Origin of the sequence: Acanthopleuribacter pedis (assembly GCF_017377855.1) — a bacterium.
Taxonomy (GTDB): Bacteria; Acidobacteriota; Holophagae; order Acanthopleuribacterales; family Acanthopleuribacteraceae; genus Acanthopleuribacter; species Acanthopleuribacter pedis.
Window position 1 is genome coordinate 57,672 of record NZ_JAFREP010000001.1, and the last position, 57,671, is coordinate 115,342.

A 57,671-nucleotide genomic window follows, 5' to 3' on the forward strand; every position below is an offset into this window, starting at 1 on the left:
GTTGTTTGGCCGGTCCAGTCGTGATTGCCGCGGTGACTTGGGATCCCGCCGCGGTCGCCGGTTTACCTTGGTTCCCTGCCTTGGCTGATTCAAAAACCTTGGACGAGAAGAAGCGCGAATTTTTGTATCCCCACATATTGGGGGCCGCGACCCGTGTGCGCACCGCCCTAATCGGCAACATCATTATCGATCACCTTAATATACTGCGCGCGACCTTACACGGCTTTGAGTGTGTCGCGCCCGAATACGATCCCGACAGCCCGCTGGTGATTGACGGTAACCAAAAACCGCCGAGCCTGCCTTGGGCGCTGACCCTCGTCAAAGGCGATAGTCGCGCAAGCGCCGTGGCTGCCGCCGGCATTGTCGCCAAGGTGAGTCGCGACGCGGTGATGAAACGGGCCGCCGCGGCCTATCCCGACTATGGTTTCGCGGTTCACAAAGGGTACGCCACCAAGAAACACCGCGATCAGATTGGGGCGCACGGCAATACCCCCCTTCATCGCAAATCCTTTAAACCATGTTCCCTGCAATCGGATGACGAAATCGTTGGTGCCGCCCTTGAAGCACAACTCGATCAGGCCGTCGATCACGCTGATTTGGTCCGCTGTTGGCATGGGATTCAACGCGTGTACCATCGGCTGCCACTTGCCTGCGTCCGCAAGCTTTTGCCGGAAATGCAGCGCCGTGGTTTGTCGGTCCTGCCGCAAGCCGACGATGGTGCTCGATGGAATGCGGTTGGCAGCCTTCGCGATACCGCGCCGGCACCTGCCGCGCCACAACCGTGTCAGAATGACGCACCGTCCATGGAAGTTTCCTCGGGATCTTTGTTGTTTTAAGGTCCCCTACCTAACTTGGGACGGTTGGCGCCGGTCCAAGTGCGACGAATCCTTCACAACGCCGGATTCGGCCTAAAATTTGCTCAATCCCGGCCCACGCGGGATTTACCCACGACCCCAACGGAGGCGAATGGTTTATGACATCTTCCCCTTTTTTCCAAATCCAGCCAGGTTTTTCCACCCGATTGTTTGTGTTCGGTTGGTTGTGCTGTTGGTTGATGCCGCCCGTGCTCGCGGGAAATTTCGCCGATGATCAGCTCAAACGCTTGGCACAACGGCTCGAAACCGAGTTGGCCGCCATGGATCCGGTCGACAAATTGCTCCTGGCCGAAGAAATTTATTTCCTTGGTCATGAAACGGGTTCGCAGGATGAACTCAACGGGATGTTGGCGCGCATTTTTGAGGCGGCGGAGCATCAGGAGCTCAAAGGGGAACTGGCGTATTTCCTAACCCAGCAATACCGGCAAACCCGTCAATCCGAGAAGGTGGCCGAACTGGTTCAGTCCCTGGGTTATGTCCCTGAATGGCAGCTCCTGGGGCCCCTCTCGCCGAGTGACGAACTGGACCTCGTTTCCCTGATCGGGGCCGATGAGGTCAAAGGCCTGACCCGCCAGGTTTCCTGGCATCCGGCCCGTGCCTGGGGCAAAGACGATTATTGGTCCGAGGGTTTGGGCCATTATGGTTATTTCAGTGCCAATCAGGCCGTTTTTCCCAACCAGTTAGCGGGCCTGCTGGCCACCACCTGGTTTTACGCACCCGCCCGCGGCGATTACCGAATCGGCCTTGGCTGGTCCAAGGACATGCGCGTCTGGGTCAACCGGAGCCAAGTGTTCCGTGCCGCGTTTGAAAACGGCAACGCCTCACCGGATCAGGAAGTGGTCAATGTGCGCCTCAAAAAAGGCTGGCACCGTTTGACCCTTTACCTGGCCTCCGCTTCCGAGGAACCCAACCTGGGTTTCTTTGCGCGGGTAACCGATCAAGAGGGGAAGCCGCTTCAAGTCGAAGCGCGTGACAGCAAGCAGGTGCCGCGCCGCAAAGTCAAATTGGCCAAACAACAGGAAATCGGTTTGGTCGACATCGCCAAACAAAAATCGATGTACGCGCTGGCCGGCATGTTGCTCATCAAAGAGCAGCCCCGCCACCCGGAGCACGGCCTGTTGGTCGAAATGTTTGCCAACGCTTTTGCCGAACAACCCACGCGCATTCTGACCGAGAAACTGCTTTCCGTTACCGACAACCCCAATGATCGTTGGCAGTATCTCGCCACCTTCTTGGATCATCTGGAAAAAGGTTCGGTTAAAGCCCAACCCGCTTTTGCCAAGGCTTGGGCGTTGACGCAGATGGGACAAATTGCCTTGAGCCAAGACCGTTTTTGGGAAGCGCGTCAGTACTCAAAGCGGGCGCTTGCCTCTCACCCCGACTACTGGCCCGCCGCGGTGCTCGACAACAACGCGCTTTCCGCCCTGGGTCTCGACGGCGTCGCCCTTAACCGCACCCTGGCCCTCAATAAACACTACCCCAACGTGCCTTGGTTGATGATGGATCTGGCGGATCTCTATACCGGCATGTTTTTCGTGAGCGAAGCCGAGCAATGGGTGGACAAGGTCCTGGCCCTGCGGTTCCATCATCGCAAATTTACCAATCGCAAAATCCAAGCGTTTAAGTCGCGGGGTGACCTCGAAGGTTTGGAAGCCCTGTACCGTGACATTCGCCGTGATTCACCTTATTCCGTTTCCGCCGCGCTGACCTACGCCGAATTCCTGAGTGGCAACCGTCGCCACGAGGAAGCCCGTCGATTGTTGGCAACCCTGCTGGACGACATGCCCAACAATCCCGACCTGCTGCAGGGCATGGGTGAAGCGCGTTTGCGTGCCGGCGAAGACGATGCCCTGCCCTTCCTGGAGCGGGCCTTGGCCTTGCGCCCACAAAACCCGGCGCTGGAAAACCTGATCCGGCTCAGTCAGGCCGAGCGCCAAGTTTTTTACAAGCCTTACCGTTTGGAGAAAGCGCCCGAGGTTCCCGTTTTGGAAGTTAGCGACATCGTCATGAACCTCGACAACAAGGTTGTTAAGGTCGCGCCCAACGGTCAATCCTCGCTTTACCGTCAGATGGAATGGGAAGTGATTACCGAACAAGGGGCACAAAACTTGCCGGGCCATTCCTTTAGCTATTCGCCCCTGCGCGAGCGTGCCGAGTTAATCAAAGCTGAGGTATACCGCGGCGACCAAACCATTTTGGTCACCACCACCGGTCGCAGTCGGATTAGCGATCCTGAATACCGCATGTACTACGACGTGGTCGCCTACCAAGTGCGTTTCCCCACCTTGCAAGTGGGTGATCGCGTCCGGCTTGAGTACCGCATCGACGACATCAACAACACCAACATCTTCGGTGATTACTTCGGCGATTTACATGTTTTTTCAAATTCATATCCCACCAAACGCATCGCTTACACGCTGATCATGCCCAAGGATCGGCCCATCTATACCCATGTCGAAAAAATGGATCCCGAATACACCACCCGGGAGGACGGCGAAAACAAGGTTTATCGCTGGGTGCTGGACCAAATCTCACCCTACGAAACCGAATCGCGCATGCCCGGCTTGCAGGCCTACCTGCCCTACCTCGGTATTTCGACCTTCGATAATTGGAATACCATGGCCAAGTGGTATGCCGATTTGATTCGCAACCAGTTGGAGTTGGATTCGGAAACCAAGCAGATCGTTGCCGAAATTACCAAAGACACGAAGACCAATCTCGAGAAAGTGAAAGCCATTCATGAGTACGTGGTAACCCACACCCGTTACGTGGCCCTTGAGTTTGGTATCCACGGTTACAAACCCTACGAGGTTAACCAGGTCTGCAGCCGCCAGTTTGGCGACTGTAAGGACAAAGCGAGTCTGATGGTTGCCATGATGTTGGAAGCCGGCGTCGAGGCAAATATTGTCATTTGTCGGACCAGTGACCGCGGCGACATTCACGCCTACCCGGCCATGCTGTCGTATTTCAACCACGCCATCGCTTACGTTCCTGAGTTTGACCTTTATCTGGACGGTACCGCCGAGTTCTCCGGGATCTACGAGTTACCTGAGATGGATCAAGGCGGCTTGGCGCTGATCGTCGACAAACAAGGCAACGGCCGCCTGACCACCATTCCCCGCCAGGACGATACCTTAACGGAATATGATTTGGTTCTGAATGTGACCACCGAGGGCACCGCCCAGGTTGAAGGCAGCTTGCATTACCGTGGTTCGGTTACGCCGGATGTCCGCCAGTACCTGAGCATTGACACCAAGCTCGGCCAAAACCTCCAAACCATTCTCTCCGGCATGATGCCGGGTTTGGAAGTTTTGCAGGCGGACCGTGAGGGTACGCGTCTGAACGACCCGATTACCCTGCATTTTAAAGGTGAGACCGAACGTTTGATGGCCCCTCAGTCCAACGGTTTTAAACTGCCGCTTGAGATCTTGAATGGTCGCCTGGTCCAGCGCTACGCCGCCAACACCAAACGCAAATTCCCGCTCGACTTCGGTGTGGCGAAAACCCGCAAGGTCGCGCTGCTGCTCAACGCACCCGATGGGTTTAACTTCGGTGCTATTCCCGAATCGCTGGACGTTGAGAACGACGATTTCGCGGTGAGTATCCTGTTTGATCGCGGCCCCGATGCATCCCTGAAGGTGAACTATCAGGTCAAATTTAAAAACCATCGCGTCTCGCCCGACAATTACGCGGCTTTGCGCGAGCTCATGCAGCAACACGACCGTATCTTGGATCAATCGATTCAATTGGTTTCCGAATAGGAGGGTAAGCATGGTTTTACGAAAAATGACGCTTTTGGCAGGACTCTGTCTGGTTCTTACCCTGGCCGCACCCCTTGCCGCCGCCGATCTGGAAGCCGCCTGGAACAAGCTGGCCAAGGACAATGATCCCGAGGCCGCCCGCGTTTTATTTGCCGAAGGCCGCAAGGCCGGCGATCACCAATTCGCCATCGGTTGGTTCCTTACCTTCTCTGGACAGGGCCCAACCGAGGAACTGAACCGGGCCGCGCTCACGATTTTGCGCGAGGATCCAACCTCGCCGGCCGCGGAATGGGTGCTGAAGTGGATGAGCCAATACCGCGATTGCTTGCCGAACTGGGGAAACGATGTTGCCCAGATCATTGCTGATGCTCGGCCCGGTAACGCCGAGCTGATGGTGCGTTACGCCAATATGAACCGTTTCGCCTCACGCAATCGCAAAGAAGAACCCGCCTTCGGCGCCATCGCCCAGCGCGCCGCCTTCCTTACCGAATGGAAAATTTCGGAGAATTTTGGTAACTATCCGATTCCCGCCTTCGATAAAAAGCACCCCGCTGAGGAAGCGCGTTACTGGAACAATGAGGCCCTCAATTATCGCTCGCGGACCGGCGTCGTTTTACCGCCGCGTCACGCTTCCGGTGCCGGTGTCATTTACGGGTTTGGTCGTTTCGGGAATCCCGTCGAACAGGAAGTGACCTTTCGGGTGTTCTCCTACCACAACATCGCGGTTTACCTGGACGGCGTGCGCGTTGCCCAGTTCAACATGCTTGAGGAATACGGCCCCAACATTCGCTTCTTTAAAGTGAAGTTGCCCGCCGGTGAACACGAGGTCCTGGTCAAATCGACACAAACCCGCGGGAACAACGGCCAATTCTCCGTTCAGGTCACCGGCAAGCAGCCGGTTTCCCTGCTGAAACCTGGAAACCCTGTTCACGATCTGAGCGACAAGGTTCAAACCGCCGAGACCATTCAGGTTGGCTTGGCCGCCGCGATTGCCGACGAAACCAGTGATTTCGCCGCCTTCCAACGTGCCTTCCTCGCCATTCTTGACAAAGACAAAGCGACCTCGCTCAAACTCCTTGAAGACCTCTACGAAAGCTACGACGGCTCCTTATTGATCGGGACCTTGCTGAGCGAGGTGTATCTGGGGGCGGTGAAGTTCTTGCCGCCCAACGACCAAATCTCGCGCGCCTACCAAATTCTGGCGAGTTTCCTTCAGGCCCCCGACTACAACCAACAGGCCATGTACTCCTTGGCCTTGTTGTTAAACCGTCACAACCAAACCAAAGACGCCCTGGTTCTTTTAAACCGTATTGTTGAAATCAACCCCGGTTTCTGCGAGGCGCTCGACGCCCTGTTGGCGATCAGTAACAACGAAAAACTGCTGGACGTGCGACAAAAGGCACTGGGTTTGTTGAACGACATGGGGCCGGCCAACCGCTGGGCACAGCAGGAATTACTCAAAGAAACCCGGCGTGACGGCGATTTAGGCCGTACCAAAGAAATCCTTGCAAACCTCGCGGAACTCTTGCCTTGGGAAGGGTTTCAAGCCCAGCTTCACGAAATGAACGAAGAGTTCGAGCTGGCGATCAAGGACTTAGAGAGTCGTGGCAAGGTCTTTGACGACCGCGCCTATTACCCCTATGCCGTGTCCCAGGGTTACGCCAAACTGGGCAAGATCAACGAACAACGTGTTTGGCTGGAAAAAGCCCTGGAAATTGACCCCACCCACGAAGACGCCATCCTCGACTTGGTCAACCTGAGCGGGTTCCAGGGAAAGATGGACGAGGCCAAGCAAATCCTCCGCGACTACCTGCGAATTGAACCGGCCAACTCCGCATTTCGTCAGCGCTTAAGCCACCTTGAGGGGCGGACCGCTTTTGAAGCCTACCGTGTCGACAGCGCCGAAATTATCGCCGAGGCCAAAAACAAACCCATTTCGGAGGGCGCCAACTCCGAACTGTTGCTGGACCAACTGATGGTGCGTCTGTTCCCCGACGGTTCTCAAATGCGCTACACCCACCTGGTCTCCCGCGTGTTGACCAAGGACGGGGTCGACAGCGAAAGTGAAATTCGTTTGCCGGGTGAGGATATTGAAATTCTTGAATTGCGCACCATCAAACAAGACGGCAGCGTGTTGTATCCCGAGAGCTTTGAACACAAATCGACCATTAGCTTAAGTGGTGTGAGCGTTGGGGATTTCATCGACGAAGAACACATCGAATACCTGCCGCCCGCCTACTACGACAGCGACGGCCTCGACAGTTTTATGACCTTTATCTTCCAAGGTGTGGACCGCATTTACCACCACAGCGAGTTGGTCCTGATCTACCCCGAGGATTTGCAACCCGAACCCGCGTTGTTGAGCCGCAACATGCCCGAGGGGCAGCCGACGGTTGAAGTCAAAAACGGCCTGAAATACGTGCGCTGGTTGACCAAGGACATGCCGCCGCTCACCGTTGAACCATCCATGCCGCCCGCGAACTATTCGCAGCCCGTGGCTTCTTTCTACTTCAACACCGATTGGGAAGAGATTCGCGATTTCTACACCCATGCCACCCGTCAACGCCTTGGTGTGGTCAACCGTCTGAAGCCGCAAATCGAAGCCTGGCGACAGTTGGACTTGGAGCCCCGTGCTTTGGCCGAGCGGATTTACCGCGACATCACCGAGCGGATCGACCAAGACGGGCCTTTTTACCAAGACGTGAACCTCACCTGGGAAAGCCGCGCCGGCAATGCCACCCTGCTGGTGGCCGCCGTCTACCGTGAACTGGGGATCAAACACGACATCGTGTTGACCCGACCTGAGCGGATTCGCCACTACACCTTCGATACGCCCTTGCCCAGCCTGTCTTATTCGCTGCTGCGTCTGCCGTTTGAAGACGGCGACGTCTGGCTCGACGCCAACCAAGCGGGCCTGCCTTTTGGTTATGTACCCTTTCCTTTTCGCGGTTCAACCGGCATTGTGCTCGACGGCGGCGAACGGCTTTGGATCGACATCCCCGCTTTTGAGGATCGCCTCGACCGCGTTGCGTCTCGTTACGAATTCCATTTCGCCGCCGACGGCAAAGTGGAAGCGACCGGGGCCGAAACCTTTTACGGCCAGACCGCTGCACGGTTGAGCGAGAACTGGAAACAGTTGAACCGCCCCGAAATCATGCAGCGCGTTGAAGCCGGCATTAACCAAAACTTCCCAGGCGCCGTTGTCAGCGAAACCGGTGAGAACGACGAATTGCCGCCAGGTGAGTTTGAAATCAATTATTCCTTTAAGCACGACAGCTTGGCCAAACCCAACGACAGCGGTTTCGATATTGAATTTCTGCTGCCGAAAACGCCCTTGCTCAACCGTTACGGTTCTTTGCCGGACCGCAAAACGCCGATCCTCATCGCGCAGCCGCACTTTAACGTGGCCAATGAAACGCTGCACTTGCCCGAGGGCATGCGCTGGGAGGTAACGCCGCGGAAAATTGTCAAAGAATCCGATTTCGGAACCTATTCTTTGTCCATTACCCCCGAGTCGGATCAGGTCCTCAAAGTGAAGCGCGAGTACCATGTTCCGGCCCAATTTGTCATGCCCGAGGCCTACCAGGAATTTCTTGTTTTTTGCAAAACCATGGTAGAGAATGAGGACCTGACATTCAAAGCGGTCAAAGACGTTGGCGCCCCTTAATCTCTTGGGGGAGAAGGAGAGGAGGCCCGCGGTTTTTGCGAGGAACAGCTTTGTAGCAAAACCCTTGTGATCAACGCGGGCGAGGAACGGCGCCCCGAGTCGCTTTTGCCATCAACGACAATACGATTCCGGGGAGGTTACCATGGAAAAAGCGCGTCGTTTTGCGGACCACGTCCGCCACGTAACGCAAATCTACGAAAATGCGCTGGAGACCCTGTCTCAAGAAGCGCAGCCGATGGATGCGATCCTGATTCATTCGGGGACGGAAGGCATCTATTTCGGCGATGATCGCCACATTAGTTTTCAGGCGTTTGGGCATTTCAACCACTGGATTCCGGTCAATCGGCCGGACCAAATGCTGCTCTTTCAGCCTGGCAAGAAACCGACCTATTTTCAGGTGGTTCCGCCCGATTTTTGGTACGACCAAACCGTGGTTCAAGAAGCTTGGTGGGCCGATCAATACGAAATCATTCGTCTTGAGAAACCCCAAGAGGTGATGGACCACCTGCCCAACACGCGGCGTATCGTGTTCTTGGGGGAGAACACGAAGTTTGCCGCCGATATGGGTCTGCCGGCTTACCTGCACAACGAAAAGAACCTGGTCAACTACCTCGACTACTACCGCGGCATGAAAACCGAATACGAGGTGGAAGAGCTGCGTGAGGCCAACCGAATGGCTGTCGCCGGTCACAAGGCCGCCGAGCAGGCATTTCTCAATTTCGGCAGCGAACGCGACATCCACTTGGCCTTTCTCAATGCCAACCATATGCTCGAAACCGACTCGCCCTACACCAACATCGTGGGACTGGATCGCCATGCCGCCATTCTTCACTACCAGTACAAACAACGTGCGAAAGGCGATCAGAGCCGTGTGTTGCTGATCGACGCCGGTTGTGTCAGCAACCGCTATTGTTCCGACATCACGCGTACCTACATGCGCAAGGGTGGCCACGCTGTTTTTGGCGAATTGCTCAAAGGCGTGGATGTACTGGAACTGAAACTGGCCGAGATGGTCAAAGAAGGCATGCCGTACCGCCAGTTACACGAAGCTGCCCACGACGGTGTGTTGGATCTGTTGCTCGCTTCCGAAATCGTCAAAGGGAACCGCGACGAATTGGCCGAAAACCAGCGCATCAGCAAGCTGTTTTTCCCGCATGGTGTCGGTCACTTACTCGGTCTACAGGTCCACGATGTCGGCGGTTTCTTCAAAGACGACCACGGCGCCTTGGCGCCGCCGCCGGAAGAGCATCGCTTCTTGCGCCTGAACCGGGAAATGAAAAATGGCATGGTGTTTACCATCGAACCTGGCTTGTATTTCATCCCGATGCTGTTGGATCCCGAGCGCGAAAGCGAACTGGGTAAAAGCCTCAACTGGTCACTGATCGACGCCTTGATTCCTTATGGCGGGATCCGCATTGAGGACAACATCTGGCTGAGTGAAAACGGCCCGGTCAACCTGACCCGCTAAATGATCTCGGAAAAAAGGGTACTTCGGTGCCCTTTTCTTCTTGAAAATGAAAATGTCTCGGCGTAGGTTTTTATTTAGATCGACTTTTTCAGGAGATGGAGGCGTTCATGGGCGCTCTTAAGAGGGAACTCGAAGCTGAAATGGAAAAATCTAAATCCCTCGCGCCTTCCGAAAGGCAGCGCCTCCTGGACGAGGTGGATCTTCTTGAACGACGGATTAAACGGCTTAGGCGTCAGACGCTAAGAGCGATTTATGTCGCGATTTTCAAAATTATCTGTTTGTTTACCTTGGTGCTTGGCTCTTTTTATGCGCTTTTTCTTGGGTTGGGAGAATCTTCCATCGAGGGGCGATTTCTTGCTTTTTACGCCGAAGTCTCCGGCTACGTTTTGGTGGCGGCGGTTCCGCTCCTTCTATATAGCCTGATCGGTGCAGTTCGTTGGATTTCTTTTAGTCAGTATTTTCATGAGATTGACGATCAGACGAAGCTGGAAATGAAATCCCTTTACCGTCTAATTGAGGTGGAGTGACCACCTCGATGATACCTCGGAAAAACAAAGAAGAGGGAACGTTTAGGGATGCCCAGAAGAAGATAGATCGCGTTAACGCGCAAATAAGTAAATTGAAAGAGCTCATGCCGGAGAATATTCAGAAAACCGCTGAATGGTCCGCCCTCAGCAGTTCCGCGGTTCTCGCTGGTGTTATTGGCGGTGTATCTGGAATAGCGGCGGGAATTAGCTATGGTGCGCTAATGGGTTTGTCTGCTTCGCTATGCGGTCCGCTTGGGTTACTCGCGGGTTGCTCTCTCGCGGTTCTTTCTTTTCGGGGGCCCAGGGTCTGGCGTTTTGAGCGAGATAAGTATATGTGGGAAAAGTCGCTGCGGGACATAAGAAAAGAGATCCAATCTATCGAAGCTTCTGCGAAGCCGGATGTTGTCGCTCAACTTTGGAGCGACTATCTGAACATTTCTCATGAGTATCACGGGTGGATTTTGCGGGAAATTAACAGAGGGAAGCCGTAAACAGTCGAAGCGTTGATAGAACGAGGTTCTGCGATTCGGTACCTCGGCGCTCGAATGCCCGGCTTCCACCAAATCGGGCTTCGCAAGCTTGGTTGCAAATGCTTGTATCTCCCTCTAGACTGGTGGCATTCACTGCCAATTCGTCCTCGTCCGGGGTTGGTCCCCACCTCACTTTTCGTTGAATGCATGAAGGTGCGCCCGCGTTTCGTGATGGATGAAGCGGCGGTTGCTTCAGGGTACTTGAGGGCGCGTCCAAATGACGGGCCGAAGGGTGGGTGCATGAGACCTCTATTGGGACGCGGGCTCGCGGTATGTTTGGTATTTTGGTTCGGTGCGACTGCTTTGCTAACGGCGCAAAAACCCCAATTGCGCGTCGGCCTGGTTATTGACGGTGATTCCAGTCAGGTTGACCAGACATTTTTACCGCTTCTGAAAAAAGAGATAGAACAATTGTTGGGGCGCGACTACGAAGTCCAGTTTCCCCAGGCCAAAGAACGCTGTTGCGATTGGTCCCTGGACAAAATTCGCGATCACTTCGATGAACTCGTCAACGATGACGAGGTCGATGTCGTTGTGTGTCTCGGTGTGTTGGCGAGTTTGTATGCCTGCAACAACGGCCCTTATGACAAACCCGTGTTTGCACCTTGGGTCATTGATCGCCGTCTGCCAGGGATTCCCTTTGAGGAAGGGGCCAGTGGGGTAACCAACCTCAATTATTTGGTGACCTCGGTGGGGTTGGAACAGGACGCCCTCTCGATTCAGCGGTTGGCCCCCGTGAAAAAGCTCCATTTCGTGGCCGATGAATTGTTCGGCCAGGTCGTTCCCGGCTTGCTTCAATACGTGGCCGACAGTTTTGGCAAACACGGGATGGAAGCGGTCCTCGTCCCCACGAGCACCAGCAGCGAGGAGGTGCTTGCGCAAATCCCGCCGACCGCCGAATTCGTTTATGTCGCCCCCTTATTTCGCTTTAGCCAAGAAGAAAAGCAGGCGTTGTATGCCGGGCTTAAAAAACGGCGCCTGCCCAGCTTTGCGTTGTTGGGTGAAGAAGAAGTGCAGATGGGTGCCATGGCCGGTACCTCGAGCGGCTCCGATTTCCTGCGTTTTTACCGACGCATCGCGCTCAACATTCAACGCGCGCTGAGCGGCGAGGATCCCGGTACCTTCCCCGTGTTGGTGGAAGAGGGGACCAAGCTAAAGCTCAACATGGCCGTGGCCCGCGCCGTGGGTTGGTATCCCAGTTGGGAATTGCAGAACTCCGCGGATCTGATCAATGAGGAACCGGAAATCACCGGACGTGAGTTTAGCTTGCGCGATGTGGTGTTGCGCGCGGTGGATCGCAATTTGGAAATTCAGGCCAAAATGGCCGAACTGGCCGCCGCCGAGGCTTTTTACGAGGGGTTACGCGCCAACCGTCGCCCGCAAATCAGCAGTGAGGTCACCCAGCTTCACATCGATGAAGATACGTCCGCGGCAAGTTTTGGCGCCCAGTCGGAGCGCAGCACGACCGGGCGTATTTCGGTGGAACAGCTGCTCTACAGCGATTCGGTGAACGCCGGTATTGAGGCACAACGGCATGTTTTGGAGGCCCAACGCCAAGAACTGGCCTCCCTTCGTCTGGACATCGCCGGTGAAGCCGCGACCCGTTTTCTCAACTACCTTAAAGCGCGGACCTTGTACCGCATTGAAAAAGATAACGTGGGTCAGAGTTTGTCTCACTTGGAAACCGCACAATCGCGGCGCCGCATCGGCATGGGAAACCCTTCCGAGGTGTATCGTTGGGAGAGCCAGGTGGCCAGCGACAAACAGCGGGCCATCAGTGCCCAAAACCAAGCCAAATCCGCGTTGTACGCCCTCAACCAGGTGCTCAACGAGGTCAACCAGGAAGAACTGCTGGTGGCCCTTGAGCCGGATTTAACCGACGAATCCTTGATGACCGGTGAGGGCCGCTTGGCGCCCTATGTCGCCAACGCTTTTGTATTTGAGAAGTTTCGCGGCTTCATGGTGATGGTGGGTTTGGAGCAATCACCCGAGTTGAAGCGGCTCGACTTGCTGATCAAAGCACAGAAACGTCAGGTACTTGCGAACAAACGGGTGTACTACCGGCCGACCGTGGCCTTTCAGGGTGGTTATAACTACGTGTTTGATCGCAAGGAAGGCGCCGGCCTCGACTTGCCCGGTGTGACCCTGCCCAACGCCCCGGATGCCGGCTGGTCCGCCGCGCTTAACCTGTCGTTGCCGTTGTACCAGGGTGGCGCCCGTTCGGCCAACCTCAAACAAAGCGTGATGGAAACCAAGCAGTTGGAACTTTCACGCGACCTGGTGGCCCAACAGGTCGAACTCTCGATTCGCGCCTCCCTGCGCAACGTGGGGGCCGCCTCGGCCGCCATTGATTTGAGTCGCGTGGCCGCGGAAGCCGCTCGCCAGAACATGGTGTTGGTGGATGATTCTTACCGCAAGGGCTTGGCTTCCGCCATTGACGTACTTGACGCGCAAAGCGCCGCGCGGGTCGCCGATCAGGCAGCCGCCAACGCTGTCTACGATTTTCTGATCGAGCTGTTCACCTTCCAGCGCGCCGCCGCCAACTTCGACTTCTTTATCGACGCCGCCGAGCGGGAAACCTTCTTCCAGCGGCTGAACCAGTTTTATGACAACCCCCGATAAGTTTTTGCCGGCTTGCCCGGTTGCCCCGTCCCGCGCCGCCGCGCGGATGCCGCGGGGTGTTCTCGATGGAGGAACCCAATGAAAACCCCTGTTTCGCTTGTTTCGGCCGGTGTTTTGATCCTATTCCTGCTCGCCTGTGGTGGCGAAGCGCCCACGCAAGAGGCCAAAATTATCCGACCGGTTCGCGTCGATAAAGTAACCATGACCGGTGGCAAGCGGGTGCGTACCTTTTCCGGGACCGCGCGCGCCGGTGTTGAATCCAAGTTGAGTTTTCGGATTGCCGGTACCTTGGATTTGCTGCAGGTAACCCTGGGTGACCGCGTCAACAAAGGGGATGTGATTGCCAAGCTCGACCCCAAGGATTACGAACTCCAGGTTCAGGAAGCCGAGGCCGGCTTGACTCAGGCCATTGCCCAGGCGCGCAACGCAACCGCCAATTACGATCGGGTTCGCGGCCTCTACGAAAACAACAACATCTCCGTCACCGAACTGGATGCGGCCCGTACCCAGCGCGAATCGGCCGACGCCCAAGTCGACTCGATTCGCAAGCGCCTGGAGTTGGCGCGTTTGCAGTTGACCTACACGACTTTGTTCGCACCCATCTCGGGTTCTATCGCGCAGCTCATGGCCGAGGAAAATGAAAACGTCGGCGCCGGGACACCGATTGCCGTGCTCAACGCGGGTACCCATCCCGAGGTCACCTTCGCCGTGCCAGAACAACTGATTACCTTGGTTTCCGTCGGCGACATCGCCAAGGTTCATTTCGACGCCTTGGGCAAGGAACTGGAGGCGGTGGTGACCGAGGTCGGCGTCGCCACCACCGAACTGGCGACCACCTATCCCGTTGTTTTACGCTTGCGCGGCAACGATGAAAAGATTCGTCCCGGCATGGCCGCCGATGTGACCATGGTTTTGGGCGACGAACAGAATACCGCCCGGCTGCTGGTCAAACCGATTGCCGTGGTTGAGGACCAAAACGACCGCTTTGTTTTTGTCGCCAAACCCGGTGCCGACCGTATCGCGATTGTGGAGCGCCGGATTGTTGAAACCGGTGACCTCACCGAGGAAGGCCTGGAAATTGTTTCCGGGTTGGAAGAAGGAGAGATGCTGATTACCGCCGGCATTCGCTTCCTCAAAGAAGGCATGGAAGTTCGCGTTCCCGCGACCGAGGGAGAGTAAGCCGTGAACATCACCCGCGTTGCCATCAAAAACAACCGCGTTACCCTGACCTTTATTGTGCTTATTCTGGTCAGCGGTTACCAAGCCTATCAGCAGATGCCCCGTTCCCAGGATCCCGGCTTCATCGTGCGTACCGCACTCATCCAAACCTTTTTCCCCGGTGCCAGCCCCGAGCGTGTGGAAAAACTGGTGACCGATCCCCTGGAGAAAGCGATTCAGGAGATGCCCGAGTTGGATTCGGTCGTGAGTGAATCGAAAACCGGTGTATCGATCATCTACGTCAATATCAAAAGTGAATACAAAAAGATGCGGCCGATTTGGGATTCGTTGCGGCGCAAAATTGAACGGGAACAGCCGAACCTGCCTTCCGGCACGGTCGGTCCCTTCGTGAACGACGAGTTCGGCGATGTGTTTGGGACCATTGTGACCATTACCGGCGACGGATTTTCCTATGCCGAGCTGAAAGACGTCGCCGACGCCGTCCGCGATGAGTTTCTGCTCAAATCCAACATCGCCAAGGTCGAAATCTACGGCGCCCAAGAAGAACGTGTTTTTCTGGAGTTCAACAACTCGCGTTTGGCCGAATTGGGTCTTTCACCCGTGCAGGTGCAAAACATCCTCACCTCGCAAAACATCCTCATCTCGGGCGGTGCGATCCGTGTCGGCAACGAGCGGCTGTACCTCGAACCCACCGGCAACTTCGAATCGATCCAAGAAATCGAAGAAACCATCATCAGCCTTCCCGGCCGTTCCGGCACCCTGTACCTCAAAGATTTGCTCGTTGTACGGCGCGACTACATCGACCCGCCCGAAACCATTGCCTACAGCTCGGGCACACCCTGTTTGGCCATGGCGATTTCCATGCGGGAAGGTGGCAACATTATTTCGCTCGGCGAGGAAGTCGATGCCGAAATCAGCCGGCTTAAGGGCTTGTATCCGATTGGCATCGAGTTTGACGTGGTTGCCTTCGAGCCTGCCTCGGTTGAAAAGGTCGTCAGTGATTTTACCGGCAACCTGATGCAGGCGATTTTGGTGGTGATGCTCTCCATGATCCTTTTCCTGGGGTTGCGGACCGGGGTTGTGGTCGCCACCCTGATTCCGGCCACCATCCTGAGCACCTTCCTCATCATGCAATTCTTCCATATCGGTTTGGATCAAATTTCCCTGGCCGCGCTGATCATTTCCTTAGGTCTTTTGGTGGACAACGCCATTGTGATGGCCGAATCGATCATGGTCAGCATGAGCGAAGGTCAAGATCCCATTGACGCCGCCGCCTCTTCCGCGCAGGAGTTATTGGTTCCCTTATTAACGTCCTCCCTGACCACATCGGCGGCCTTTTTGCCGATTTTCCTGGCCAAATCAGAAACGGGTGAGTACACCGCCAGTCTGTTTAAGGTGGTCACCATCTCGCTTTTGTGTTCTTGGGCCTTGGCCTTAACCATGATCCCTCTATTTTGCGTGTACTTCTTGAAAGTAAAACCTTCCGATGGCGAGGACGGCTATAACTCGCGTTTCTATAAAGGTTACCGCGCCATGCTCCTGTTCGGGCTCCGTTTCCGGCTCCTGAGCGGCGCGCTGATTATCGGCTGCTTTGCGCTGGCCATGTTCGGGTTTGGGCTGATTCCCGTCAGCTTTTTTCCCGATTCCGACCAGCCGATGATGACCGTGGAAGTCGAATTGTCCACCGGCACCGCGATTGAGGAAACCAGCGCCGTCATGCGTCAGTTGGACCGCTGGATTGGCGAAAACCTCAAGGCCGAGGGCGAGAAACACGGCGTCACCAATTGGTCGACCTACGTGGGCGAAGGCGCCCCGCGTTTTATCCTTTCCTACGCGCCGCAACCCCCCTCGCCCAATTACGGCTTACTGCTGCTAAACGTCGATGATTTCAGAGTGATCCCCGAGGTGGGTACCGCCATTAGCGACTACATGCGCGAGACCTTTCCCGATGCGAAAGTCGACGGCCGCGCGCTGCCCAAGGGCCCTATTATTGAAAACCCGATTGAGGTGCGTCTGTCCGGTCGGGAAAACGGGCAGCTCTACGCCCTTGTCGACCAGGTGAAAGCCAAACTACGCGAGACCCAGGGGACCTTTAATATTGATGACAACTGGGGTTTGCTCACCAAAAAGTTGGTGGTTGACGTGAATCAAGCACGGGCGCGTCGCGCCGGCTTAACCAACCAAGACATCGCCGTTTCCCTGCAGACCTTGTTCAGCGGCTTGGAAACAACCCAGTATCGCGAGGACGACAAAACCATTCCGATTGTGCTGCGTTCCAACGCCGCCGACCGCCAGGACTTGACCAAGTTGGAGCAGTTGGCCGTTTATTCTCTGAGTAGCGGGACCACCGTGCCCCTGCGGCAAATCGCGGACATCAAGGTCGAGTGGGAAGTGCCCAACATTCGCCGTTACAACCGCTTGCGTACCATTACCGTTACCAGCAAGCTGGATGCCTCGGTTACCCCCAGCGAGGTCGAACAGGTGCTCATCCCCTGGCTCACGGAACAAAGTCGCAATTGGCCGCCGGGTTACCGCTGGGAACTGGGTGGTGAATACGAAACCTCCGGCGAATCCAACGAATCCATCATGGTGCAGTTGCCGATTGCCGGGATGTTGATCCTCCTGCTGCTGGTCGGCCAGTTTAACTCACTGCGCAAACCCGCGATTATTATGATGACCTTGCCCCTCGGCATTATCGGGGTTGCCGCCGGCCTGTTGATCACCGGCGATTCCTTGGGGTTCATGCCTTTCCTGGGTATCATCTCTTTGTCGGGGATTGTGATTAACAACGCCATCGTGTTGTTGGATCGTATCCGCATCGAGATTGAGGAAAACGGGCACGAGGTTGCACGGGCGATCATTGAATCGGCCCAGCGCCGCCTGCGCCCCATCCTGTTGACCACCGTGACCACGCTTACCGGCCTCTTGCCCTTGTGGTACGGCGGCGGTCCGATGTTTGCCCCCATGGCGGTGACCATCATCTTCGGGCTGATGTTCGCCACCGTGCTCACCTTGGGCGTGGTGCCGCTGCTTTATTCGCTGTTCTTCCGCGTATCCTTTACCCATTTCAAGTATGAGGAATCGCGTTAATGAGAAAACAGGGGCTGTTCGGCCCCTGTTTCGCTTGAGAACCTCGCGCTATTCCTTGTTGACCGATTGGACGGGTTCCGGCCCGCCGTGCTCGAGCTGCAGGAGTGCATGGCGTGCATAAGGCAGAACCTCCGCCGTTTCGGCAAACAGCTCGAGTGCTTTTTCTTCGTTGGGGTTCGTGCCGATGCCGCGCCAATACATAATCCCCAGGTTGAATTTGGCGATTAGGTGGCCCTGTCGGGCGCCGCTCTTGTAAAGCTGAAACGCTTTGCGCGCGTTTTGTTCCACACCGAGCCCGAATTGGTACATCCGCCCCAGGTTGACAGCCGCCTCGCCCCGATCTTGGCCCTGCGCGCCTTTGTAGGCCTTTCGGGCCAGGATCCACGATTGATCCGCGCCTTCGATGCCGAGCTCATAGGTTTGACCCCGGTAAAAATGACTGATCGCAAAAGGCGACGCTTTATGCCATTTGGGTTTCCAGTAATGATCCGCCAGCATGGCCAGGGCTTCCTTGCTGTCCGACGCATATTTGGCTTGCATCTCGCGGCGGCGACCGTGGTGGGTGGCGTCGTCGTAGGCTTTCTGGGCCGCGCGTAGCTCGCGCAGCGTTTCCGAATAGAGTTTAAACGCGCGGCGGCTTTGATCGGGTGCAATCGCGCCGAGTTGGGCCCGCAGTTTGCGCGCATAGATCTCGGAAATGTCAAAGTGCAGTTGCTCATGGGCGAGTGTGTATGGGTTGGCGTAACCGGAGCGAACCCATGAACGGTTGGGGTACATGACGGCAAAGGCTTTAAACCCATGGCGAGACGCTTCAAAATGGATCGTCGTCAAAATATAGGCGCCCGAGTGACGTTTTTGATCCAACGTGTTTTCGTTGCTGAAATCGTCCCAGGTCAAGGGCCGGTCGCTGTCCCAGGCTTTCATGCGCACCGGCATGCCGCCCTCGCGCATGAGGCGTTCGACCTTTTCCTCGCGTTCCCTGAGGGTCGAGTCCTTGGACGACACAATCGAATAACCATCTTTGTCGAGCTTGCGAATCGGTTCCAGGCCGGAGGTGTCATTTTTTGCAGCCATTGCCGCCGCGGCTTTTGCCTCGGGTTTGCGACTGTTGGCCACGGCCGGGTCGAGGTCTTTTTTGATGCGCGGATCGCTCATGTCGATCAGCGGCACATCTTCTTCCTCGGATGCTCCAGAAACGGCGCCTTGGTTTTTGGATGCCTGGGTGTTCTTGCCGCTGTCGGCTTGGTGTGCCGGGGTTTTGGGGGGTTCCAAAGGGTCGTGTTCGGGGAGCAGGCCGTGTTCGCGCAAGGTCGCATCGACGTGGGCTAGAGTTTCCGATTTCTTGCGCCACGCCTCGCGTTCTTGTGGCTCGAGCACCTGCCAAGCGTACCAGGCCGCGAGCGACGCAAAAAACGCCAGCCCAAACAGGGTGCCTACCGTCTTGGCGAGGCGAGCACGCCAAGAAGTGCGAATGTACATATCAATAAGGGGGTTTTCATTGGGTTTGTCATCATCTTGCGTTTTTTTGGGGGGTTGCATCGAACATTCCTGAGATAGAAAAATTAAAGGAGCAATACCAGATAAGGACAGAAGCACCCTATGGGCGAAAGTTCGCCGCGAAAGGTGCCAACTGAAAGCCGGGGGGAGCGGCTCAGGGTCAAGCACAGCTGGTTGTGCATGTTGTGAGAAATGCGGGTTAGCGGGAGGCCGAGTGTTCCAAGTCGCCGGGGTCGATTTCGATTTTGACCAGTTTGCCATAGGCCAGTTCGAGGAGCAGTTGAATACGGCGGTTGCCCCGTTTCTCGCGAATAATGCCCTCGCAACCTTCAAAGATCCCGCGTTTCACCCGTACACGGGTACCCGAGACAAGTTCGGGATCGTCACACAAGACATCGTTGGCGTCGCAACGCGCTTTGAGACAATCGATGACCGCGTCGGGGATGGGGATAAATCGGTCACCAAAAGTGACGACCCGTGAAACACCGGGGGCGAACTGGACCTTGTGTTTGCTGTGCTCCATATCGCAATGGACAAAAACATATCGTGCAAAGAGCGGCATGCCGACGGGGGAGTTGCTCTTTTTGGCGGGGTAGGTTGGAAAAAAACAGGTGATCCCGTGGGTTCGCTCAAGATTGAGCTTTACCCGGTGTTCACTTTTGAGTTTGGTGGTGATGAGGTACCAACCCAGCATAAAACGCCCCTTTCCATGGTGGGCGGCGTCGAAAAGAAATGAAACCAAGCGGACGCCCTGCACCCGCTGTTCATCATACCGCTTTTTGCCGGTTGCGCCGTGTTGATGCCGGGAATTGTGCGCCGGCGCAAGGCAGGCCGAATGGGTTAAATCCCGAATTCCGCGAGAAGCTGATCAACCAAACCCTGTTTGTTGGATGCTTCGATTTCTTCGTCGTGAAGGTGTTTGAGCATTTCCACGTTCTCTTCGTTGTTCTCGCGGCTTTCCTTGATTTTGAAAATGATCAGGAGATCGATCAGGCGCTCTTCAATGCCTTCCAAGCAGGACATGATGCTCATGATCTTTTGTTGAGTGACGTCCTGGAATTCCATCGCATTGATGATGTCGTAGGCCGACCGTTCCAACTCTGAAGAATTCGTTTCCAACTTGCCCTTGGCCTTTTCGCGGTCCGAGTCCGTTTTGGCGGCGGCCAATTCGCGGTAGAGGTCGCGGTTCTTGTGAATGTTGGCCAGAATTTCATCGGTTTTGTCCAGCACAAGAATGGTGGCCTTCTCGGTATGGTCGATGACCGCCTTGACTTCCGACATGGCGCGGGGTGTGTCCTCGACGTTTTCGCCCAGGTTCTTGTCGAGGGTGCGTAGGTTCTTCATTGTGGTATTGATGTAGTAGGCAAGCTCGCCGATCAAGCCGGTGGCGTCAACCTCCACTTCCTGATGGTAATTGCCCTCGGTCAGGTTTTTGACCGTGGAGACAATATTCTTCAGGTGGGGTTCAATCAACTCGGGTGAGTTGTCGCCGTTCTGGCTGTTGGGTTTTTGGGGATCGGTCTGGTCTTTTGTCATAGGTTCTTCTATTCGGTTCCAAAATTGTAAGAGGGCGACCTGGATCAGCGGTACCGATCATGAGTCTGGTAATACCGGTCTTTGGCTTCATACATTCTTTCGTCAGCCAAGTTAAAAACTTTATCAATGCCGGTCTCTTCCGAGGAAGCGGCGCCAACACTCATATGCAATGGTTGGGATATTTTATCCCCATTGTCGTCCGAAAAACAATAAGCGGCCTCTTCCTGAACCGTATTAATCCGCGCTTCCAGGGCCGTGACCCCTTCTGAAGCGGTGGAAGGCATTAAAATGACGTACTCGTCACCACCAAATCGCGACAGAATATCGCTCTCACGGATCGTGGTTTTCAGCAAGTTCCCGCATGCCACGATCAGGGCATCGCCCGCCTGGTGGCCGTACTTGTCGTTAATTCGCTTCAAACCGTTGATATCAATCACGATAATGCTGAAGTTGAGGCCGACTTTTTCCGCTTTCTCCTTTTCTTCTTCCATCCGCTTTTCGAAGTAGGCGCGGTTGTAGGTGCCGGTTAAACCGTCGATATGGGCTTGGCGCTCCAGGTTGGCCACCAGTTTCAAGTTGTCGACGCGCGAGCCCACCATGTTCAAGAAAATTTTCAGGATGCTCATGCGTTTTTCTTCGAGGTCGGGTACATCCCGCACCACCAGGAAGCCGGTGCCGCTCGTGACCCCGCCCGCCAAGGCAAAGACCGTCCATCCTTGTTCTTCCAGCGCCCCGGGCGGACTGTTGTTAAACGTACGCAGGAACCGCTTGCGTTCCTCGCCCGGCATGTTAAAAAAAGCCGCTTGCTCCACGTTGCGCGAGGGTGTCTGTTTGGTGATCAGGGCCATCGGCACGCGTTCACCGGGGAACAAAGTGTGGCTGAGTTCTTCCAAGACCTGTTCAAAGACCAAATCGACGCTTTCGCTGTTCTGCAGGTTAACCCCGCGGCGCACAATCGCATTGAGAATTCGGTTGATCTCTTCCAGCTCGCTCAAATGGCTGCGGATTTCCATCGCCAGTTCGATCATGCGGCTTGAGTTATTGAGCGAGAGAACAAAATCATCGCCGACCTGGGAGAACTCCTCCATCACGTAACCGGCGGCTTTGTCGCCCGCAATTTTTTGCGTTAACTTGTTTTGCAGTAGTCCTTTATCGCTGATAGGACAGTCGTTGCAGGGTTTTTTTCGGTGAAACAAGAGCTGGTAACAGGTTGACGGTGTGGTCTCGGGGTCCTGATTCCAGAAGTTATCGACCAAATGGTCCGTGCGCGCGTTGCGATCTTGGATCTTGTGGTTTTTGTCGATCATGATCACGCCCGCGCTGACGCCGTCCATAATCATCGGGAAATTCTGTAGCTTGCGTTCCGCCGTGTTTAATTTATGGCGCAGCATGCGGTGTTGCGCTTTGTATTTCTCTTCGCTGGCCTGCATCTCACTCAAAAATTTTTGGCTCTGTTCTTTGGCGGTTTTGAGGGCGGCCACCATCTGGGTCTTGTCGTCGAGAAAACACACGGCATGGTTGTGTAACAGCCGGTACTCGCATGTCATAAATGCCTGGCGCCCACTGAAATGGCCTTGACCTGCTTTTTTGAAGGTTTCCCCTTTGTCAAACAGGGCCTTGACCCGGCAATCCTTACACACCGATTTTTCCGCCCACAACGCCTTGTGGCAGGGTTGGCCCACGAGCAGGTCGGCCGCCTGATTGGCGTAAACAATGCGGTAGTTGCGATCAATGACCACGACCTTAAACGGCAAGTTTTCGAAGACCTGGAGATCGGGGTCGGGGAATGTCACCATTCGGATACCTTTCGTAAGGTTGACGGAGCCGGTGGTCGCCGACGGGGTGTTAAAGCGGCACCACCCTAGGCGTGCCGCGACAAGTTTGGGTCTCGGAAAAACGATTGAGCCGCGGAAGACCGAAGGGCCGAGCCTTGGCGTGCCGCGGAAGGCGTACCTTGCGATCTGCCGGCAAGTCAAGGGGTCCTGCAATGGATGGTGATGTGACCTGAAAGAGAACTCCAGTATGCATGACCCGTGGGATTACCGCAAGGACATAGACTCCATCGGTAGCCTTGGTGGAAAAGATAAATAAGGCACCCGTTTTATTTTGAATCGGTGGGTGCCTGGGGGCGCTTGTTGCAAAGCCATTGGTGGAGCGCGCTGTCGGTGGTGGCGAGGAAACCGCCGTCCAGCTTTAGGTTTGGACTGTTGTATTGCAGTGGATCGCCCTGCCAGTTGCTAATCAAGACGCCGCTTTCCGAGGCCACCAGGTGCGCGGCCGCGACATCCCACTCCGCCAGGGCGTGGAAGCGGGGGTACACTTCCGCGCTGCCTTCCGCCAAAAAGCAGAATTTAAGCGTGCTCCCCGCCTGGACCTGCTCGTGGTTGGGGATGGTGGCCAACAGGTTTTGTAGATTCGCGTCGGGATGGGAGCGACTGACCGTGACACGAAGGCGTTGGTCGTCGCGCAAGGCAGGTGCCTGGAGGCGGCGCGGCGATGCGCCGACCTCGCCGGTGAAGCGATAAGCGCCCGCGCCGCGCGCTGCCACGTAGCCGACTTCCGTTAAAGGCACATAGACGATGGTGCGTATTGGGGCGCCTTGTTCAATGAGCGCAATATTGACCGTAAACTCACCGCTCCCGCTAATGAATTCGCGCGTGCCGTCGAGGGGGTCGACCAGCCAAAAGCGGGGCCAATCGCGGCGGGTTTCGTAGGGCGGTAGCGCACCTTCCTCGGAAATGATTGGGATGTCCGGGAACCGTGCCGCCAGCGTTTCCGTGATTACCTGGTGGGCCGCCTGATCGGCCGAGGTGACCGGTGAATCGTCGCTTTTATAATCGAGCCGGTAGTCTTGCCCGTAATACCGGAGAATGGCGCGCCCGGCGTCCCGTGCGACGGCCACCAGGGCGTTGACTTCTGTTTGCCAAGGACTCAGTGCTTCGGGCCACGCGATGCTCATGGTGTGCTCCTATAACCAGACCGTTTTTTCGGAAAGGGGGCGTCGTTTCGAGGTGGGGAACGGGCAGGCTGGGTAGCCTAAATACAACAGGCCCATGAAATGGCTGTTTTCCGCCATCTCCATTAATTCGCGCAGCTCGGGATGATCGTAATATCCGGGGGTGGACCAGATCATGCCGACGCCCAACGCATGGGCCGCGAGGTGCATGTTCTGGACCGCGCAGCCGACCGCAAGTATTTCCTCGTAAAGCGGTAAGTTTGCCTTTTCACCCGGACTGCAAATCACCGCGATGACCACGGGGACCAGGGTGGGGCGCAGCCGCGTTTTCTTGAACTTGGCTTCAAAAAATGACGGACCCGCGAAGCTTTGGTAAACCTTCGCCAGACCTTGGCCCAAGTCGTCGCGGGCCGCTTCGCTTTGGTAGATGCGGAAACGCCAGGGTTCCGTGTGGCGATGGCTCGGCGCTTGATTGGCCGCCTCCAAAATCGCCGCGAGGTGTTCTTCCTTCAGCGGATCCGGTTTCATGGATGCGCTTGGCAGGCTGCGTCGGTGGTGGATGGCGTTCAGGACGTGTTTGGCGTAATCCTGGTGGTCGGCGATCATGGTACGGCTCCCCAATAGTGATCGATACGGGTAGAAAACCCAAGCCGTGTATTGTAACCCGCATTGAACTTCGTGACACGGTTTGCCGCCCATAGCCAGGCTGGTGTGAAAACGGTTGAGAAAAACGGTTGAGAATGGCAGGATCAGGACGGGTTTCGGGCCCCCAAGGGCTGGACTGGAGGAATCTTTGTACAAAGTCCATTTTCGTTTGCGAGAAGAAGAGTATCAATTGGTGGCGGAATCACTGGATTTGAGCCATCCCTACTTCGTATCTATTAAAGACATGATTCTTGACTACGAGGAGGGTTTGGTCCTCAACCCCCACCTGGAAAATACCAAAAAGCGTTTTGCCGAGGTCGCCTCCATTATGATTCCGCTGCAAAATGTCCAGTTGATTGAAACCTTGCAAGACCGTCCCAAGAAACCGCGGGAAAGCGGCAATTTTGTGGTGCTGCCCGCCTCCGATAAGCCGGATAACGAATGACCCAGCCGCCGATTGCCACGCTGTTTCTGGACCGGGACGGCGTGTTAAACCGCCGTATCGTCGATGATTACGTGACCTGTCGCGATGAATTCGAGATCTTGCCGGGCGTACCCTCATCCCTGCGCGCCTTGCAGGAGGCCGGCTTTCGTTTGGTGGTCGTGACCAATCAGCGAGGGATTGCCGTTGGGCGCATGACACGGGCGGCGGTGGACGACGTTCACGTTTACCTCAACCAACACCTGGCCGAGGTAGGGGCGACGATTGACGCTTTTTACGTCTGTCCCCATGATCGCCACGTGGGATGCCCCTGTCGCAAGCCCGCGCCGGGACTGCTTGATCAGGCCCACCGCGATCAGCCCGTCGATTGGGCCGCCTCTTATTTAATTGGCGACAGCGACAGCGATATCGCCGCGGGTAGGGCACGTGGTGTGACCACCCTCAAAGTCGCGGGCGAGGGCGACGGCACGGCCGACTGGATGGTGCCCGACATTGCGGCGGCAACGGCTAAAATTTTGGCGCATCAGAACGGGTAGCATTTATTTTTCGTCATCGCGCATCAGGGGTTTTACTTCACCCACAAACTCGGAAACATCTTGGAATTCGCGATACACCGAGGCAAAACGTACATAAGAAACTTGGTCGAGTGCTTTAAGTCGGTCCATGACAATTTCGCCGACCTCGGTCGTAGAAATCTCGCGGTCCGGTTTTTGGTACAAAATCGAGAGTACGTCGTTCACAATGCCCTGGCATTCACTCATGCTCACCGGTCGTTTTTGACACGAGGCGGTGATGCCGTTTAACAGCTTGCTGCGGTCAAATAACTCGCGGCGCCCGCCTTTTTTGACGACCATGAATTGGATCTCTTCGATGCGCTCGTAGCTGGTAAAGCGGCGGCGGCACGCGCTGCATTCGCGGCGACGACGGATCAGTTCGCCGTCCTTACTTTCGCGCGAATCAACAACCTTATCACCAAGGCTTCCGCAAAAAGGGCACTTCACAGGTGCCTCCCCTCAAATCTTTACCGGTTCGCCGAGCGCGTGCGCTGTCAGGTGGACCGTAACTGACAAAGTATAGACCCTCTCCGGCACGCCCTGCAAGCCGGAAGGCTTGGCAATCCCTTGACCAAGTCGCAAATCAGCAATCCCAGAAGCCCCGGATGCCTCGTTGTGCGAGCCCGCGGGAAATCACGGCCCGAGGATCGCGAAGCAACGGCATCATCCAGTGGTACACCCCTTCAGCCCTCAGCGATGGGCGGAAAAAGGGACGAATCGCCGGCCTTATCCATGTGCGCGATCCATGCCGAGAAAATAAGGAAAACAAGGGTCGGCCACCTGTAAAGCGTTGACTGGGTTTGGTTTCTTCATTTCTCAGGATATTTGGATGGATACAGGATGGGCGGGGAGCCTTAGGAATGAACCGAGCAAAGAGGCGCCGCGGATGGATGGGTCCACCTGGCTCAGGGTTCATTGAACCGGGTTCACTCGATTTTTTGATCCATTGAGATCATCCTCGGAATGAACGGGAAAGCAATTGTCTGGATGGTTTTGTATTTAAATATGTTACACGGTGCAATCTATGAAAAAGCAAAAGAAGATCAACGAAGCATCGGCCTAATCCGCATGCGCGATTCATCCAGCCCAACCTTGTTGGGCGGGCAGAGGGGAAAACGGCAAGGCGCCATCCTCATTTCATCCGCGCATCCTGAGAAATAGCGGATACCAACCCATGCCTATTCTAACCCGCATTTCTCACAAGGAATTCTGCTACGAAGCCGAAGGCCATGCGATTACTTCGCTTACTCGCAAGGCTTTCTGCTTCTCGCGACGAATCCTTGTGAGAAATGCGGGCTAAGCCAAGCATCCTCAACCCATCCCAAATAAAAAAGCCAACCGCATACAAACGGTTGGCTTTTCCCTATCATCAAAAACGAAAAGAAACCGGTTAGGGTTCCTCGCCGCAGATACCCCGCAACTCACGCACGATGTCGTTGATTTGCGGTACCGAGGCTTCCTCGTAAGCCGGGTGCAGGCCTACGCCGGGGACGTCCACGCCCGCGAGCAGTCGCGGTTTGGCCGTCAATTCGTAGAAACACTCGTCGACGATGGTGCGCAGGATGTGCTCACCGAAGTTACAGACCGGTGTGTCTTCGTTGAGCACCAAACAGCGCCCGGTTTTGCGGATCGAGTTAAACACCGTCTCGCGGTCCCACGGATACAGCGTACGCATGTCGACGATTTCAACATCGATGCCGTTTTCTTCCTTGAGAATTTCAGCCGCTTTTTCGGCCAAAAAGACGTGACGGGCGTAGGTGATCACCGAAATATCGGCGCCTTCGCGGTGGATGCGTGCTTTGCCGATGGGCACCTGGTAGTCGGTTAAGCCCTCCGGCCATTGGGGTTCCCACCTGGAGCGGACATCGATGATGTCGTACAAGGTGGGGCCCGGGGGCGCATCGATCATCTTCTTGAGCTCGCGCTCGTCCGCGGGTTCGCCGGGAATCAGATCTTTGCCTTTGACCCGAATCAATGCCTTGGGATACATGTACATCGTCGGGTTGTTGTCTTTGATCGCCGAGATCATCAAGCCGTAGGCGTCGATGGGTCGGCTGGGCAGTACAATTTTCCAACCGGGAATGTGGGCCGCCATGGATTCGAAACTATGCGAGTGGTAGATTGACCCGTGAATGCCCGCGCCGACAATCGTGGTAACGACCATCGGCAGGTTGTATTGTCCCATGCTCGCCCAGCAGGTGTTCCCCGCCAACTTGAGCAAATCAATGGTGTTGAAAATGTAGTCGCCGAACTGAATTTCCGCGACCGGGCGCTGGCCGGCGAGGGCCAAACCGATGGCCGTGCCGATGATGCCGCGCTCGTCGAGTGGCGAGTTCCACGCGGTTTTCAGGCCTTGTGAGGCCGTGAACACACCGCCGAGCGGTGGGCCCACGTCCTCGCCGAAGACGTCGGTGACGCCGAGATGTGTTTCGCCGTAATGTAGTGCCATGCGAATGGCTTGTGCCATAGTAGCCATGCGTTCCCCTTCCCCCTAAGCTTCAGCGTAAATGTGCTTGAAAACGTCCGCGGCCGTGGGTGCGGGTTCTTTGCGCACCTCTGCCAGCAAGTCCTTCATACGCTGCGTTTCCGCCGCGTACTTTTTGTCGAAGTAATCCTTTTCGATGACCTCTTCCGCGACCAGGCGATCGATCCACACAAACAGTGGATCGGCTTCCAAGCCGTCGGGGACGCGGTTGGCGCCGGAGCTGGACGAGTGGCCGTGCAAACGCGAGACCATGGCTTCCAGGTAGTAGGGTTTGCGTTCCGTGCGGCAATAGTCCATTGCCTCTTTGAGCGCGTTGTAGGATTCCTCAACGTCGTTGCCGTTGATCACCTTGGTGGGGATGCCGTAGCCGGCGACGATGTTGGCAATGTGCTCTTGGCCGTGTACCTCGTCGTAGGGCGTGGAAATCCCGTAGGCGTTGTTGGTACAGATCCACAGCAGCGGCAATTCCCACTTGGGCAGGGTCGACCAGTTGAGGCCGACGTGAAAATCGCCCTCGGCCGTGCCCGCATCGCCAAAGGTGACGATCGTGATACCGTCGCCGCCGTGGCGTTTCTGCGCGCGCGCCGTGCCCGGGGCCACCGAACACTGGGTTTGGATCGTGGACGTAACCGGAACCACGTTCCACGCCTTGCGCACGTAGTGGTTGCAGAAGTTGCGACCGCCGGAGAACGGATCGGTCACCCGGTTGTGCATTTGGCGCAGTTCATCGGCGGGATCCATGCCGAGTGCAATCATTGTTGCGCCGTTGCGGTAGTGAAAATGAAAAAAATCGTAATCGAGGCCGTGACCCCGTTTTGCAAGTAACCCCAATGGTACGTTAAAGGCTTCTTCGCCTACGCCCCCTAACCAGAAAAAGCCATCGGTTGATTTGGACATTTTGACCATGCGTTCTTCCATGCAGCGCGCTTCGATCATTAAGTCCAGAATCTTCACCTTCAATTCTTTATCCATGAACATTCACCTCGAGTAAGGATCCTCGTTTCAGACGTGAGTCGGCATTGCAGAGAGCAATTCCTCAATAAATCCGGCAGCATGAATCGCTGAAACGGTTTCGCGTTGGGTGCCTTTCGGACACAAGGATATCGTGGCTTTTCTCGCTGACGGTTGCTCCCCGTCTGCTGGACGGCGAAAACCGGTTTCGTAGGTAGGAATGATCAGGACCGCACACCATCTCAAAACGGACTTTGAGAACATCCTCTAACGTGGGTTTCTGAACGCATACGTGATGGAGAAAAGCAAATCGCAATCAAGAGCGAAGCTTGATAAAAAGAATCGTTACCAGTCACACAATGTACCACATGCCTTTGCCGCTTGGAAAGAATGCCCTGGCAGGAGGGCGGTTCAGCCTGCATTGTTTCGCTGTTCTCGGAAGCGTGCGAACAACAGCGTGCCCACCGCGAATACGGCGACCAGTACATCGCCGAGCCACAGCCATTTACGGCTGATCGTGCGTGGCATCTGTACCTCGTAGATGTCTGCTCGTGCCTCGTAGAGCGGGGAGGGATCGTGAATTCGGCCGTCCCGGTCAACCCAACAACTGATACCCGAGTTGGTACTGCGAATTAAGGGGACGCCCAGTTCCGTGGTCCGCGCTTGGATCATCATCAAATGCAAGGCGCTCGCCTTGGTTTCGCCAAACCATGCGTCGTTGGTGAGGTTGAGAATCGCGTGGCCCTCAAAACGGCGCACGTAATCGCTCAGCAGCGCTTCGAAACAGACCATCGGAATGAAGGACCGTTCCCGCCAGGTGAAGGTGCGATCTTCCGTGCCCGCGCTGAAGCCGCCCAGTGCCGGATCGAAGAACTTCGCCCAAGACAATATCCAGGGTAGGCGCTCACTAAACAGCACCAGGTTTTGTTTGCGGTACATTTGCGGCGGCGCGTCGTCCGGGGTGATCATCCAAATCTCGTTGGTAACCTTGCGGTTTTCGAGGCGACCGACCGCACCCGTGACGATGGGTGCTTTGAGTTGCTTGGCGAGGAACCGCAGTTGCGCCTGGTACCGTTCCGAACGGGCCAGCACAAACGACATGGCTGTTTCCGGCCAAACCACCAAATCCACGTTGCGGTGTTTGAACGAAAGTGTGGGCTGCAGGTGGGCGCGAACCCGTTCTTCCACGCTCACGCGGCCGCGTTTGGCCCAGGGAATCAGGTTTGGTTGGACCACGCCCACGCGCCAGGTATCGGTTTCGACCCGTTGATGGAAACCCGCGCCGAGGAGCAAGGGCAGCACCAGCGCCGCGAGTGCCGCCCCGGTAAGGGGCCGGTCCCAGGATTTTGTAACCGCTTTTACGAAAAGGACTTGGCACATCACCATCCAAAAACCCAGCCCGAACACGCTCCACAAGGCCGCCGCTTTCATCAGCGGCGCCCAGCCGTTGAGCAGGCTGCCGAAACTCCAGGGGAACACGTACGGGAACACCCAGCGTTGCAGCAGCAGCCACCATGCCGCCGCGCAAACCGCGTAGATCAAAGCGCGAAGGCGTGGGTTGTCGCCGCGGTAAAGTCGTTGCGCAAACCAGGGATAAAGCAAGAGCCAGAGGCCAAGGTCCAAGCCTTGGAATAGCCAAAAGGCAAAAGCACCCAAGCCTGAAATGAAGACCGATTGCCCGCCGAAATCGCGGACCGTGTAGTAAATCCAATAATAGGAAAAGGCTTGGGTTAGCAAACCCGCGCCCCAACCCATGGCGAAGCGGACCCAACCGCGACGCCGATCGTGGGCGACCAGCGGGGCCAGGGCGAGTAGTGCCAAAGGGAAAAGCAGGGTTGGGGCCGCTGCCAGGGTGAGGCATAGCGCCGTGAGCAAGCAGCATCCCGCCGACAGGAGTCCGTGTTTCATAGGGGCGATTCCGGGAGTTAGCCCACAATTCTCACAAGGATTGGTAGCAGAATTCCTTGTGAGAATTGCGGGTTAGGATGGCCGTGTGCGGACGGCGCACCCACCTTAACACTCGCCCGCCATTCCCACCAGGGTTCGTTGCACCTCCCGAAATTGCGGCACGCACAATGGTTCGCCCGCAATTCTCACAAGGATTGGTAGCAGAATTCCTGGTGAGAAAGCGGGTTACAACCGCGGCCAAAGATCCTGGTTGTGCTTGTTTTCCGGTGTGGCTCGGTTGATGCCCCGCCTCTTTTGGGCGTCTCGCAAATAAAAAGCATGATCTTGCAGGGGATTCAGGTAGAATGCACACACTTGACCCCGTACAACTGAATGGTTTTTGTCCTCGTTCTTGATCCCCCTGACGATTGGAATTCTGTTATGGAGAAAAAAAGCGCGAAGAACTACCGGTCTCAGGTTGACCTGATCTGGACGGTTCTTTTCATTGATATCGCTTACCTCTTTTTGCGTTTTGGCGGAAACGCCTATTTGGACCAACTGATTCACGGCTTTTTTGTGGCCGTGCTTGCGGTGATGTTGATTCGCCTGCGCCGCCAGTTGCGTTACCCGCGTGCCGCCTTGCCGATTTGTTACGGCGCCTTGGCCCTCGCGCTTTTCCAGTGGATACCGCTCGGGTCCGGTTTGTCGGCGCTTTTGTCGCCCGTCAAAAGTGATATGCAGCAAGCCGTCACCGCGCTTTATCCCGAAATCACGACCACCACCAGCATCGCCATCGTGCCCCAGCTCCATGGGTTGGAAACCGCGAGCTGGTGTCTCGACTTATTTCTCGTGTTTTTCTTGTTTTTGGTGCCCCGCCCACGTCGCGAATTGTTTTTCCGGGGATTCTACGGGATCGGCATCCTTGTTTGCGGCCTGGCGGTCGGGGTAGATAACCCGATTAGTTCCAATCTTCCGCCCTTTACGTGGTACGCCGGGACCTACGGTGGTCTGGTGAACCGCAACCATTTTGCGCTTTTGGCTGTCGGCCTGGTGCTCATGTCCTATTACCAAATCTTGGTCAACCTGAGCATCTTTTGGCGCGAACGCAAAAAGCTGCGCCAAAACGCCGACCGCGCCGCCAAGCGGGTAATCGCACTGGTTTCCTACATCATGGCCTTTGTGTTTTTCTTTTTCACCTTCACCCAAACGTGGTCGCGTGCCGGCGTGGTGGGTTTCCTGCTGGGCCACCTGGTGTTGCTGGTTTTACTCACCTGGCATTACCTGCGCAACAGCCGTCGCCGCAAATGGTTGGTGCCCGCCATGGCGCTTGGTTTTGTCGGAATCCTGCTCTTTTTACCGCTGGGCACCGGCTTTGAACGCCTCAAACAATACGGGCTCGAGGACCAAAACCGCTTGAGTCTGTTGTCGATTGGGATGGGTTACGTCCAAAAAGCGCCTTTGTTTGGCAGCGGCCTCGGCGCGCCCCAGGAAATCATCGATCCCGTTGAACCCCGTTACCTCATCATTACCCGAAACATGCGGCACTTCCACAACGAGTACCTGGAATTGCTGGTTGAAACCGGGCCGCTCGGTTTGCTGGCACTGCTCGCCTTTTTGGCGTTTCTGGGATGGGAAACGGCGTCCGGTTTGTCGGAAGAGGATGAGAAACGAAAACTCATGGCCGTGGTGCTGCTCTCCTGTTTCATTGTTTTTTGTATGGCCGCCTTTGTGGCTTTTCCACTGCAGACACCGGCCATGCGTTGTTTTGTCCTTGCCGTGATGTTCTACGGCTTGAAGTACATTCACCAGGACGATTCCGTCTATAAGGTCAAACATGCCGACCTGCTTAAAGGTCTGCCCTTGCTCGTGATCGGTCTGTTGGTTCCTCTTTCCTGGTTACCCCATTACCTGAATGACGATCTCGAAACCCACAAGGCCGAGCAGGCGCGTCGCTATGGCTTTTTCTACCGAGAGGCCTTCCTCGAGGCCAACGGAGATATCCAAGCCGTTTTCATGGACATGCCGCCCGCGGAAACACTCCAAGCCCAAATTCCCGAGATGCGTGCCCAACTGGTGACCTATTTGGAAGCGCAACCCTTCGGCCTCAAAGCCCTCAACAGTATGTTTGTGTTGGAGCTGTTGGAAGAACGTCTCAAAGATCCTGCTTTTACCGAGGAGCAATACAACCGCTTTCACCAGAAAGCGTTGGCACTTCAGGAAATCGGCCGCGACGCCAACTTCCACGCGGTCGCTTCGCTTTATTTCCTCGGGTCTGTCTACGAGGGTCATGTCCCCGAAGCGCATCGTGCGGCTTGGGAAGAACTCAAGAACCACGTCCACATTCGCCGCTTCGCAAGCCGCAAAAAACAGGAAATGGAGCAAGCCGAAGAGAACCCACCCGAGGGGTCGCCACCCGAGGGCGCTGATCAGGGCGATACCCCGAGGCCCGTCGGCGAATTAAGTGAATTGCGGGACCAGGCCCGGGGTGAGACCCTGCCAGCCGACCGTCTCGCGGAATAGGGACTTGCGTTTTCTTCTGATCCTATGCGCGTTTTTGAGCGCGAACCTTCCGGGTGTCGCCGCGGATGGTTTTCCCCTCTATCGAGAGGGGCGGTGGCTGCCCGAATTGCGGGTTGTCTCTGGTCCTTCACGGCAGATCAATCGCTTCACCCGGATGCTGATTCGGGAACAGTTGCCCGAGGCTCTTTCTTCTGAAAAAGGGGTGGAACCCATCACGCTTGAGGCGGTCGCCTCCGCGGGCAGCGCGGAAAAACCGGTGATTATTCTGGTGGTTGGCGCGGACGCGCAACGGTTATTGGGTGATGCTGTCTCCTTGGCGGATTTGCAGGAAGGTTTTGTATTTGCCTTCCCACGTCCCAACCAGATGGTAATTGCCGCGCTGAATCACGACGGTTTGTTTTTCGGGACCGCCGACTTTTTAGAGCGCTACCTCAACCGGCGTTGGTTGTTTCCCGGTGAACCGGGTTGGTCGCGGCCCATTATTCGCGATTTGCGAATCCCCACGCGGACCGTGGTCGAACGTCCCGCGTTCCGCCATCGCAAGCTTTCCGGGATGCTGGGGCCCGGCTGGGAAACCTGGGGTTACTTTCACAAGGCGTTTGATTATGTTCACCGCCATCATTCGTTTATTCAGTGGCTTCCGCCCGAGCAATACAACCACCTTCACCATTTTTTTCCCGAAATCGACGGGAAGCGGATGGTTCCCGGCGGCAATCACGTTTACGTTTGGCAGCCGTGCCTCCATGCCGAGGGTTTGTTGGAAGAGGTCGTCAACAACATTCGCATTTATCTCGACTGCCACCCTCATCAAAAAACCGTGTCCCTTGCCATCAACGATTCCATCCGCTGGTGCCATTGCCAATATTGCGCGCCCTTTTACGAGGAAGCGAACTCATTGGGGCTGCTCCACGCCAGCGAACTTTATTATCCTTGGGTCAACCAAGTGATCGAAGAAGTCCTGGTGACCCATCCCGATATCTGGTTCGGTTTGATTGCCTACGCCAACGTGCACGACCCACCCTTGCAAAACCCCGAGATTCATCCTCGCGTCATTCCTTTTTTGACCTATGAACGATTGCGCTGGTTGCGTGGCAATTACCGTGAGGTTGATCTGGCGCGCCACCGTGGTTACCGCGATCGCGGGCTGCAGGTTGGCTGGTACGACTACATCTACGGCACGCCTTACCTGATTCCCCGCCCGCTGTTCCGGCAACTGACCGACCTGTTTCGGACCGCCTCGGAAAACGGCGTCGCCCATTTTTACCTCGAGATTTACCCCAACTTCGGCGAAGGACCCAAACCCTACTTGGTGACCAAGTTATTGTGGGACCCTTATATCGATGTAGAAGCGACCTTGCGCGATTGGTACGTGCATGCCGTGGGTGAAGCCGCCGCCGGCGATCTGGCCGCCTACTTCGCTTTTTGGGAAAACTATTGGTACGAGCGTGTGCCCGAACTGCCATGGTTTCACAAAGGTTATACCTATCTCTATTTTCAGTTTCCCGATTACCTGCGTGCTTTAACCTTTGACGACATCCACCTGTGCGATACCTTGATGGGGCGTGTGTTGGCCAAGGCGGAAACACCTGAGCAGCAAAAACGGGCCTCGTTGCTGTACCGGGCTTACCGCTTGTACCGCGCCCATGTGGTTTCTTATATTGGTTTGGTAAAAGGTGAGATGGAGCCGGGGCAAACCCGTATCGACTATGTGTCGACTGACTTGCGCCGTTACCGATTGATGCAGGAAACCCTCGACCATGTGTTTTTGTTCCATCCGCTGCGTTTCGACTTCCGCCGCAACCTGCACGAATTGAACTGGGCCCACCCGGAACTGTGGCGCGATGATCGCGAGAAACGCTAGCTCGCCTGTTCCCGGGCCGAAAGGAAGATTTCATGGTGAAGCGCCGATCCATCGAGGTCCACTGCGGCTGTGGCAAGTTGTTGGCCAGGTACAGCAAAGGCGGAAAAGGCCGTTTGGTGAAAATGTTTTTCGAGCGCATTTTGGTGGATGCGTGCGGCGTTTTTTTGACCGAGCCGGCACCCGCGCTTCACCAGGAACTGTTTTGCCCGCAATGTCAAAAACGCATCGCCACCGTCCAGGTGATCCGTGGAAAATTTGCCGCAAAACTGAATCAGGGTGCTATTGTGCAACCCTAGCCCGCATTTCTCACGAGGATTCGTCGCGAGAAGCTGAAAGCCTTGTGAGTACGAAGATTACGACCAAGCGCAAACGGAGCGGGGCCGACCCTTCGGCGTAGCAGCGCTACGTCGCGTATTGCTCGATTGAGTAAAGCGGAAGGCCGCCCCCTCGTAATCGCATGGCTTTCGGCTTCGCAGCAGAATTCCTTGTGAGAAATGCGGGCTAAACCCATGCCGACCCTTCCTACAAAAGTGAGTGCCCATGACTGCCGGTGATTTTCCAGAGATTGTACTTAACAGCAAAAAGGCCAAGATCCTAACGCGCTTCCGCCACCCTTGGGTATTCTCCAAAGGGTTGCTCAAAAGGCCGCCGCTGGAACCGGGCACCACCGTGGCCGTCAAAGATCCCGAGGCCAATCACCTGGGCTGGGCTTTTTACCATCCCCGCAACAACATCGCGCTGCGGTTGGTTTCCTTTGGCGCGGAACCACCCGACGGCTCCTTTTGGCGCCGTCGGCTTGAGGATGCTTGGCAGCTTCGTCGGCGTTTTTTACCGGAGGGAACCGACGCCTTTCGCTGGATTCACGGTGAAAATGACGGTTTTCCCGGCTTGTCCGTGGACGTGTACGACCAGTTGTTGATCGTCCAAATTGCCACCAGTGGTTTTGAACAACAGCGTGACCAACTCTTGGACCTGCTGCGCGACATTTCAAAAATCGAAGTGATTTACGAAAAAAGCGACACCCATGCGCGCGGCCAAGAAGGTTTGGAGCCCCGCGTCGGTTTTGTCGGCGCTAAGCCGTTTAGCCCCATTTTCCCCTTTCGAGAAGGCGGGGTTTCGCTACAACTAGACACCGGCTATATTCACAAAACCGGTTTTTACTTGGATCAAGCGCCGCAGCGTCAGTGGGTCCGCCGTTTTGCCAAAGACTTGGATGTACTCGACCTTTTCTGCTACACCGGCGGTTTTGCCGTGAATGCGCTGTTGGGCGGCGCCGCGACGGTAACCGCCGTCGACGCCTCGGCCGATGCCTTGCGCCAGGTAAAAGAACACGCGGCGCTGAACCAAGTGGACCAAGCGCGCCTCAAAACCCACAAGGCCGACTTATTTGCAGCCCTTGCCGACAAAGCGAGCGCCTTTTACCGCGAGGCCGGTTATGACCTCGTCGTTTGCGATCCGCCCTCGATGTCCAAGCAACGCACCAACGTGGAAAAAGCCCTCAAGGGTTACCGTCGTTTGAACCGTGATGTGGCCGGCCATGTCAAATCAGGCGGACTCCTTCTGACCTTCAGTTGTACCGGCTTGGTCAGCGAAAAAGATTTTCAGCAGAGCGTGTTTCTGGGCTTGCGCGATGCGGGCAAAAGCGGACGGGTGGTTTCCCTGTGCCACGCGGGTGCCGACCATCCCTGGCTGCTCGATTTCCCCGAGGGTTTTTACCTCAAAGGTCTGGCGCTCGTCGTCCAAGATGGCGGCTAATTTTTTGCCGGCTTGGGTTTTGGGGCCACGCTTTGCGCCGCCGACAACATTTCTTTTAAGGCGCGCGGCTGTTTCTTAAAGGTGCAGATCAATAGCTGTTGCATGCTGTCGCCGACCTGGCGGTTTTTGACGTTGGCGACCAGCAGGTCCACCAATTGGTCGCTCATCGAACCAATCGTGATCATCGTTTGGAACAGTTTGGTGCCGGGTTTAAACCCGATTTTGCTGTCGTTGACGATGCTGATCCCGCCTTCGCCAATGTCGAAGATCTTGAGCACGAGGCTTTTCTGGCCGCGGTTGGTGCTCAACAAGATTTTGACCGTTCCGTTGGGGTGAATCACAAACCGCTTGCGCGCCGCGTTACCCGCCATGTTGAGTTTGGCCGGGATTTTCACATAAAAAATCGGGTTGCCGTTGTGGTCGATGCCGGTACGGATCACCTCGGTTTTGAACGACGTCATGTTGCTGAGGATGCGAATCTCCAGTTCTTTTTTGCGCAAGGCACCCTTGAACCCACCGATGATTAATGAGTCGCGGAACACCTTGCGCAGGCGTGAAACGGCGTACTCTTCCTCGCCCGCGTAGCGGATCTCTAATTCGGGGGCTTCTTTGAGGAGCTGTTTGAATTCTTTTTCGATTTTGTTGCCGAAAAATGCGGAAAGCATGGGGGGCCTCCCTGAACACACCACCCGCGCGAAGGCACGTTGGTTTGGGCCCGGAATAGGGGATTCTTGAAGCCTTATCGGCTGTTCCTGGAAAAAGGTAAGCCCCACGGGGTTTTTCCCTCGGCCTGGATCGGTACGGCGCCGCGGCGCCCTGAACAAAACAGCGCGTGACCAACGCGCTTCAGTTACGGGACGGAGGGCCTCGAAGCCAGGTGCGACAAGGGTTTAGGGGCCGTGCGATTGAGGTTTCGCCGCCGCGGGTGATGTGTTAGGCTTCATCGAATTCAAACGCGGTTTTTGGGCCGGCACCAACCGGAGCCGCCTCGCACAAGGCGGGTGTTTGCCGTTCGCCCAAAACGATCAGGCCTGGGTTCACGGCCCAGGCGTTGCGGCCGGCGGTTTGCGTTGGTCCGAACACATTACATGCGAGGAAGGTACCCATGGCTTTTAACCTCAAGGGCCGTCACTTGTTGACCCTGGCCGATTACACGCCCCGAGAAATTGAATACTTAATTGATTCCGCCATCGATTTAAAGAACCTCAAGCGCGCGGGCGTTTTTCCCAAGAACCTGGTCAACAAAAACATCGCCCTCATTTTCGAAAAACCCTCGACCCGGACCCGCTGTGCTTTTGTCGTGGCCTGTAACGACGAGGGTGCCTTCCCCGAGTACCTCGGCAAAAACGACATTCAAATCGGCAAAAAAGAAAGCATTGCCGACACTGCCGCCGTTTTGGGGCGTATGTTCGACGGGATCCAATTCCGCGGTTTTAAACACGAAAGTGTCGAGGGTTTGGCCAAACACGCGGGGGTGCCGGTTTGGAACGGATTAACCGATAAGTATCACCCGACCCAAATCCTCGCCGACTTCATGACCGTCAAAGAAAATTTTGGTCGCATCAAAGGCATTAAATTTGCTTATGTCGGCGACGGCCGCAACAACATGGCCAACTCGTTGCTGATCGGTGCCGCCAAAATGGGCATGGATTTCCGCATCGTGGCCCCCGCCGACCTGTTTCCCGAGCAAGCCATTCAAGAATTGGCCGCCACTTTTGCCGCCGAATCCGGCGCGGTTCTGACCTACACCGACCAGGTCGGTGACGGTGTTGCCGGCTGCGACGTGCTTTATACCGACGTCTGGGCGTCGATGGGTGAGGAAGACCAAATCCCCGACCGCATCGCCAAACTCAAGCCTTTCCAAGTGAATCAGGCGATGGTGGACGCCACCCAAAATGAGGAAGTGATTTTCCTACACTGCCTGCCCGCCTTCCACAACGACGAAACCGAGCTGTCGCGGCAGTTCCCCGATATCTGCGAGGTCACCGACGAGGTGTTCAGCGGCAAAAGGTCACGGGTCTTCGACCAAGCGGAAAACCGCATGCACACGATCAAAGCGGTGATGGTGGCAACCCTGGCTTAAGGTGGACATTTTTTCGCTACAAGGATCGTTGAATCGGCATGAAAGGGCGCTGATCCGGCGCTCCCCAGCGGGGCGCGCGCACCTTTATGCGGGAGCCTCACCCACATTTCTCACCAGAAGCTCTGCTTCGGCGTTGAAATAGCTGCGATTACTTAGGTTACTTGTTCGGGCGAGCCTCGGCGTAGCGCTGCTACGCCGAAAGGTCGGCCCCGCGAATGGTCGGCCCCGCTCCGTTTGCCCTCGGTCGTAACCTGTGTACTCACGGAGACTACAAAGCTTCGCGACGAATTCTGGTGAGAAATGCGGGCTAAGGCGAACAACACCTGGTTGCCCTGAACGCGTTACGAGCATTTGGCCCAGGGTAAATGGTTGTGTAACAACCGTTTACCCTGGGTTTCTTGGGGTTTCTTGGGGTTTCTTTTGGTAGGCCGCCGAAGGCGCCGGCCTTGTAAGAACCTTCTTTAATTGAGACGGCCTGCTTTCATGATGTCGCCCAATACGCCGGCCGCGGTGACCTCGGCGCCCGCGCCCGGTCCGCGGATGGTGAGCGGGGTGTTGGGGTAAAAGTTGGTGTAAAAGCAGAACATGTTGTCGCTTCCCGAGGTCGCGTAGAACGGATGGTCCGCGCCGACCGCTTCCAACGCGACCCGTGCTTGGCCGTTGCTGTAACTCGCAATGTAGCGCAACACCTTGTCCTCAATACGCGCCTCTTCCAAACGCTGGGCCCATTCCCGGTCAAAGTCGGGCAAGGCGTTCATGAAGGCGTCGACCTCGGCCACCTCGCGCAGCGCCGCCGGAATCAAACTCTCCACGGTGACGTCTTCCAACGCCAGGCGATAGCCGGCCTCGCGGGCCAGAATCACCAATTTGCGCGCCACGTCCATGCCGTTCAGGTCCTCGCGGGGATCGGGTTCGGTGTAGCCGGCCTCGCGTGCCTCGCGCACCAACGCGCTAAAAGGTTTGTCTCCGTTGAAGGTGTGGAACAGGTAGCTCAAGGTGCCCGACATCATGCCCACGATCCGTTGCACGCGGTCGCCTGCCTCGATTAAGTCGCGCAGCGGACCGATCACCGGTAGGCCCGCGCCCACGTTGGTTTCGTAGAAGAAACCTGCGCCGTTGCGGCGGCTCTTGTAGTGGAGCTGGTCGTAAAACGCCATATCGCGGGTGTTCGCTTTTTTGTTGGGTGTTACCACGGAAATGCCCGCGTCGAGGGCTTGAAGGTAAAGCGGCGCCGTGGCGTCGGTGGCCGTGTTGTCCACCAGGATCTTGTGGGGCACCGGCATGTCGCTTACGTTTTGCAGGAAGCCGGCGAGATCGCTGGGCTCCCGGCTCGCGGCCAAGGCTTGGTCCAGGCCTTCCAGATCGAAACCTTCCTCGCTAAAGGTCATGACCTTGCTGTTCGCCAAACCACAGACCACGATGTGGATGTTGTTTTTCTGGTTTTTCCGGCGTTCTTGAAGTTGTTTGGCGAGTGCGCCGCCAACCAAACCGTGGCCCAGCAAGAAGAGGTGGACGCGGCGTTCCTGGGGGAAAAAGAAACTGTCGTGCAGGGTGCGCAGCGCGCGCGGCAGGGCGTCGTGGTCGACCACGAAGGAGACATTGCGTTCGGAAGAACCCTGGGCAATGGCGACCACGTTTACCTTGGCGTGGGCCAAGGTTCTGAAGATGCGTGCGGCGATGCCGGGCACCAAACGCATTTGCTCGCCGACCAGGGCGATCACGCTTTTGTTGGGTTCTACTTGGGCCGGGTTGACCTGTTTGCGGTGAATTTCCAGGGTAAAGGCCTCGTTAATCGCGCGTTCCGCCGGCTCGGCGTCGGCTGGGGCGACCGCCACACAAATCGAATGTTCGGAGGAGCCCTGGGAAATGAGGATCACGTTGACCTTGGCCGCCGCCAAGGCCGCGAATAAGCGACCGGCAATACCCGCCGCCGCGATCATGCCCGCGCCGCTTAATTGCAGCAGGGTGACCTTGTCAATCGAGGAAATGCCGCTGGCATGGTAGGTATGGGCCTCGCGTTCGCGCCCGACCACCGTGCCCGCAACCTCCGGGCGGAAGGTGTTTTTGATACGCAGCGGAATTTGGGCGTCCATCGCCGGGGCCATGGTCGGGGGATAAATGACCTTGGCACCGAAATGCGCCAGTTCCATCGCTTCCTCGTAGGTGAGTTGGTCAACCGGGAATGCGCGCGGGACTTTGCGTGGATCGGCGGTCAGCACGCCGTCGACGTCCGTCCAAATTTGAATCTCTGAAGCACCCAGCGCGGCGCCGAAAATGGAGACCGTATAGTCTGAGCCGCCGCGACCCAGGGTGGTGGTTTCGTCGTTTTCGGTGGCGGCGATAAAGCCGGTAACCACCTGGAGGTTGGTGTGGGTGTCGAAATATTCGCGGATGTTGCGGTTGGTTTGATCGAAGTCGACCTTGGCGTTGCTAAAGGTGTTGTCCGTGCGTACCAGACGGCGGGCGTCGCAAAAGTCGGCCGCCAGATCGCGTTCGCGCAGTGCCGCCGCCACGATGTAGCAGGACAAACGCTCGCCGAAACTGACAATAAAATCTTGCGTGCGCGGGCTTAACTCGCGGATCAGGGAAACGCCGTTGAGCATACCCGCCAAATCGGCGCATTCGTGTTCAATGTGTTGTTCGTGTTCCGCGCGTCGGTTGATGGGAAACAGGGCGGTGAGCGCGTCGCGGTGGCGTTGGATAAAGGCGTTCAGCTCTTCTTTATAGGCGTCGCCGCCTTGCGCCGCCAAAGCGGCGGTCTGCAGGAGCTGGTCGGTGGCCCCGCCAAACGCGGAGCAAACCACCGCGCGGGCGTTGTCAATGGCGCGCGCCGCGACGATGATATCCAGCGCGGAGAGGACCCTTTCCGGCGTGCCCACGGAGGAGCCGCCAAATTTTAATACGATCATAGGTATCACCTAAACATGAGGAATTGGGGTTGCGGCGTTGCCTCCATGAGGGACGTCACCGACAGAAAACGCGGTACAAAGCCGTGGGGGAACGCTTGGTGCCGCGTAAAGTTGTCGCATCATAGCTCAATCCCCGGACGATGGTCATCCCACAACCCGAGGAATCCCCCTTTTTCCCGCGGCGAGGTACGCCGGCGGCCATAAAAAAACCCCGGTGCAACGCACCGGGGTTCTTGTCAAACGATGGGACGGGTCTTACTGACCGACTTCCGAGGAAGGAATCGGCATTTGGGTGATGACCGTGTCACCGTCGCGGTCCAAGGGCAGGGTGCCCAAGCGGTTGTAGCGACGCAGGTCGACCCAACGGTGACCCTCGGCGTACAAGCTGTAGCGACGCTCGTGCAACATTTGGTCGATTGCGTTGGCGTCGGTCAGGGTGACTTCACCCAAACCGTACAGCGCGCGCAAGCCGTTGACGTCGGCTTGTGCCGTGTCGAGGTTACCCAGGTTGATGTTGGCCTCGGCGCGCAGCAGAACCAGTTCCTCATTGCGAACGATGGGGAACGGGGCCACGTTGCTGGTCGCGGTGGTGATGCCCAGGTCACTGGACAAACCATCCAAGGAAATCACGTTGGCACGTTTGAAGATCTTTTGTTCAAAACGCTGGTCGCCTGCTTCGGCGTCGGCTTCGATGCTGGGGTGACCCAACCAACGAATGGTACCGGCGTTTTGGTTTTCAAAGATCGGGTTCAATTCGTCGCCCGGTGCTTGCGAATACGAGTAGTAAACGCCGGAAGACATGGGCGCGGAAAGATCCACGAAGCTGCCGCCCAAGGCGTCGAGAACACCCTGCCAGTTGCTCCGGTAGGCTTCAACGCGGGCTTTCAAACCGCGGTTAACCTGTGCGAAGGCGGCGGGCGAGTTGTACTCGGCGAAACCACTGGAGACGCGGAAAGGGAAGGTGGCGCCGCCGGCTTGGAGCTGGCCAAAGCCCTGGTCCAAGAGGCCTGCGACAAATTCCAAACCTTGTTCGCGGCTGACCACGGGGCCGGGCGTTTCACCGGCAACGTCGATGATGACGCCGTTGCTGTCGGTGAAGGTGATGTTTTGCAACAGTTGGAACGCGATCATGGTGTTGGTCCAACCCTGCACCGCCGATTGATCGGCCGCGGCCAGGCTAAAGCTTGGCAGCTTTTCGAGCAGGACGTTGGCGTTGCGGATGACGCGGTAGCGCTCGCGCCAAGGACGGGTCACCAAGAAACCACCGTCGTCGATGGGGCCTTGGAGCAGTTCTTGGGTGTAGCGCGGGTCGGCGGTTTCGAAGAAGTAGGCCTCGCGACCGAAGATCGAAACACATTGTAGGTAGATGTCGAATTCGATGCGAATACCGGACTCAATGCCCGTTACCAGCGCTTGCACGCTGGCGGCGTCGCCTTCGATACTGGGGTTGTTGGGATCGGCAAAGTCCTGTTCACCACAGGTGATTAGGAGGAGTGCTGCGAACAGACACAACACAACCCGTCCCAAAGACCATCGCAAGGATGGCTTTTCAGACTGGAATACGTTTTCCACGGGGTCCTCCTCGATTACATACCGGCTGAGATGCTTAAGTAGTAGGATTTTGATGATGGGAACGGGGTCACTTCGATGGAACCGATGGAACGGGTACCGAAGTTGCTGACCTCGGGATCGTAACTGGTGTAGTCGGTGTCGACCCACAGGTTACGGCCGGTCAGTGCAAAGCGCAGGTGGGTGAGGCGACCGTTGAAGGTGTCGCGTACACGGTTACCCGGCATTTCCCACTGCAAGCGCAGTTCGCGCAGTTTCAAATAACCACCGTCTTCAATCAACTGGCTGGTCGTGGTACCGAAGGCCGCGCGACGCGCTTCACCCTCGGGCGTATCGAGGTCAAAAGTGGTGCGGCTCAAGTCGGAGAGCAGGAAGGTCAAGTTGACGACCTCGCCGCCCTCTTTCCAGTCCAGCAACCAGTTCAAGGACCATTCTTTCCAACGCACGTAGTTGTCCCAGGAGAGTTGGAAGTCGGGCGTTTCGTCGCCCAGAACGATGAACTCACCGTTTTCAACACCTTTGATCTGTGTGGCCGAGGCGCCTTCTTCGATGAAGAATTCACCCAGAACCGGGGCAAAACCACCGCCGTCAACCGTGAACGCGGGAACGTCAAGCCGGGTGATGATGGATTCGGTTTTGTAGTAGTTCAAGCGGGCTGTCCACTCCAGGTCTTCTTTGCGAATGGGGTTCAGCGCCAGGCCGAATTCCCAACCGTCGGTTTCCATGGCACCGCCGTTGATGGCTTCTTCTTGGAAACCACTGGAAGGCGACAGCTCGCGCAGCATGATCAGGTCGTCGATGTCTTGGTTGAAGTAGGTCAACTCGAAGGTCGCCCAGTTATCGAACAAGGCACCGTCGATGCCGATCTCCAATTCCGTGGAGGTTTCGGGTTCGATGTTGGGGTTGCCGCGGGTTACGCCGACCAAGAGGCCGCCGTTGGATTCGATGTTGGACGTTGCGAACGAGGAAAACTTCACACCGGGACGGGGCAGGTTACCCGTGCGGCCCCAGGCGAGGCGTACCTTGAATTCGTTGAAGGTGTCTTTCAAGCCCGACCAGAAGTCGTACTCGGAGAGACGAACCGAACCGGCGGCTTTGGGGAAGATGTAGAACTTGCCGTCGTCGCCGTTGTTACTGGAAGAGTCACCGCGGAAACCGGCAACGAAGTAGATGCTGTCGCCGAACGTGATTTCCTCTTGGACGAAGAAGCCGCGGTCGCGCTGCAGTGTTTTTTGCTGTTCGACAAAGCTGATGTTGGCGGCGGTGTCGAAGTTGGTTTGGCCTTGGAACAAACCTTCACCGACCACGTAGCGGCGGTTGGCGTCTTGCTCTTCAAATTGGATACCACCGGCGGTTTTGAAGGAGGTGCCGCTGGAGGAAATGTAGCTGTGGGTCAAGTTGAAGTACAGGTTGGTGTTGTCGGAGTCGGTGGTGCCTTCCAGCGTGGTGCCTGGCAAACCGTTGCTTTTGTCTTCTTCAAACTGAAGGTCGGCGGGGAACAACAGGTTGTTCTCCTGGGAGAAAAAGTCGTAACCGGCCGTGATGTTGAAGTCGAGGGTTTGCGTGGCGGTGGACAGGAGTTCCCAGTCAAACTTAAACGAACCGATGGTGCGTTGGACCGTCTCGCGGTTGGTCATTTTGTCGCGCGTTTCCAAGGGGTTGGAGGCCGCGAACGGGTTGCGTGGGTAGATGCCGTTGACGGGGCGCAGGTCGACGAAGTTGGGCGTCGAAGTCAGCGCAACACCAAAGGTGACACCACCGCGGTTTTCGTTGTTGGTCAGACCGCGGTCGGAGATGGATTTGATGAAGTTCACGTTGGCCGCCACGCGAATGGTCGGCGAGAAGCGGTGGTCCAAGTTCACGCGGAAACCGCTTTTGCGGTAGCCGGTGCGTTCGATGATGCCTTCATCGTCGAGGGACAAACCGGAAATGTAGAACTGGGTGTTGTCGCCGCCGCCGGAAGCACTGAAGTTGTACTCCTGGATGGCACCGACGTTGCCGTACATCTCTTCTTCATAATCAATGAGGTTGTAGGAACCGTCGGCGTTGGCCACGGAATCAAAGAATTGGCCTTGGGCTTCACCCATTTCGTAAGCCGTTTCACGGGTGAATACGCGTTGGCCCAGCTTGTTGACGATTTCGCGACGACCGAACTTGACGTTCAGATTGTAGCGCGTTTCGCCCGCTTGACCGCGTTTGGTGGTGATGATGACAACCCCGTTGGAAGCTTTCGAGCCGTAGATCGCCGCGGCCGACGGGCCTTTCAGGATCTCAATCGATTCGATGTCGTCGGGGTTCAGGTCGGCAATACGGTTGGTCGGGTTGTCCTGGGGGGTGTTGGAACCCGCCGCGCCCGCTTCACTGACGAAGTTACTACCGGACTGAATTTCGGTGTTGCTCACGATGACGCCGTCGATGACGTACAGCGGTTGGCTGGCACCGTTAATGGTGGATACACCGCGCAGTTTGACGGAAATACCGCCGCCGGGCGCACCCGAGTTTTCACGGACCGTGACGCCGGTGAACTTGCCGCTGAGGGCGCCGTCCACGGTTTGAACCGGTACACGGGAAATTTCTTCCTGGGAAATGGTGGAAACCGAGTTGGCCAAGTTGGCGCGTTTGACCGAGGTCGAGAAACCGGTGACGACCATTTCTTCAGACAGGTTGAGGGGGTCGACTTCCAGCTTGACGACGAGGTTGGTGGCGCCGCCGGAAATTTTATCTTCAAACGTCTTATAACCGACGAAGGTTACGCGAATGGTCACTTCGTTTACGTTGGGCACAGTAAGTGTGAATTTACCGCCTTCACCAGAAACCGTACTGATCGTGGTGCCTACCGCGGCAATCGTTGCCCCGGGTAGGCTGCCACCGTCCTTGGCGTCTTCAACGTGACCGCTAACGGTCACGTTTTGCGCCAGGAGGTACGGTGTTGCAAGTAAAAACACAACGGCAGCAAGCTTAAAACTTGGCAGTCGCATTTATGTCTCCTTTAGTTCTTTGCTTATCGGGCGATCCATATGCAATCCATGGGAGTCCGCCCTAAACGCCAAACCCGAACCCTCGCCGACGGCGATCCTGGTTCGTTTTGCAGAACGTGATCGTTTAGGGCGAGATGCATCGGTACGAAACAGCCGTTATCGGGAACTTTGAGTTTTCGTACCACGGGTCGGGTTCGGATTGATCCTTACCTGATCCAATGCGTTGCACGTCATGCGGCGTGCAAAACAAAAGGGCCCGTTTCTCCTAAGTTTGCGGGGGGGTCCCTTCGCGATTGGGGGCGAACCCACCATCACGCGCCGAATTGACCTACCCTGCCAAAGTGCGAACGGGCACTGAGCCTCGCCGTGGGTGTTTGATTTCAACGGGAGTGTCCGCGTCGTCGCCCGTTTAAGTCGCAAGCGCTGACCGAACGAACGCCGAAAACCAAGAACCAGAACCGAGGCCGACCGGCTGCAACACATACCCATCCAACCACATACCTTGGGTGTGCCTTGCCATATGCTGTTTGATTGATAAAGGCCGATAAGACCTTGAATCAAGCTTGATCAGAGCCGGAATATCCGTCCGAGATACGTTACGTTCCGCGGCCCGAGGGCGGCGTTGGAATGTGTAACCATTAGGTGAATATTGGCTTTACCATAGTTGATTTCATACGATTGTCAAGCAAAATGCATAACTTTATAAGGTTTTGCTCCGCGCGCAAGTCACTTGTTTGCTGCTGGTTAACGTGTCTTTTACGCGCTTCCACGCCCCCGCCCGCTTATGCCCGCCGCCGCTTGTTCCGACCCTTAAGAAATACGCGTGTGGGCACCCGTGTTGACCCCTGACAAGGGCGAGAGGAAGGGAACAACGTCGATGCGAACTTTTGCCGATGTCATTTCAGAATCGCACCGACGCCGTTTGGTCGCCGTTTGGATGTTATCGCGGCCCCACCAGTGGAGCAAAAACCTGTTGGTGCTGGTGCCCTTACTCACCGCGCATCGCATTGCCGAACCCGGTTTACTCCCGCGTGGTCTTGCTGCATTTGCCGCCTTTTGCTGTTGTGCTTCCTTGGGTTACGTCGTCAATGATTGGCGCGACATCGCCCATGATCGCCGCCATCCCCGCAAAAAAGACCGGCCCTTCGCCGCCGGTCTCGAACCCATGCCCCTGGTCTTGTGGTTGTTGCCGAGTCTGGCCCTCGGCGCGCTCTTGGTTGCAGCGCCGCTCGGCCTCGCGGTCGGTTCCGCGCTGGCCGTATACACCTTGGTATCGCTTGGCTACAGCCTGGTGTTCAAACGGGTTACCGGCCTGGATATTTTGGTTTTAGCGCTTTTGTATACCTCGCGTTTGTGGGTAGGCGGCTTGGCGACGGCTACCCCGGTTTCGCCCTGGCTGCTGACCTTTGCGCTGGGTTTTTTTGCCTCCTTGGCATCGGCCAAACGGGTGACCGCCTTGACCAAGGCCGCCGCTCGAGGTGAGTCCGGTTTGCCGGGGCGGCCCTACCGCGTCGCCAACCGCCGCTTGTTGATCGCCGCCGGTGTTTTGTCTGGGGTGTTTGCCATGCTGGTACTTGTCTTTTATGTGGAGTCCGCCACCGTGGCCGCGCTCTACACCCGGCCCGCCGCCCTTTGGCCCGTGTTCTGCGTGGTACTCTTGTGGCTGGTGCGCCTGTGGTGGTTGGCCGTACGCGGCCGCCTCGATTGGGATCCCGTCTTGTTTGCACTGCGCGACCCCTTGAGTTACGGCTTGTTGTTGCTCGGTGCCTTGGGCGTCACATGGGCGTTGTGAATGGGGAAAGGTGGCGCGATGACAGACACGCGGCAAGGTGAATGGTCGGGCTGGAGCGGGTTCCCCCGCGTTCCCGGCCCCGCGCGCGTGCTGACCGCCGCCACGGTTGATCAAGCCTTGGCCGACGCGCAAACCAGCGTGCTGCCGCGCGGCCTGGGCCGTTCCTATGGCGATGTCGCCCTCAACAGCCGGGGTTGTCTGCTCCTCACCGAACGTTTAAATCGCGTGCTTGCCTTCGACGTCGCGTCAGGCGTGCTTCGCGCCGAGGCCGGTTTGAGTCTGGCCGAATTAATCGACCATGTGGTGCCGCGAGGTTGGTTCCCCGCCGTGGTGCCGGGAACGCGCTGGGTGAGTTTGGGCGGTGCCGTCGCCAACGATGTCCACGGAAAAAACCATCTGTCGCGCGGTTCCTTCGGGTGCCATGTGCGCCGTCTCGCCCTGCAACGCACCGGGGAAGGCGTGATCCTGTGTTCGCCCGATCAAAACGGCGACCTATTCCAGGCAACCATCGGCGGGCTTGGTCTCACCGGCTTGATCCATTGGGTCGAACTCCAACTTCAGCCCCTCGCCTCGACCGCGATGGTGCAGCAGGTGACGCCGGTCGCCGATTTCGATGCGCTGCTCGCCGAACTGCGCGATCCCGAGCCCGCCTGGCCCTACCGCGTCGCTTGGTTGGACGGCACCGCGCCGGCCAAACATTTGGGGCGCGGCTTGGTGATGCGCGCCGACCACGCCGCCGATGCCGGCCGCCTCTTTCTGCCCAAGGGGTTCACCCGCCCGCCGCGACTGCTGCCGCTTCCGCCTTTTTGGGCGACCGGCGCCGGAACCGGTTGGTTCAACCAGCTCTACCGGCAACGGCATACCCTGTTCGGCCGAAGAAAGCGAACCGAACTCGCCGCCGTTTTTTTTCCTTTGGACGGCGTCTTCGACGTGCGCCGCCTCTACGGCCGCCACTACAGTTTTTTCCAGTTTCAATGTGTGGTCCCTTACGCTCGGGCCGGGGATTTACTTGCCCTGATCGCCCAAGCACGGGAGCAATGCCAAATCCCGCGACTTTGCACCGTCAAGGTGTTCGGTGAAGGTGCCGCGCCCGGTTTGCTTTCCTTCCCCATGCCCGGTGTCAGTTTGGCCATGGATTTTCCCTTCGTTGGAGAAAACACCCCGCGCTGTTACCAGGCGCTTGCAAACAAAGTTTATGCCTGGGGCGGTCGCCTGTACCCCGCCAAAGACGCCCTCGCCGAAACAACCGGTTTCTGGTCAAACCAACCGAACCTCAGCCGTTTCATGCCGTGGCTCGACCCCGGTTTCGCGTCCAGTTTTTGGTTGCGAACCCGTCCCAGTGGTGGCTAGGCGGTGGGACCGCGACCCTTCTTGACACCTATCCCACCACGGCCTATGCTCGACCAGACGCTTTTCACAGAACCATCCGTTTGTTACCCGCGGTGTAGGCCTGTTTGGCATGACCCGCCAAACGGGTCGAGGCCGAACATGGGCGTGCCCTCGGCCATAAGATCATTGATTAAACCAACCAAGAAAGGGCGCACCGCGTGATGAGCGAATCCACAAGCGAACAGAACCGGCGTTTTCTGGCCGAATACGATCCCGACCTATTGGCGGAATTGGGTACCCCGAAGGACACGTCCTGGCAGGTTGTCCCTTGCGCGGGCGGGGACGCGACCCTGCGGGCAGGCAACCGTTATCTCCATCACCCGGGGCAACCCCGCGCCGAGGCCGTGCAAATGGTGCAACACGGGGCCGGCGCACTGCACCTGCACTTCGGCTTGGGTTTGGGTTGGTTTCTCGACGCCGATCAACCCCGCGAGGACGGCGCCCTGCTGGTTTATGAGCCGGACCCCGCGGTGTTTGCCCTTGCTTCAGCCCATCTCGATTTGGCCGCCCTCCTGCCCGCGCGCAATGCCCAAGTGTTTCTCACGGCCGAACGTTATGCCAAGACCCTGGCCCGTTACCTCAAGGCCGGCGTTGAAGCCGCCGTGTTCGTGAGCCCCTACCACCAACAACATTATCCCGCCGCCTTTCAGGATTTTGCCGCCGCCTACAACCGCGCCCACGAGCTGCGCCGCCACGAAAGCGGCTTGGACAAGGAAGCGCTGCCGGGCATTTGGGCTTCGACCGTGCGTTCCCTGCCCGAGAGCACGCGCGCGCCCGGTGCGGAACATTTGGCGGGGGTCCTCAAGGACAAACCGGCCGTGATCCTTTCGGCGGGGCCTTCCTTGGAGCGCAATGTCATTGAGCTCCTGCCTTACCGGGAACGGGTGGTGGTGTTTGCCATCGCGCGTTCCGTGCCGGTGCTGGCCCGTTACGGGATTGCGCCCGACTTTTTGGTCCATGTGGAGGCCCAGGATTTTGTGCATTTGGTGCGTTACGCCGAAAATCTCGGCCAAACCACCTTTCTCCTGGCCGAACAGGCCCAGCGCGCCTTTTTTCAGGTGCCCCACGGCGAAACCTTCGTGTTTCAAAGTCGGTACAACCCGGTGACTTGCTGGCTCAACCAGCGGGTACCGCAATGGCGCAAACAAATTGCCGCCACCTCGGGGTCGGTTTCGGCGACCGCCTTCCACATGGCCGCCATTTGCGGTTGCAGCCCGATCACCCTGCTCGGTCACGACCTGGCCCTAAAAGGGCGCGAGGTCTACGCCGGCGCCGAGGTCAACCGCGCCTTTCGCGCCGCGCCCAAACGTTTGCGGCGGGTACCCGGTTATTTTGGCGGCCAGGTGACCAGCCTCGATCATTTCGTGTTGACCCTTTATTGGTACGACGAGGTGGTGCCGGGTTTGCTGGAACAGTTCCCCCGGCTCGAGCTATTTAACGCCACCGGCGCCGGCGCGGCTGTCCCCCGCTTCGCGCCGCGGGGCCTGGCCGAGATCGCCGCGCGCTATTTCAGCCGGCCGGTGGATGTCGCGGCGGCGGTGGCGCAAGCCTTGACCGCGTTCCAACCGATCCAAGCCGAGGACCAACTGAACCAACACCTCAAGGGCCTAAAAACGCAGCTCGGCGCCCTGACCAAGGAAGCGCGTGCTTTTCTGAGCTTGCAACGGGATTTGGAAAAACGACTGAAGCGCGCCAAATCGGCCAAGGACATCGCTGCATTGCAACGCAAGCTGCCGCAAATCGACCGCCACAACCAACGCTTCCAGGTGTTGCACCAGCAGCATCCCGGCCTGGAATTTTTCTTCAACAAACAATGGCAGATGTTCAAACAAACCATCACCGCGGTGCAGCAGCGCAACAGCGGCCGGAAAATCGCCCCGGCTCAATGGGTTACCCAATTCAGCGAGAACTTGGGCGCGCTCGGCGCTTTTTGGCGCGCGGTACAGGACCGCGTCGGTTACTTGGAAAAAACCTTGTTTTGAGGCGTTTTCTCTAATTAAGGTTTTGAGTCTCTGTGGCGACTATCGTGACAAACATTGCACAATGTTAGAAGATTATTTGCTGTGTTTCTGCCTCCGTCTACGTGATGCTGAATGTGATGGAGCTCCAATATACGAGGGTCAGCTTTGTTCCATTCCTCGATGTGCCAATGGCAATCTTGGCATTCATATTTGTCTCGGCGGAGAACTGCTCTTCTGACAGGATCAGGAATTCTTCTGTCATGAACAGGTGATTGCCTATCCATCTCCAGGAGATAAGTGCCGACTTCTAGTTTGGGGGCCCCCGAATAGCGAGTGACAACGGGCCATCCTTGTTCTGTGCGTAGCTCTCGTGTTCTTCTCGCCCATTCAGTTTTATCACGCGACACGTAACGGAGTTCTTCGCCGCTTACTTTGCGGCCAACGTTCTGTCTTAGGTAGGCGAGTATTTTATTTTGAACACTTTGGTTGGACTGTCGGATTTCCTTTGCTAGGTTGTATCGGTAAGCGGCCTCACGGTCTGGTTCAATTTCCATTAAGACATATTGTTCTGGTTTCATTCCGATGAATGGACTTTGTGGATCTAATTCGCCCTGATCCTCCATTTCTTTAACTGTTACACCACTTAATAACTTGAAACCTAGGTCTTTGCGAATCTCCCTGAGTCGACGTGGCCAATCTTGAATGCCGCTTACCGCCATCAGTTCATCGCCGTCAATGATTTGACATGGGTAACTCTGAAGATATGATAGTAAGCGTTGCCTAGCGCTGCTGTTGTTTAGGGCAATGTCAATAAGGGAGCAGCCCAGGTCACGTAGGATGTGGTAGCTGGGTACGAGGTGTCTTACCTTTTGTCGGAGATCGTCATCTTTTAGGTGTGTTTCGAAGGCTACCAATAAAGCGATTAGTTGTTTTCTATATTCCTCTGGATCTCCCGACTTTGATCTTCTGGCCATTCATTAGACCAGGGCGGTAGCATTTTTCAATGCCGAATTTACGACCTTTGCAATTTCATGTGCGAAAGGAGGAGGGACAGCATTTCCTATTTGTCGAGCAATTTCAATTTTACTACCGCAAAATCTAAAATCGTCAGGGAATCCCATTAAACGAGCAGCTTCTCTGTGTGTGATTGGTCGGTCTTGGGTAGGGTGCAAATATCTGCCTTTCTCAGGCTTGAAGAACTCTGTTCGGATTGTTACAGATGGCCTATCTCGCCAGAGACGGCCGAACAAATCGGTTCCTCCTGATTTTTTTCTAATCCAGCATTGCGGGGTTAGTTCGGGGGCTTTTCGTTGAAGGTCGAATCGATTTCCACCTTCTGGAATGAGTTTGTATCGCATCCTGCTGACGCTAGTTGGGTTGCGGCCGAAGTGTAGGTCGTATGGTGGTTCACAGTTTCGAATCGAAGTGCCCACTGGCGGAGCCAAATCTCCAATTGCATCCTCTACCACGCGCCAAGGAGGCAAGGTCATATTTGGCTGTGGTTTTTGGTGCGTTTTCTCTGGCGGAAATGGTATGAAATCGATGAATTCGGTTTTGTAAGCTACGACGATCACTCGATTCCGAACTTGAGGTGCGCCGTAGTTTGCTGAATTCAATTTTTGTGAGTGGATTGTGAACCCGAGGTCCTTTGCCCTTTTTTGTATATCCAGGAACTCCTGACTTTTTAAGAGATCCGGGACGTTTTCCATCACGAACATTTTTGCATCAGACTGGTCAACAATGTCCATGTAGGGTTCCCATAAAGCCCTACGTGTGTCGGTCATTCGTTTTTTATTTAGGAGGCTAAAGCCTTGGCAGGGTGGGCCTCCAACCACGAGGTCTGCCTTAGGCACATCATTGAAGCGGAGCCATTCTTCGATATCTGTACAAATGCCGCGTTCTCCAAACATACCGTTATAAGTGTTGATAGATGCTTGATCATTGTCGATGGCTAAAACGCTTTCAAATGAGCCTTTTAGCTCATTCATATGAAAGCCTAAGGTCAGGCCGCCTGCACCTGAGAAGAGATCAATCATTTGAAATTTTTGCATGTGGTTTATGGCCTCCTCATGAATTGTAACGGCTCGAAGCTGATCCAAGCAAGATGGGTTTAATATAATGGCTCGCTAAAAATCTGTAGGCTGAGTGGTTGGAAAAAACTTAGGGTGCATTGTGTTTACTCAGAGGGAGGCTGTTTTTCTGGGAACCAAGTCTTCTAAGCCTTGGTGAGGACGTAAGCCGCGGAGGTGGGGCGGAATTTGGCGAAAGAACTTTCGGCGTGGTAGCGCAGGTTCCAGCGGAACAGGTTGCTGCAGAGCAGGTCGAGTGAGGTACCGAGGCGGCTGCTAAACAAGTCGGTGCCGGTTTTTTTCCAGATAATCCGCAGCGGTGCAAAACCAACCAAACGCCGTTGCAGGACGGTGAAGCCGGCCTCGGCCACCATCTCCTGGAACAGGTGTTGGGGGATGCCGCGTTCGCGTTTGGTTAAACCGGGGCGCTCGCGGCGCCAGTCGCCCATCGATACGATGGGTTCCCGGATTAAGGTGTAACCGCCCGGCTCCAGCACCCGCGCCATTTCCTTGAGTACGTAGGAAACGTTGGGGATGTGGTGCAAGACGCCGAAGCAGGTGATCAAATCAAAATGGTTGTCTTCAAATGGCAAGCGACCGCTGACGTTGGGTTTGATGTAACGGGCCGGGATGCCCACCACCTCGGTCGCGGTAAATTCGTCCGAGGGATCGATCACGGTCAAGGTGTCGATGCGTTGGTTGATCGGTTCAAATTCTTTGCCGTAGGCGCTCCCCAAACCCATGGCCCTCTGGAAGCGGCGATCCGCGGGTAAAAAACGGAAGAGGGTTTGGTGGTTGAGGGCATGGTAGTCGTAGCGGTATTGCTTGTCGGTGTTTTTGATCAGACCCGCGTAACCCTCTGACTCATCGCGGTACCATCCCTCGATTTCTTCTAAATCAAAATCGTCGCCATACAGTGCGTTGCCGGAGAAATAGGGCTGCATATCCCGCGTGACTTCCATGGAGATCGCCTCGTGAAACTAAGTTTGGTGAAGTTCCTTTTAACTTAAAACGAATGGCCTGCTTTGACAAGTCAGTCTGCCGCGGGATCCAGCTCGCGCGCGCGGAGAACCAGGTTGGCAACCGCGTCGCGGCCGGTTTGTCCCAAAGCGCGGGTGAAATCGTTCACGTACAGGGCCACGTGTTGTTCCATGACCGAACGTTCCATTTCTTGGGCGTGGCGGCGCATGAAGGGCACCACTTCGTCCTGGTGGCGCCAGGCGTAATCAATGCTTTCTCGCAAAGCGGCGTCGAACCGAGATAGGGTGTCGGCGTCCACCCGTTGGTGCGCGACGATGCCGCCCAGCGGGATGGGGTGACCGGTGACCCGTTCCCACCATTCGCCGAGATCGACGCGTTTGTGTAAGCCGTGGGTTTGGTAGGTGAAGCGGGATTCGTGAATGATCAGCCCCGCGTCGACCTCGCCCGCTTCACAGGCCGGCATGATTTGGTCAAAAACCCGCTCCACCGGTTGGTAATCGCGTTGGGTATAGAGATCCAACAGCAGCTTGGCCGTGGTGTTGGCGCCCGGAACCGCGATGCGGGCACCTGTCGGCTCAAGGTCCGGTTCACGCGCCACAATCAGCGGTCCGCAGCCGAAGCCCAGGGCCGAGCCACCTTCAAGGAGTTGGTAGCGGTCGTAAATGCGCGGGTACAGGCCAAAACTGATTTTGCATATATCGGCTGCATCGTTCAGGCAGATGCCGTTGAGGGCTTCAATGTCGGCGTACTGAACATCGATGGTTTCGGTGAAGCTCGTTTTGCCGTGGAGCAGGCCGTAAAACGCGAACGTATCATTGGGACAAGGTGAAAGTGCGAGGCGAATCAAACCGTGACTCCCTAAAACCTAAATTGAATCATGCTAGCCGCCACCGACGGGACCCGAGGTCGGGTTGCGTGGGTCCAAGCGCCATTGGTGGAATTGGGGATTGGGGTAACGCTCTTTTTTCTCTTCGTCTTCATAGGTTCCGAATTGGAGTTCGGCACCGCAAATCGGGCAAAAGGGGTAAGGCGTGTTTTTTTCGTAATGGCCGGTGAGGCAATGGCGCATTGGGCTGGCTGAAATAAAGTGAATGCGGTCTAGGTTGTAAAGCATGAGGTAAACCGCGCCCGTGCCGCCGATGGTTTTATCCGATTCAAAGGCCACGTTGCGAATTTTACCTTTCAGAATGTCGCCGTTGTCGAGCCAGACCTCAAACCGTCCCGTCTCGTTGCCGATTTTTTTGATGCGCAGGATCGAGGCCAGCGACAAAATCTGGTGGTTTTCCTTGGTTTGGATTTCAAACGAACCCGCGTTAATCCCACGCAGGCGCACGTTAATCATTTCGATGCGTTCACCGCTGCGCAAGAAGATCTGGGCGTTGGTGGTGTCCACCTCGGTGCCGACCTGTACGCTGGGTTGTTGCAACCACACACACAAAAGCATTAGCCACATAACCACGTCCCTTGAAACACGTGTTGGGTATCGCCGGTCAGCCAGAGACCGTCCTTGTACTGTTCTACCCTAACATGGCCGCGTCCCTCAGGAATAAAACGCACATTCGCGGTTTGATAAAGGTCCATGACGACCATGGCGGCGGCGTACATGCCGGAACCACAGGCGCGGGTGAAATTCTCCACCCCGCGTTCGAAGGTGTAAATATGCCAGGTTTGGCGGTCGCCCGGCGGCGCCGGCAGCAAGAGGTTGACGTTGGCGCCGTTGGGAAAAAGCGCGGAGGGCGCGCGCATGCGCGGGGCCAGTTTTCGGAAGGCGCGCAAGTCGAGGTCGCCGAGCAGGACAAATTGCGGGTTGCCGACGTCGACGAAAAAACCTTCGTGGCAATGGGTGTCCTCGACCCAACGGCAGGGCTGGAAGGGGACGGGGTCGAGGCGCAGAAACACGCTTTGGTCAAAGCGGTAGGCCAACCGACTGCCTTCGCTGTAGATGACGCCTTCGGTTGGGCAATCGCCGCGTTTGATCGCCAGGTTCAAGCCGGCACGAATGCCGTTGAGGCAGAAGGTACGACCGCCGTCCGGGTCGTAGTGGTCAAGCCGAAAGCCGTCCTCGTGGGCACCCTGCCACACCATGATCCCGTCCGCGCCGACGCCGTGGTGGCGGTCGCACAATTTGGGAATGAGCGCGGCGCTCGGTTCCTGATACAGCAAGACGAAGTCGTTGCCGCAACCTTCTACTTTGTCGAATGGCAATGGGGTTTGGTGCATGGGATTCCCGATCTTTTCCCGGTTGGGAAAATGGTCCGCCCATTTTGCCACAAAGGATCTTGCCGGGAAGCGGCATTTCGAGGGGGTCGGCCTTTTTTCAGGTTGATCCTATTGCTGGAGTAGTCCGGCAATTTGTTCTTTGTTATCCAAGCTTGGTTGGCCGGCATGGATGACGGTGCCGATTTCCGTGGTGAGCGCCATGGTCATGCGTCGGTCGAGGTCGATGCCTTGAATGACGGTTAGGTATTCTCTGCGAATGCGCAGAATGTCCTGGCGTATGGCTTTGAGTTCGCGGTGTTTGTCTTTGCGGGTCCAGCTTTTGGACGGCTTGCGGTTCTTGGTTTTTTTGCGCAATTCGCTGAGCTTTTGCCAGCGGCGGCCGATGGCCTGCATTTCTTCATACTGTTTGGTGTAGTACGGGGTCGAGCGCTCGAAGTGTTGGACCAAAGAGGCTTCGGCCAGGCGCCACCAAGCCTTGCCGCCTTTTCCGGGTCCGTTCCATACCTTGGTAACTTTTTTGGTTTTCGGGTGATAGCGGTAGATGCCGTCGCGGTGGACCGTATAAACAATGAGGCCGGTTTTGTGGGCAAAAGCAACATCGCCGCCTTCGCCTTGGCCGTTGCTGCCGCTGGGTCGGGCCAGGGTGTTGTTGGGATGGGTGTGGATGTTGGCCCACACGTGGTTGGGCACCCTTCCCTGCCAACTCTCCTGGCGGGTCTTGTGACCGTGGGGCCAGCGATGGAAAAAGAAATGGTCGTTTTCCAAGCCGATCCAGGCACTTAATTCGGTTTGGTGGATGCCCCGTCCGGCCTCGCGCCACAAATAATAAGCCCAGGAAAGAAAACGCGGATCGTTTTCAAAAGTCTCGTGGACCGGTGGGCGTTCCTGATCGCCGGCCGGCTGGGTGAAAGA

41 protein-coding genes (2 of these 41 cut by a window edge) are annotated in these 57,671 nt (G+C 56.5%); 19 read left to right on the top strand and 22 right to left on the bottom strand.

The window, feature by feature from the left end:
* The 9 genes from J3U88_RS00195 to J3U88_RS00235 all read left to right on the top strand — a co-directional run.
* A protein-coding gene (locus tag J3U88_RS00195; protein ID WP_207856093.1) for a ribonuclease HII crosses the window boundary here: on the top strand, window positions 1–836 show its 3' portion. It extends 28 nt beyond the left edge of the window; 836 of the gene's 864 nt are visible here — the last part of the coding sequence; the start codon falls outside the window, past its left edge; it ends in the stop codon at window positions 834–836.
* Between the two features lie 137 nt (window positions 837–973).
* Window positions 974–4,636: a DUF3857 domain-containing protein gene (locus tag J3U88_RS00200; RefSeq protein ID WP_207856094.1), complete on the top strand. Its 3,663-nt coding sequence runs from the start codon at window positions 974–976 to the stop codon at window positions 4,634–4,636.
* A 10-nt stretch (window positions 4,637–4,646) separates the two neighbouring features.
* Window positions 4,647–8,303 carry a tetratricopeptide repeat protein gene (locus J3U88_RS00205; RefSeq protein WP_207856095.1) on the top strand — a complete coding sequence of 1,219 codons (3,657 nt, stop codon included), beginning with the start codon at window positions 4,647–4,649 and terminating at the stop codon, window positions 8,301–8,303.
* Between the two features lie 142 nt (window positions 8,304–8,445).
* Window positions 8,446–9,771: a Xaa-Pro dipeptidase gene (pepQ, locus tag J3U88_RS00210; RefSeq protein ID WP_207856096.1), complete on the top strand. Its 1,326-nt coding sequence runs from the start codon at window positions 8,446–8,448 to the stop codon at window positions 9,769–9,771.
* A 107-nt stretch (window positions 9,772–9,878) separates the two neighbouring features.
* The gene (locus J3U88_RS00215) at window positions 9,879–10,298 is read left to right on the top strand and encodes a hypothetical protein (protein WP_207856097.1); all 420 of its coding nucleotides are present in this window, start codon (window positions 9,879–9,881) and stop codon (window positions 10,296–10,298) included.
* Window positions 10,295–10,789 carry a hypothetical protein gene (locus tag J3U88_RS00220; RefSeq protein ID WP_207856098.1) on the top strand — a complete coding sequence of 165 codons (495 nt, stop codon included), beginning with the start codon at window positions 10,295–10,297 and terminating at the stop codon, window positions 10,787–10,789. Before J3U88_RS00215 ends, J3U88_RS00220 begins: the two co-directional genes overlap by 4 nt.
* Window positions 10,790–11,068: 279 nt before the next feature.
* Window positions 11,069–13,450: a TolC family protein gene (locus J3U88_RS00225; RefSeq protein WP_207856099.1), complete on the top strand. Its 2,382-nt coding sequence runs from the start codon at window positions 11,069–11,071 to the stop codon at window positions 13,448–13,450.
* A gap of 78 nt (window positions 13,451–13,528) precedes the next feature.
* On the top strand, window positions 13,529–14,629 hold the full coding sequence (locus tag J3U88_RS00230) for an efflux RND transporter periplasmic adaptor subunit (RefSeq protein WP_207856100.1): 1,101 nt from the start codon (window positions 13,529–13,531) through the stop codon (window positions 14,627–14,629).
* Between the two features lie 3 nt (window positions 14,630–14,632).
* Entirely contained in the window at window positions 14,633–17,719 is a 3,087-nt protein-coding gene (locus J3U88_RS00235) for an efflux RND transporter permease subunit (protein ID WP_207856101.1), read from the top strand.
* A 48-nt stretch (window positions 17,720–17,767) separates the two neighbouring features.
* Here the strand turns inward: J3U88_RS00235 and J3U88_RS00240 are convergent, their stop codons facing one another.
* From J3U88_RS00240 to J3U88_RS00265, 6 genes are all read right to left on the bottom strand, one after another.
* Window positions 17,768–19,258: a DUF922 domain-containing protein gene (locus tag J3U88_RS00240; RefSeq protein ID WP_207856102.1), complete on the bottom strand. Its 1,491-nt coding sequence runs from the start codon at window positions 19,256–19,258 to the stop codon at window positions 17,768–17,770.
* A 157-nt stretch (window positions 19,259–19,415) separates the two neighbouring features.
* Complete coding sequence (nusG, locus tag J3U88_RS00245; protein WP_207856103.1) at window positions 19,416–19,958, bottom strand: transcription termination/antitermination protein NusG; 543 nt, start codon at window positions 19,956–19,958, stop codon at window positions 19,416–19,418.
* Window positions 19,959–20,056: 98 nt separating this feature from the next.
* The gene (locus J3U88_RS00250; protein WP_207856104.1) at window positions 20,057–20,752 is read right to left on the bottom strand and encodes a protein phosphatase CheZ; all 696 of its coding nucleotides are present in this window, start codon (window positions 20,750–20,752) and stop codon (window positions 20,057–20,059) included.
* 44 nt (window positions 20,753–20,796) lie between these two features.
* Window positions 20,797–22,548, bottom strand: coding sequence for a sensor domain-containing diguanylate cyclase (locus J3U88_RS00255; protein WP_207856105.1), 1,752 nt, complete (start codon window positions 22,546–22,548; stop codon window positions 20,797–20,799).
* Window positions 22,549–22,853: 305 nt separating this feature from the next.
* Complete coding sequence (gene cysQ / locus J3U88_RS00260; protein WP_207856106.1) at window positions 22,854–23,711, bottom strand: 3'(2'),5'-bisphosphate nucleotidase CysQ; 858 nt, start codon at window positions 23,709–23,711, stop codon at window positions 22,854–22,856.
* Between the two features lie 9 nt (window positions 23,712–23,720).
* Entirely contained in the window at window positions 23,721–24,314 is a 594-nt protein-coding gene (locus tag J3U88_RS00265) for a nitroreductase family protein (protein ID WP_207856107.1), read from the bottom strand.
* Between the two features lie 187 nt (window positions 24,315–24,501).
* Here J3U88_RS00265 and J3U88_RS00270 point away from each other — a divergent pair, with 187 nt between their 5' ends.
* Together J3U88_RS00270 and J3U88_RS00275 are read left to right on the top strand one after the other, a co-directional pair.
* Complete coding sequence (locus tag J3U88_RS00270) at window positions 24,502–24,798, top strand: DUF1820 family protein (RefSeq protein ID WP_207856108.1); 297 nt, start codon at window positions 24,502–24,504, stop codon at window positions 24,796–24,798.
* Complete coding sequence (locus J3U88_RS00275; protein ID WP_207856109.1) at window positions 24,795–25,331, top strand: D-glycero-alpha-D-manno-heptose-1,7-bisphosphate 7-phosphatase; 537 nt, start codon at window positions 24,795–24,797, stop codon at window positions 25,329–25,331. Before J3U88_RS00270 ends, J3U88_RS00275 begins: the two co-directional genes overlap by 4 nt.
* A gap of 3 nt (window positions 25,332–25,334) precedes the next feature.
* On the opposite strand, the gene nrdR is transcribed toward J3U88_RS00275, so the two are convergent.
* From nrdR to lnt, 4 genes are all read right to left on the bottom strand, one after another.
* Window positions 25,335–25,796 (bottom strand): transcriptional regulator NrdR, encoded by a 462-nt coding sequence (gene nrdR / locus J3U88_RS00280; protein WP_207856110.1) that lies wholly within the window; start codon window positions 25,794–25,796, stop codon window positions 25,335–25,337.
* A 943-nt stretch (window positions 25,797–26,739) separates the two neighbouring features.
* Window positions 26,740–27,825 (bottom strand): alpha-ketoacid dehydrogenase subunit beta, encoded by a 1,086-nt coding sequence (locus tag J3U88_RS00285; RefSeq protein WP_207856111.1) that lies wholly within the window; start codon window positions 27,823–27,825, stop codon window positions 26,740–26,742.
* A gap of 15 nt (window positions 27,826–27,840) precedes the next feature.
* On the bottom strand, window positions 27,841–28,806 hold the full coding sequence (locus tag J3U88_RS00290; RefSeq protein WP_207856112.1) for a thiamine pyrophosphate-dependent dehydrogenase E1 component subunit alpha: 966 nt from the start codon (window positions 28,804–28,806) through the stop codon (window positions 27,841–27,843).
* Between the two features lie 390 nt (window positions 28,807–29,196).
* A complete protein-coding gene (gene lnt, locus J3U88_RS00295) occupies window positions 29,197–30,693 on the bottom strand; it encodes an apolipoprotein N-acyltransferase (RefSeq protein WP_207856113.1) in 1,497 nt (498 codons plus the stop codon).
* A 420-nt stretch (window positions 30,694–31,113) separates the two neighbouring features.
* Between lnt and J3U88_RS00300 the strand changes: the two genes are divergently transcribed.
* From J3U88_RS00300 to J3U88_RS00315, 4 genes are all read left to right on the top strand, one after another.
* Window positions 31,114–33,192, top strand: a complete 2,079-nt coding sequence (locus tag J3U88_RS00300; protein WP_207856114.1) for an O-antigen ligase family protein — start codon at window positions 31,114–31,116, stop codon at window positions 33,190–33,192.
* A gap of 34 nt (window positions 33,193–33,226) precedes the next feature.
* Window positions 33,227–35,053, top strand: a complete 1,827-nt coding sequence (locus J3U88_RS00305) for a DUF4838 domain-containing protein (protein WP_207856115.1) — start codon at window positions 33,227–33,229, stop codon at window positions 35,051–35,053.
* Window positions 35,054–35,085: 32 nt separating this feature from the next.
* Entirely contained in the window at window positions 35,086–35,349 is a 264-nt protein-coding gene (locus J3U88_RS00310) for a hypothetical protein (RefSeq protein ID WP_207856116.1), read from the top strand.
* A gap of 244 nt (window positions 35,350–35,593) precedes the next feature.
* Window positions 35,594–36,808 (top strand): class I SAM-dependent rRNA methyltransferase, encoded by a 1,215-nt coding sequence (locus J3U88_RS00315; protein ID WP_207856117.1) that lies wholly within the window; start codon window positions 35,594–35,596, stop codon window positions 36,806–36,808.
* Here the strand turns inward: J3U88_RS00315 and J3U88_RS00320 are convergent.
* Together J3U88_RS00320 and J3U88_RS00325 are read right to left on the bottom strand one after the other, a co-directional pair.
* Window positions 36,805–37,473 (bottom strand): PilZ domain-containing protein, encoded by a 669-nt coding sequence (locus J3U88_RS00320; RefSeq protein ID WP_207856118.1) that lies wholly within the window; start codon window positions 37,471–37,473, stop codon window positions 36,805–36,807. The genes J3U88_RS00315 and J3U88_RS00320 overlap by 4 nt on opposite strands.
* 268 nt (window positions 37,474–37,741) lie before the next feature.
* Window positions 37,742–37,915, bottom strand: a complete 174-nt coding sequence (locus tag J3U88_RS00325) for a hypothetical protein (RefSeq protein WP_207856119.1) — start codon at window positions 37,913–37,915, stop codon at window positions 37,742–37,744.
* Here J3U88_RS00325 and argF point away from each other — a divergent pair.
* Window positions 37,914–38,891 (top strand): ornithine carbamoyltransferase, encoded by a 978-nt coding sequence (argF, locus tag J3U88_RS00330; protein ID WP_207856120.1) that lies wholly within the window; start codon window positions 37,914–37,916, stop codon window positions 38,889–38,891. The genes J3U88_RS00325 and argF overlap by 2 nt on opposite strands.
* A gap of 461 nt (window positions 38,892–39,352) precedes the next feature.
* Here argF and thrA read toward each other — a convergent pair whose 3' ends face one another.
* The 3 genes from thrA to J3U88_RS00345 form a co-directional block, all read right to left on the bottom strand.
* Complete coding sequence (thrA, locus tag J3U88_RS00335) at window positions 39,353–41,800, bottom strand: bifunctional aspartate kinase/homoserine dehydrogenase I (protein ID WP_207856121.1); 2,448 nt, start codon at window positions 41,798–41,800, stop codon at window positions 39,353–39,355.
* A gap of 255 nt (window positions 41,801–42,055) precedes the next feature.
* Window positions 42,056–43,372 (bottom strand): RagB/SusD family nutrient uptake outer membrane protein, encoded by a 1,317-nt coding sequence (locus J3U88_RS34890; RefSeq protein WP_207856122.1) that lies wholly within the window; start codon window positions 43,370–43,372, stop codon window positions 42,056–42,058.
* A gap of 14 nt (window positions 43,373–43,386) precedes the next feature.
* On the bottom strand, window positions 43,387–46,347 hold the full coding sequence (locus J3U88_RS00345) for a SusC/RagA family TonB-linked outer membrane protein (RefSeq protein ID WP_207856123.1): 2,961 nt from the start codon (window positions 46,345–46,347) through the stop codon (window positions 43,387–43,389).
* A gap of 877 nt (window positions 46,348–47,224) precedes the next feature.
* Between J3U88_RS00345 and J3U88_RS00350 the strand changes: the two genes are divergently transcribed.
* The 3 genes from J3U88_RS00350 to J3U88_RS00360 all read left to right on the top strand — a co-directional run bounded on the left by J3U88_RS00350 (window position 47,225) and on the right by J3U88_RS00360 (window position 51,510).
* Window positions 47,225–48,139: a UbiA family prenyltransferase gene (locus J3U88_RS00350; protein ID WP_207856124.1), complete on the top strand. Its 915-nt coding sequence runs from the start codon at window positions 47,225–47,227 to the stop codon at window positions 48,137–48,139.
* Between the two features lie 18 nt (window positions 48,140–48,157).
* On the top strand, window positions 48,158–49,489 hold the full coding sequence (locus J3U88_RS00355) for an FAD-binding oxidoreductase (protein ID WP_207856125.1): 1,332 nt from the start codon (window positions 48,158–48,160) through the stop codon (window positions 49,487–49,489).
* 200 nt (window positions 49,490–49,689) lie between these two features.
* Window positions 49,690–51,510: a motility associated factor glycosyltransferase family protein gene (locus J3U88_RS00360; protein WP_207856126.1), complete on the top strand. Its 1,821-nt coding sequence runs from the start codon at window positions 49,690–49,692 to the stop codon at window positions 51,508–51,510.
* A 14-nt stretch (window positions 51,511–51,524) separates the two neighbouring features.
* Here J3U88_RS00360 and J3U88_RS00365 read toward each other — a convergent pair whose 3' ends face one another.
* The 7 genes from J3U88_RS00365 to J3U88_RS00395 form a co-directional block, all read right to left on the bottom strand.
* A complete protein-coding gene (locus J3U88_RS00365) occupies window positions 51,525–52,208 on the bottom strand; it encodes an HNH endonuclease (RefSeq protein ID WP_207856127.1) in 684 nt (227 codons plus the stop codon).
* A gap of 258 nt (window positions 52,209–52,466) precedes the next feature.
* Entirely contained in the window at window positions 52,467–53,540 is a 1,074-nt protein-coding gene (locus J3U88_RS00370) for a DNA cytosine methyltransferase (protein WP_207856128.1), read from the bottom strand.
* Window positions 53,541–53,704: 164 nt separating this feature from the next.
* Entirely contained in the window at window positions 53,705–54,520 is an 816-nt protein-coding gene (locus J3U88_RS00375; RefSeq protein WP_207856129.1) for a class I SAM-dependent methyltransferase, read from the bottom strand.
* A gap of 71 nt (window positions 54,521–54,591) precedes the next feature.
* Window positions 54,592–55,386, bottom strand: a complete 795-nt coding sequence (locus J3U88_RS00380) for a 1,4-dihydroxy-6-naphtoate synthase (RefSeq protein WP_207856130.1) — start codon at window positions 55,384–55,386, stop codon at window positions 54,592–54,594.
* Between the two features lie 33 nt (window positions 55,387–55,419).
* Window positions 55,420–55,992 carry a hypothetical protein gene (locus J3U88_RS00385; RefSeq protein ID WP_207856131.1) on the bottom strand — a complete coding sequence of 191 codons (573 nt, stop codon included), beginning with the start codon at window positions 55,990–55,992 and terminating at the stop codon, window positions 55,420–55,422.
* Window positions 55,983–56,759 (bottom strand): diaminopimelate epimerase, encoded by a 777-nt coding sequence (locus J3U88_RS00390; RefSeq protein WP_207856132.1) that lies wholly within the window; start codon window positions 56,757–56,759, stop codon window positions 55,983–55,985. Before J3U88_RS00390 ends, J3U88_RS00385 begins: the two co-directional genes overlap by 10 nt.
* Before the next feature lie 108 nt (window positions 56,760–56,867).
* Window positions 56,868–57,671: the 3' portion of a hypothetical protein gene (locus J3U88_RS00395; RefSeq protein WP_207856133.1), read on the bottom strand. The gene runs 96 nt beyond the window's last position; the window shows 804 of its 900 coding nt (coding positions 97–900); the start codon falls outside the window, past its right edge — the gene reads right to left on this strand; it ends in the stop codon at window positions 56,868–56,870.

Coding starts and splice junctions, on each gene's coding strand:
- J3U88_RS00375 (WP_207856129.1), bottom strand. CDS start 54,520: ATGGAAGTCACGCGGGATATGCAGCCCTATTTCTCCGGCAACGCACTG.
- J3U88_RS00365 (WP_207856127.1), bottom strand. CDS start 52,208: ATGGCGGTAAGCGGCATTCAAGATTGGCCACGTCGACTCAGGGAGATT.
- J3U88_RS00215 (WP_207856097.1), top strand. CDS start 9,879: ATGGGCGCTCTTAAGAGGGAACTCGAAGCTGAAATGGAAAAATCTAAA.
- thrA (WP_207856121.1), bottom strand. CDS start 41,800: ATGATCGTATTAAAATTTGGCGGCTCCTCCGTGGGCACGCCGGAAAGG.
- J3U88_RS00350 (WP_207856124.1), top strand. CDS start 47,225: ATGCGAACTTTTGCCGATGTCATTTCAGAATCGCACCGACGCCGTTTG.
- J3U88_RS00325 (WP_207856119.1), bottom strand. CDS start 37,915: ATGGGTACCTTCCTCGCATGTAATGTGTTCGGACCAACGCAAACCGCC.
- J3U88_RS00360 (WP_207856126.1), top strand. CDS start 49,690: ATGAGCGAATCCACAAGCGAACAGAACCGGCGTTTTCTGGCCGAATAC.
- J3U88_RS00320 (WP_207856118.1), bottom strand. CDS start 37,473: ATGCTTTCCGCATTTTTCGGCAACAAAATCGAAAAAGAATTCAAACAG.
- J3U88_RS00225 (WP_207856099.1), top strand. CDS start 11,069: ATGAGACCTCTATTGGGACGCGGGCTCGCGGTATGTTTGGTATTTTGG.
- J3U88_RS00250 (WP_207856104.1), bottom strand. CDS start 20,752: ATGACAAAAGACCAGACCGATCCCCAAAAACCCAACAGCCAGAACGGC.
- J3U88_RS00205 (WP_207856095.1), top strand. CDS start 4,647: ATGGTTTTACGAAAAATGACGCTTTTGGCAGGACTCTGTCTGGTTCTT.
- J3U88_RS00345 (WP_207856123.1), bottom strand. CDS start 46,347: ATGCGACTGCCAAGTTTTAAGCTTGCTGCCGTTGTGTTTTTACTTGCA.
- J3U88_RS00275 (WP_207856109.1), top strand. CDS start 24,795: ATGACCCAGCCGCCGATTGCCACGCTGTTTCTGGACCGGGACGGCGTG.
- J3U88_RS00255 (WP_207856105.1), bottom strand. CDS start 22,548: ATGGTGACATTCCCCGACCCCGATCTCCAGGTCTTCGAAAACTTGCCG.
- J3U88_RS00200 (WP_207856094.1), top strand. CDS start 974: ATGACATCTTCCCCTTTTTTCCAAATCCAGCCAGGTTTTTCCACCCGA.
- J3U88_RS00385 (WP_207856131.1), bottom strand. CDS start 55,992: ATGTGGCTAATGCTTTTGTGTGTGTGGTTGCAACAACCCAGCGTACAG.
- lnt (WP_207856113.1), bottom strand. CDS start 30,693: ATGAAACACGGACTCCTGTCGGCGGGATGCTGCTTGCTCACGGCGCTA.
- J3U88_RS00315 (WP_207856117.1), top strand. CDS start 35,594: ATGACTGCCGGTGATTTTCCAGAGATTGTACTTAACAGCAAAAAGGCC.
- pepQ (WP_207856096.1), top strand. CDS start 8,446: ATGGAAAAAGCGCGTCGTTTTGCGGACCACGTCCGCCACGTAACGCAA.
- cysQ (WP_207856106.1), bottom strand. CDS start 23,711: ATGAGCATCGCGTGGCCCGAAGCACTGAGTCCTTGGCAAACAGAAGTC.
- J3U88_RS00390 (WP_207856132.1), bottom strand. CDS start 56,759: ATGCACCAAACCCCATTGCCATTCGACAAAGTAGAAGGTTGCGGCAAC.
- J3U88_RS00230 (WP_207856100.1), top strand. CDS start 13,529: ATGAAAACCCCTGTTTCGCTTGTTTCGGCCGGTGTTTTGATCCTATTC.
- J3U88_RS00285 (WP_207856111.1), bottom strand. CDS start 27,825: ATGGCTACTATGGCACAAGCCATTCGCATGGCACTACATTACGGCGAA.
- J3U88_RS00240 (WP_207856102.1), bottom strand. CDS start 19,258: ATGCAACCCCCCAAAAAAACGCAAGATGATGACAAACCCAATGAAAAC.
- J3U88_RS00310 (WP_207856116.1), top strand. CDS start 35,086: ATGGTGAAGCGCCGATCCATCGAGGTCCACTGCGGCTGTGGCAAGTTG.
- J3U88_RS00355 (WP_207856125.1), top strand. CDS start 48,158: ATGACAGACACGCGGCAAGGTGAATGGTCGGGCTGGAGCGGGTTCCCC.
- argF (WP_207856120.1), top strand. CDS start 37,914: ATGGCTTTTAACCTCAAGGGCCGTCACTTGTTGACCCTGGCCGATTAC.
- J3U88_RS00370 (WP_207856128.1), bottom strand. CDS start 53,540: ATGCAAAAATTTCAAATGATTGATCTCTTCTCAGGTGCAGGCGGCCTG.
- J3U88_RS00290 (WP_207856112.1), bottom strand. CDS start 28,806: ATGGATAAAGAATTGAAGGTGAAGATTCTGGACTTAATGATCGAAGCG.
- J3U88_RS00300 (WP_207856114.1), top strand. CDS start 31,114: ATGGAGAAAAAAAGCGCGAAGAACTACCGGTCTCAGGTTGACCTGATC.
- J3U88_RS00265 (WP_207856107.1), bottom strand. CDS start 24,314: ATGATCGCCGACCACCAGGATTACGCCAAACACGTCCTGAACGCCATC.